The organism is Pseudomonas sp. 10S4, from assembly GCF_034344865.1.
In the GTDB taxonomy this organism is placed as follows: Bacteria; Pseudomonadota; Gammaproteobacteria; order Pseudomonadales; family Pseudomonadaceae; genus Aquipseudomonas.
Genome location: NZ_CP133774.1, coordinates 2993591 through 3051261 on the forward strand (window position 1 = coordinate 2993591; position 57671 = coordinate 3051261).

The 57671-nt window shown below is 59.0% G+C and carries 48 protein-coding genes and 5 pseudogenes (2 of these 53 running past the window's edge); 22 read left to right on the forward strand and 31 right to left on the reverse strand.

Features of this window, described 5'->3' with window-relative positions; translation table 11 throughout:
• The 4 genes from RHM58_RS13745 to RHM58_RS13760 all read right to left on the reverse strand — a co-directional run.
• Window positions 1-76, reverse strand: partial view of a DUF2165 domain-containing protein gene (locus RHM58_RS13745; RefSeq protein ID WP_322270572.1) — the beginning only. Its footprint begins 434 nt before the window's first position; the window shows 76 of its 510 coding nt (coding positions 1-76); its start codon is at window positions 74-76; its stop codon lies off the left edge, out of view.
• A 164-nt stretch (window positions 77-240) separates the two neighbouring features.
• Window positions 241-1215, reverse strand: coding sequence for a 2-hydroxyacid dehydrogenase (locus tag RHM58_RS13750; RefSeq protein ID WP_322270573.1), 975 nt, complete (start codon window positions 1213-1215; stop codon window positions 241-243).
• Window positions 1216-1408: 193 nt separating this feature from the next.
• Window positions 1409-1657, reverse strand: coding sequence for a DUF6124 family protein (locus RHM58_RS13755; protein ID WP_322270574.1), 249 nt, complete (start codon window positions 1655-1657; stop codon window positions 1409-1411).
• Between the two features lie 332 nt (window positions 1658-1989).
• On the reverse strand, window positions 1990-2958 hold the full coding sequence (locus tag RHM58_RS13760; protein ID WP_201200738.1) for a LysR family transcriptional regulator: 969 nt from the start codon (window positions 2956-2958) through the stop codon (window positions 1990-1992).
• 321 nt (window positions 2959-3279) lie between these two features.
• Here RHM58_RS13760 and RHM58_RS13770 point away from each other — a divergent pair, with 321 nt between their 5' ends.
• The 4 genes from RHM58_RS13770 to RHM58_RS13785 all read left to right on the forward strand — a co-directional run bounded on the left by RHM58_RS13770 (window position 3280) and on the right by RHM58_RS13785 (window position 8303).
• Window positions 3280-4791, forward strand: coding sequence for an efflux transporter outer membrane subunit (locus RHM58_RS13770; RefSeq protein WP_322270575.1), 1512 nt, complete (start codon window positions 3280-3282; stop codon window positions 4789-4791).
• A 240-nt stretch (window positions 4792-5031) separates the two neighbouring features.
• Window positions 5032-7236, forward strand: a complete 2205-nt coding sequence (locus RHM58_RS13775; RefSeq protein ID WP_322270576.1) for an FUSC family protein — start codon at window positions 5032-5034, stop codon at window positions 7234-7236.
• Entirely contained in the window at window positions 7226-7426 is a 201-nt protein-coding gene (locus tag RHM58_RS13780) for a DUF1656 domain-containing protein (protein WP_201200743.1), read from the forward strand. The genes RHM58_RS13775 and RHM58_RS13780 overlap by 11 nt, the downstream gene beginning before the upstream one ends.
• A gap of 10 nt (window positions 7427-7436) precedes the next feature.
• Window positions 7437-8303: an HlyD family secretion protein gene (locus RHM58_RS13785; RefSeq protein WP_322270577.1), complete on the forward strand. Its 867-nt coding sequence runs from the start codon at window positions 7437-7439 to the stop codon at window positions 8301-8303.
• A gap of 105 nt (window positions 8304-8408) precedes the next feature.
• Here RHM58_RS13785 and RHM58_RS13790 read toward each other — a convergent pair whose 3' ends face one another.
• Window positions 8409-9404, reverse strand: a complete 996-nt coding sequence (locus RHM58_RS13790) for a hypothetical protein (RefSeq protein WP_201255857.1) — start codon at window positions 9402-9404, stop codon at window positions 8409-8411.
• Window positions 9405-9482: 78 nt separating this feature from the next.
• A complete protein-coding gene (locus RHM58_RS13795; RefSeq protein ID WP_322270578.1) occupies window positions 9483-10505 on the reverse strand; it encodes a sel1 repeat family protein in 1023 nt (340 codons plus the stop codon).
• A gap of 275 nt (window positions 10506-10780) precedes the next feature.
• Between RHM58_RS13795 and RHM58_RS13800 the strand changes: the two genes are divergently transcribed.
• On the forward strand, window positions 10781-11182 hold the full coding sequence (locus RHM58_RS13800) for a DUF3592 domain-containing protein (protein WP_322270579.1): 402 nt from the start codon (window positions 10781-10783) through the stop codon (window positions 11180-11182).
• Between the two features lie 15 nt (window positions 11183-11197).
• Here the strand turns inward: RHM58_RS13800 and RHM58_RS13805 are convergent.
• Both RHM58_RS13805 and RHM58_RS13810 read right to left on the reverse strand, forming a co-directional pair.
• Window positions 11198-12023 (reverse strand): annotated as a pseudogene (locus tag RHM58_RS13805) (SDR family oxidoreductase).
• Between the two features lie 33 nt (window positions 12024-12056).
• Window positions 12057-12521 (reverse strand): multidrug transporter, encoded by a 465-nt coding sequence (locus RHM58_RS13810; RefSeq protein ID WP_201200753.1) that lies wholly within the window; start codon window positions 12519-12521, stop codon window positions 12057-12059.
• A gap of 133 nt (window positions 12522-12654) precedes the next feature.
• On the opposite strand from RHM58_RS13810, the gene RHM58_RS13815 reads away from it, so the two are divergent.
• Both RHM58_RS13815 and RHM58_RS13820 read left to right on the forward strand, forming a co-directional pair.
• Complete coding sequence (locus tag RHM58_RS13815; RefSeq protein WP_322270580.1) at window positions 12655-15438, forward strand: RHS repeat-associated core domain-containing protein; 2784 nt, start codon at window positions 12655-12657, stop codon at window positions 15436-15438.
• 23 nt (window positions 15439-15461) lie between these two features.
• Entirely contained in the window at window positions 15462-18122 is a 2661-nt protein-coding gene (locus RHM58_RS13820) for an RHS repeat domain-containing protein (RefSeq protein ID WP_322270581.1), read from the forward strand.
• Window positions 18123-18195: 73 nt separating this feature from the next.
• Here the strand turns inward: RHM58_RS13820 and RHM58_RS13825 are convergent, their stop codons facing one another.
• From RHM58_RS13825 to yaaA, 14 genes and pseudogenes are all read right to left on the reverse strand, one after another.
• On the reverse strand, window positions 18196-19647 hold the full coding sequence (locus RHM58_RS13825) for a mannose-1-phosphate guanylyltransferase/mannose-6-phosphate isomerase (RefSeq protein ID WP_201200763.1): 1452 nt from the start codon (window positions 19645-19647) through the stop codon (window positions 18196-18198).
• 210 nt (window positions 19648-19857) lie between these two features.
• Window positions 19858-20511, reverse strand: coding sequence for an alginate O-acetyltransferase AlgF (locus RHM58_RS13835; protein WP_322270582.1), 654 nt, complete (start codon window positions 20509-20511; stop codon window positions 19858-19860).
• Between the two features lie 15 nt (window positions 20512-20526).
• Complete coding sequence (locus tag RHM58_RS13840; protein WP_322270583.1) at window positions 20527-21702, reverse strand: alginate O-acetyltransferase; 1176 nt, start codon at window positions 21700-21702, stop codon at window positions 20527-20529.
• Between the two features lie 11 nt (window positions 21703-21713).
• Window positions 21714-23279 carry an MBOAT family O-acyltransferase gene (locus RHM58_RS13845; RefSeq protein ID WP_201200769.1) on the reverse strand — a complete coding sequence of 522 codons (1566 nt, stop codon included), beginning with the start codon at window positions 23277-23279 and terminating at the stop codon, window positions 21714-21716.
• 256 nt (window positions 23280-23535) lie between these two features.
• A complete protein-coding gene (locus RHM58_RS13850) occupies window positions 23536-24669 on the reverse strand; it encodes a mannuronate-specific alginate lyase (protein WP_201200771.1) in 1134 nt (377 codons plus the stop codon).
• A gap of 11 nt (window positions 24670-24680) precedes the next feature.
• On the reverse strand, window positions 24681-26144 hold the full coding sequence (locus RHM58_RS13855) for an alginate O-acetyltransferase (protein ID WP_322270584.1): 1464 nt from the start codon (window positions 26142-26144) through the stop codon (window positions 24681-24683).
• A gap of 10 nt (window positions 26145-26154) precedes the next feature.
• Window positions 26155-27741, reverse strand: a complete 1587-nt coding sequence (algG, locus tag RHM58_RS13860; protein WP_322270585.1) for a mannuronan 5-epimerase AlgG — start codon at window positions 27739-27741, stop codon at window positions 26155-26157.
• 26 nt (window positions 27742-27767) lie between these two features.
• Window positions 27768-29252 carry an alginate export family protein gene (locus tag RHM58_RS13865; protein ID WP_201200777.1) on the reverse strand — a complete coding sequence of 495 codons (1485 nt, stop codon included), beginning with the start codon at window positions 29250-29252 and terminating at the stop codon, window positions 27768-27770.
• Window positions 29249-30626, reverse strand: a pseudogene (gene algK / locus RHM58_RS13870) (alginate biosynthesis TPR repeat lipoprotein AlgK). The gene RHM58_RS13865 and the pseudogene algK overlap by 4 nt, the downstream one beginning before the upstream one ends.
• A 138-nt stretch (window positions 30627-30764) precedes the next feature.
• Entirely contained in the window at window positions 30765-31937 is a 1173-nt protein-coding gene (locus RHM58_RS13875) for an alginate biosynthesis protein Alg44 (RefSeq protein WP_201200786.1), read from the reverse strand.
• A gap of 36 nt (window positions 31938-31973) precedes the next feature.
• Window positions 31974-33455: a mannuronan synthase gene (alg8, locus tag RHM58_RS13880; protein ID WP_416195309.1), complete on the reverse strand. Its 1482-nt coding sequence runs from the start codon at window positions 33453-33455 to the stop codon at window positions 31974-31976.
• A 183-nt stretch (window positions 33456-33638) separates the two neighbouring features.
• Window positions 33639-34955 (reverse strand): nucleotide sugar dehydrogenase, encoded by a 1317-nt coding sequence (locus RHM58_RS13885; RefSeq protein WP_201255853.1) that lies wholly within the window; start codon window positions 34953-34955, stop codon window positions 33639-33641.
• Between the two features lie 491 nt (window positions 34956-35446).
• Window positions 35447-35743: a hypothetical protein gene (locus RHM58_RS13890; RefSeq protein ID WP_322270586.1), complete on the reverse strand. Its 297-nt coding sequence runs from the start codon at window positions 35741-35743 to the stop codon at window positions 35447-35449.
• Between the two features lie 28 nt (window positions 35744-35771).
• Window positions 35772-36551, reverse strand: coding sequence for a peroxide stress protein YaaA (gene yaaA / locus RHM58_RS13895; RefSeq protein WP_322270587.1), 780 nt, complete (start codon window positions 36549-36551; stop codon window positions 35772-35774).
• Window positions 36552-36862: 311 nt separating this feature from the next.
• On the opposite strand from yaaA, the gene RHM58_RS13900 reads away from it, so the two are divergent.
• The 6 genes from RHM58_RS13900 to RHM58_RS13925 all read left to right on the forward strand — a co-directional run bounded on the left by RHM58_RS13900 (window position 36863) and on the right by RHM58_RS13925 (window position 42205).
• On the forward strand, window positions 36863-37987 hold the full coding sequence (locus tag RHM58_RS13900) for a polysaccharide deacetylase family protein (RefSeq protein WP_322270588.1): 1125 nt from the start codon (window positions 36863-36865) through the stop codon (window positions 37985-37987).
• A gap of 347 nt (window positions 37988-38334) precedes the next feature.
• Window positions 38335-39729, forward strand: a complete 1395-nt coding sequence (locus RHM58_RS13905; RefSeq protein WP_054049712.1) for a PhoH family protein — start codon at window positions 38335-38337, stop codon at window positions 39727-39729.
• Window positions 39730-39969: 240 nt separating this feature from the next.
• Window positions 39970-40443, forward strand: a complete 474-nt coding sequence (moaC, locus tag RHM58_RS13910) for a cyclic pyranopterin monophosphate synthase MoaC (protein ID WP_077430837.1) — start codon at window positions 39970-39972, stop codon at window positions 40441-40443.
• Window positions 40440-40682: a MoaD/ThiS family protein gene (locus tag RHM58_RS13915; RefSeq protein ID WP_201200801.1), complete on the forward strand. Its 243-nt coding sequence runs from the start codon at window positions 40440-40442 to the stop codon at window positions 40680-40682. The genes moaC and RHM58_RS13915 overlap by 4 nt, the downstream gene beginning before the upstream one ends.
• 2 nt (window positions 40683-40684) lie before the next feature.
• Window positions 40685-41137, forward strand: coding sequence for a molybdopterin synthase catalytic subunit MoaE (moaE, locus tag RHM58_RS13920; protein ID WP_201200803.1), 453 nt, complete (start codon window positions 40685-40687; stop codon window positions 41135-41137).
• A 291-nt stretch (window positions 41138-41428) separates the two neighbouring features.
• A complete protein-coding gene (locus RHM58_RS13925) occupies window positions 41429-42205 on the forward strand; it encodes an ABC transporter substrate-binding protein (RefSeq protein WP_322270589.1) in 777 nt (258 codons plus the stop codon).
• Window positions 42206-42310: 105 nt separating this feature from the next.
• Here the strand turns inward: RHM58_RS13925 and RHM58_RS13930 are convergent.
• The 5 genes and pseudogenes from RHM58_RS13930 to RHM58_RS13950 form a co-directional block, all read right to left on the reverse strand.
• Window positions 42311-42936 (reverse strand): annotated as a pseudogene (locus RHM58_RS13930) (helix-turn-helix transcriptional regulator).
• Window positions 42937-43026: 90 nt separating this feature from the next.
• Entirely contained in the window at window positions 43027-44154 is a 1128-nt protein-coding gene (locus RHM58_RS13935) for an NAD(P)/FAD-dependent oxidoreductase (protein WP_201200807.1), read from the reverse strand.
• Between the two features lie 96 nt (window positions 44155-44250).
• The gene (locus tag RHM58_RS13940) at window positions 44251-45198 is read right to left on the reverse strand and encodes an ornithine cyclodeaminase family protein (protein ID WP_322270590.1); all 948 of its coding nucleotides are present in this window, start codon (window positions 45196-45198) and stop codon (window positions 44251-44253) included.
• A 139-nt stretch (window positions 45199-45337) separates the two neighbouring features.
• On the reverse strand, window positions 45338-46825 hold the full coding sequence (gene rhlB, locus RHM58_RS13945) for an ATP-dependent RNA helicase RhlB (RefSeq protein ID WP_201200811.1): 1488 nt from the start codon (window positions 46823-46825) through the stop codon (window positions 45338-45340).
• A gap of 108 nt (window positions 46826-46933) precedes the next feature.
• Window positions 46934-47590, reverse strand: a complete 657-nt coding sequence (locus RHM58_RS13950; protein WP_201200813.1) for an alpha/beta hydrolase — start codon at window positions 47588-47590, stop codon at window positions 46934-46936.
• Between the two features lie 467 nt (window positions 47591-48057).
• Between RHM58_RS13950 and RHM58_RS13955 the strand changes: the two genes are divergently transcribed.
• The 4 genes from RHM58_RS13955 to RHM58_RS13970 all read left to right on the forward strand — a co-directional run bounded on the left by RHM58_RS13955 (window position 48058) and on the right by RHM58_RS13970 (window position 52220).
• Window positions 48058-49089, forward strand: a complete 1032-nt coding sequence (locus RHM58_RS13955) for an amino acid ABC transporter substrate-binding protein (RefSeq protein WP_201200815.1) — start codon at window positions 48058-48060, stop codon at window positions 49087-49089.
• A gap of 65 nt (window positions 49090-49154) precedes the next feature.
• Window positions 49155-50336, forward strand: a complete 1182-nt coding sequence (locus tag RHM58_RS13960) for an amino acid ABC transporter permease (protein WP_201200817.1) — start codon at window positions 49155-49157, stop codon at window positions 50334-50336.
• 10 nt (window positions 50337-50346) lie between these two features.
• Window positions 50347-51444 (forward strand): amino acid ABC transporter permease, encoded by a 1098-nt coding sequence (locus tag RHM58_RS13965; RefSeq protein WP_201200819.1) that lies wholly within the window; start codon window positions 50347-50349, stop codon window positions 51442-51444.
• An 11-nt stretch (window positions 51445-51455) separates the two neighbouring features.
• Complete coding sequence (locus tag RHM58_RS13970; protein WP_322270591.1) at window positions 51456-52220, forward strand: amino acid ABC transporter ATP-binding protein; 765 nt, start codon at window positions 51456-51458, stop codon at window positions 52218-52220.
• A gap of 78 nt (window positions 52221-52298) precedes the next feature.
• Here RHM58_RS13970 and RHM58_RS13975 read toward each other — a convergent pair whose 3' ends face one another.
• A complete protein-coding gene (locus RHM58_RS13975; RefSeq protein WP_322270592.1) occupies window positions 52299-52769 on the reverse strand; it encodes a type II toxin-antitoxin system MqsA family antitoxin in 471 nt (156 codons plus the stop codon).
• Window positions 52766-53077 carry a type II toxin-antitoxin system MqsR family toxin gene (locus tag RHM58_RS13980; RefSeq protein WP_201255851.1) on the reverse strand — a complete coding sequence of 104 codons (312 nt, stop codon included), beginning with the start codon at window positions 53075-53077 and terminating at the stop codon, window positions 52766-52768. Before RHM58_RS13980 ends, RHM58_RS13975 begins: the two co-directional genes overlap by 4 nt.
• A gap of 165 nt (window positions 53078-53242) precedes the next feature.
• Here RHM58_RS13980 and RHM58_RS13985 point away from each other — a divergent pair, with 165 nt between their 5' ends.
• From RHM58_RS13985 to RHM58_RS14005, 5 genes and pseudogenes are all read left to right on the forward strand, one after another.
• Complete coding sequence (locus RHM58_RS13985; RefSeq protein WP_322270593.1) at window positions 53243-53902, forward strand: FadR/GntR family transcriptional regulator; 660 nt, start codon at window positions 53243-53245, stop codon at window positions 53900-53902.
• Window positions 53892-55203 (forward strand): annotated as a pseudogene (locus tag RHM58_RS13990) (CynX/NimT family MFS transporter). Before RHM58_RS13985 ends, RHM58_RS13990 begins: the two are co-directional and overlap by 11 nt.
• Window positions 55204-55311: 108 nt before the next feature.
• Window positions 55312-55782 (forward strand): nuclear transport factor 2 family protein, encoded by a 471-nt coding sequence (locus RHM58_RS13995; protein WP_322270594.1) that lies wholly within the window; start codon window positions 55312-55314, stop codon window positions 55780-55782.
• 40 nt (window positions 55783-55822) lie between these two features.
• Complete coding sequence (locus RHM58_RS14000; RefSeq protein ID WP_322270595.1) at window positions 55823-56119, forward strand: GIY-YIG nuclease family protein; 297 nt, start codon at window positions 55823-55825, stop codon at window positions 56117-56119.
• Window positions 56120-56203: 84 nt separating this feature from the next.
• Window positions 56204-57141: pseudogene (locus tag RHM58_RS14005) on the forward strand (glutathione S-transferase family protein).
• A 99-nt stretch (window positions 57142-57240) separates the two neighbouring features.
• On the opposite strand, the gene RHM58_RS14010 reads toward RHM58_RS14005, so the two are convergent.
• Window positions 57241-57591, reverse strand: a complete 351-nt coding sequence (locus RHM58_RS14010; protein WP_201200831.1) for a glutaredoxin family protein — start codon at window positions 57589-57591, stop codon at window positions 57241-57243.
• Window positions 57591-57671, reverse strand: the final stretch of a protein-coding gene (yejK, locus tag RHM58_RS14015; protein WP_201200832.1) for a nucleoid-associated protein YejK. 924 nt of this gene lie beyond the right edge of the window; 81 of the gene's 1005 nt are visible here — the last part of the coding sequence; its start codon lies beyond the right edge, outside the window — the gene reads right to left on this strand; its stop codon occupies window positions 57591-57593. The genes RHM58_RS14010 and yejK overlap by 1 nt, the downstream gene beginning before the upstream one ends.

Sequence of the window (57671 nt, forward strand, 5' to 3'; positions counted from 1 at the left end):
GTCCGAAAAAACTTAAAAATGCCATGAGTATGACTTTGCTGTTTCTGATGAGTTGGTCTGTGGTCAGGTCATTCAATGCAGGGGCTCTCCGTAGCCTGAACTCGTGATAGTCGAGTCAATGGCGCGGAGTTTATAGGGCGAATGGAGGTTTTGGTGGTGGACTGAATTTCAAGGTGTGTATCGAACTTAAAGGTTGGAAGTTAATAAAGCGGGCAGGTGTTTATACACCTGCCCGTTTTTTTAGCCGTTCCAGACCTGCGGGTTAACCAGGTCCTGCGGTCGTTCGCCCAGCAGGGCGCTGCGCAAATTGGTCAAGGCACGATTGGCCATGGCTTCGCGGGTTTCGTGTGTAGCAGAGCCGATGTGCGGCAACGTCACGGCGTTTTTCAATTGGAACAATGGCGACTCGGCCAGCGGTTCTTTCTCGTAGACATCGAGGCCTGCGCCGCGAATCTGGTTGTTCTGCAGCGCTTCGATCAGAGCGGGCTCATCCACCACCGGACCGCGAGCGATGTTCACCAGGATTGCACTCGGCTTCATCAACGCCAGTTCGCGGTGGCTGATCAGGTGTTTGGTTTTCTCGCTGAGCGGCACCACCAGGCAGATGAAATCGGCTTCGGCCAGCAACTGGTCGAGGCTGCGGAACTGCGCGCCGAGTTGCTGTTCCAGTTCAGTCTTGCGGCTATTACCGCTGTAGATAATCGGCATGTTGAAACCCAACCTACCACGACGGGCGATGGCCGCGCCGATGTTGCCCATGCCGACGATGCCCAACGTTTTGCCGTGCACATCGCAGCCAAACAATGGCGCGCCGACGGTCGCTTGCCACTGGCCGGCCTTGGTCCAGGCGTCCAGTTCGGCGACGCGGCGGGCACTGCTCATGAGCAAGGCGAAGGCCAGGTCGGCGGTGCTTTCGGTGAGCACGTCGGGCGTGTTGGTGAGCATGATCCCGCGTTCGTTGAAGTAGGCGACGTCATAGTTGTCGTAGCCGACCGAGACGCTGGAGACCACTTCCAGTTTGGCGGCGTTTTCCAGCTGCGCGCGGCCAAGTTTGCGACCGACGCCGATCAGCCCGTGGGCGTGGGGCAGGGCTTCGTTGAACTGGGCGTTGATGTCACCGTTTTTTGGGTTCGGCACGATCACGTCGAAATCCTGTTTCAGGCGTTCGATCATTTCCGGGGTGACACGGCTGAAGGCGAGGACGGTTTTTTTCATGGTCGCGGGGCTCGGCGAGTCTGGAGAATGCCAAGCACGCTAACATTCTTCCCTGGTTTTGCGCGAGTGCCCGGATGTACACGATCCAACTGTGGGAGCGGGCTTGCTCGCGAAAGCGGTCGGTCATCCAACATCAATATCGCCTGACACACCGCCTTCGCGAGCAAGCCCGCTCCCACAGGGGGATGTTTGGTCAGTTTTGTGGATCGAGGTTGTCCAGTGCGCGATTCACCACCAGTTCACCCAGCATGATGATCTGCTGGATTCCCTGCAGGGTGTTGCGGTGGGTGCCTTCGAGAAATCCGGCGAGGTCACTGGCCATGACGCTGGCCGAGGCGAGGGATTCGCAGGCGTAGACCAATAAGGTTTCGGTGGTGGCGTTGGGGGCAACCTGGAACAGGTGGCTGGGGGTGTGAGGGGGATTCGGTGTTGGCTTGAACATAAGGGCGTTACTCCATGCGGGCATAATGGAGCTGCCACTTTTGTTTTCCAGACGAAGGTGGCAGCCGTGCGCGGACTGGAAAAACCGGTAACGCCCAACAAAACCCGGCAGACCCGAAGGTCTCCCGCGCACAGCCGCCATAACATTGCATGCAGAAAAAAGCGCCGCAGTATGCCATGTGCAGAGGTCAAACGTTGATACGGGTTTTCCAGACCCGGTCACTGATGCGTCAGCGACCCCCAAAGCCTACCCATCTCCCGTCCCACACACCAACCGTCAAAACGCGTCGGAAACGTCCTCAAATATTCGAGATTTGTAGGACCGTCTGTAGCTCAATTCGCCACCCGAACCCCACCCAAACTCCCGCTCAATTCATACGCCGCCAATTCCGCCTGATGCGCCGCCAATATCTCCGGCAACGACCCGCGCAAATACTCGACCCAGGTCTTGATCTTCGCATCCAGGTACTGCCGCGACGGGTAGATCGCGTACAGGTTCAGTTCCTGCGAGCGGTAGTTCGGCATCACCCGCACCAGCGTGCCATTGCGCAGCCCTTCAATCGCCGCGTACACCGGCAACACGCCAACGCCCATGCCGCTGGTGATCGCGGTTTTCATCGCATCGGCGGAGTTGACCAAAAACGGTGAGCTATTAATGGTGACCATTTCCTGGCCTTCGGGGCCGTCGAAGGTCCATTTCTCCAGCGGGATCACCGGGCTGACCAGGCGCAGGCAGGCGTGGTTGAGCAGGTCGCTGGGTTTGTGCGCGCAGCCGTTGGCTTTTACATAGGCCGGCGAGGCGCAAACGATGCTGTAGGTGATGCCCAAGCGTTGGGAGACGAAGCCCGAGTCCGGCAGTTCGCTGGCGAGCACGATGGACACGTCGTAACCCTCGTCCAGCAAATCCGGCACGCGGTTGGCCATGGTCAGGTCGAACGTCACGTCCGGGTGGGTCTTGCGGTAGCGGGCGATCGCGTCGATCACGAAGTGCTGGCCGATGCCGGTCATGGTGTGCACTTTGAGCTGCCCGGCCGGGCGGGCGTGGGCGTCGCTGGCCTCGGCTTCGGCTTCTTCGACGTAGGCCAGGATCTGCTCGCAGCGCAATAGATAGCGCTTGCCGGCCTCGGTCAGGGCGATGCGGCGTGTCGTTCGGTTGAGCAGACGGGTTTGCAGGTGGGCTTCCAGGGTGGAGACCGCGCGCGAGACATTGGCTGTCGTGGTGTCCAGCTGCACGGCGGCGGCGGTGAAGCTGCCGGCCTGGGCCACGTAACTGAAGGCGCGCATGTTTTGCAAAGTGTCCATGGGGTGCTCTCGGGTTCGATGGCAAATTGTGACACGAAGTTTCGTGGTCTGAGACCCCGACCAAGGGATTATCGCGTTAACGGTAACAAAGATTCACAGGAATCCCAGCTTATCGCCGTTCGGGTCGCCCCATAGAATTGCGCCACCGCAGGAACTGGCGTACGGCACAAACCCTGTGGGAGCGAGCTTGCTCGCGAAAGCGGTGGGTCATTCAACAATGATGTCGACTGACAGGGCCTCTTCGCGAGCAAGCCCGCTCCCACAGGGGGCAGTGTCCGTTCCCCAAAATCTCATGCCTCCCTCACTCAGGAATTTGCAGCAGTGCCGCGTCGCATCAACAGAGCGCTCAAGACGTTCAGTGTTTTGGCTTTAACCCTGGCAATCAGCGGCTGCGTCGGTACCGGAGGTATTGCCCCACAGGGCAAGGCGCTGGAGGCCGATTCACTGGCCACCGACGAAGCCATCCAGAACGCTGCACAGGACGCTCACTGGCCCACCGCGCAATGGTGGCAGGCCTATGGCGACCCGCAACTGAATCGCTGGATCGACCTCGCCGTGCAAGGCAGCCCGACCATGGCCATGGCTACCGCCCGGGTGCGTCAGGCCAAGTCCATGGCCGGTATCGCTGAGGCCGCGGAGTCGGTGCAGATCAATGGCGAGGCGACCCTCAAGCGCCACAACTGGGCGACCGATCAGTTCTACGGCCCCGGCGATTTGGCGAATACGACCACCTGGGACAACAACGCCTCGCTGGGTTTCAGTTATGCCCTGGACCTCTGGGGCCGCGAAAGCAACGCCACCGAACGCGCCGTGGACATGGCACACATGACGGCCGCCGAAGCGCGGCTGGCCCAGCTCGAATTGCAGAACAACATCGTGCGCGCCTACATCGAGCTCTCGCTGCATTACGCGCAGCGGGACATCGTCGCCGCGACGTTGAAGCAGCAACAGCAAATCCTCGACCTGGCGCAAAAGCGCCTGAACGGCGGGATCGGCACCCATTTCGAAGTCAGCCAGGCTGAAACGCCGCTGCCGGAAACCCATCGGCAGATCGATGCCCTGGACGAAGAAATCGCCCTGAGCCGCAATCAACTCGCCGCACTCGCCGGCAAAGGTCCGGGCGAGGGCGCGCAGTTACAGCGGCCGACCCTGGCGTTGGGCGCCGCGCTGAAATTGCCGTCATCGTTGCCCGCGCAATTGCTCGGCCAACGCCCGGATGTGGTCGCCAGTCGCTGGCAAGTCGCGGCTCAGGCCCGAGGCATTGATGTGGCGCACGCCGGTTTCTACCCCAACGTTGACCTGGTCGGCAGCCTCGGCTACATGGCCACCGGCGGCGGGGCGCTGGAGTTTTTGACCGGCAAGAAGCTCAACTACAGTGTCGGCCCGGCGATCTCGCTGCCGATTTTCGACGGCGGCCGTTTGCGCTCGGAGCTGGGCGAAGCCTCGGCCGGGTATGACATCGCTGTGGCCAAGTACAACCAGACGCTGGTCAATGCGCTGAAGAACATCTCCGATCAGTTGATCCGCCGTGAGTCGATGGACAAGCAGCAGGTGTTCGCCGCCGAGTCGGTGGCCACGGCGCAGAAGACTTACGACATCGCGATGATTGCCTACCAGCGTGGGCTCACTGATTACCTCAATGTGCTGAATGCCCAGACGTTGTTGTTCAAGCAGCAGCAGGTTCAGCAGCAGGTTCAGGCGGCGCGACTCAGTGCTCATGCTGAGTTGGTAACAGCGCTCGGCGGCGGATTAGGCGCCGGCAACGACGTGCCGACAGCCAGCCAGACCGCCGCACCGCAAACCCCGGCGCTGCTGAAGCCCCTCACAAATTGAACACAAATTTTCAGGCTCACACTCATCTGTGGCGAGGGAGCTTGCCTGTGGCGAGGGGGCTTGCCCCCGTTGGGTTGCGAAGCAGCCCCAAGACCTGCCAACGCGGTTTTTCAGGCACACCGCATTTACCGATTTGGCGGCTGCTTCGCAGCCGAACGGGGCAAGCCCCTCGCCACAAATTTCGGGAGTGCCTGAAGTGAGTGTTCATCCTTCAAGCCCTCGACCACTGAGCAGGATTTAATGACTCCCTTGCCCGCACCTCTGCGCTGGCTACATTCCCTTGAATGGCGCCGGGGTTTCTATGACTGGGCGCGCAGCGATGGCGTGACCTGGGTCTACATTTTCAAGGTGCTGATCGCAGCATTCCTGACCCTGTGGCTGGCCATGCGCCTGGAGTTGCCGCAACCGCGCACAGCGATGATCACCGTATTCATCGTCATGCAACCGCAAAGCGGCCACGTGTTGGCCAAGAGTTTCTATCGCTTCCTCGGCACGCTCGCCGGGTCGACGGTGATGGTCGCGCTGATCGCATTGTTTGCGCAAAACACCGAACTGTTCCTCGGCTCGCTGGCGATTTGGGTCGGGATCTGCACGGCCGGTGCCGCCCGTTATCGCAACTTCCGCGCCTACGGTTTTGTGCTCGCCGGCTACACCGCCGCAATGGTCGGTTTGCCGGCATTGGCTCACCCGGACGGCGCGTTTATGGCGGCGGTCTGGCGGGTGCTGGAAATCTCCCTCGGGATTATTTGCTCGACCCTGATCAGCGCCGCGATCCTGCCGCAAACCGCCAGCGCCGCGATGCGCAACGCCTTGTATCAGCGCTTCGGCGTGTTCGCGTTGTTCGTCACCGACGGCTTGCGCGGTCGCAGCCAACGCGAAGCTTTTGAGGCGAGCAACGTGCGTTTCATCGCCGAAGCGGTGGGCATCGAAGGCTTGCGCAGCGTGACGGTGTTCGAAGACCCGCACATGCGTCGACGCAACGGTCGGCTCAGTCGCCTGAACAGCGAGTTCATGAGCATCACCACTCGCTTCAACGCCTTGCACCAATTGCTCGAACGCTTGCGCAGCAGCGAGGCGGACCACGTGGTGGCAGCGATCAAACCGGGTCTGCAGGACCTCGCCGAATTGCTCGATGGCTTCAGTGGCCGGGCGCTGACCAACGCCGATGCCGCGCGTCTGGTCACGGCGTTGACCGCTTACAAGGAGGGCTTGCCGGCGCGGGTTCGCGGTCTTCGGACGATCTTCCAGGAGACCGACCCGAGCGACGCCGAGCAGCTGGATTTCCACACCGCATACGAGTTGCTCTATCGCTTCGTCGATGACCTGCACAGTTATGCACAGACCCACGCCTCACTGGCCGATCACACCCACGCCCGTGAGCAATGGGATGAACCGTTCACCCCGCAAACCAACTGGCTGGCGTCGGCAGCGTCGGGGATTCGCGCGACATTCATTCTGGTGGTGCTCGGCAGTTACTGGGTGGCCACTGCATGGCCGAGCGGGGCGACGATGACGATGATTGCTGCCGCCACCGTCGGCCTGTCCGCCGCGACGCCGAACCCGAAACGCATGGCGTTTCAAATGGCTTGCGGCACGTTGCTCGGGGCGTTGATCGGCTTCGTCGAGATGTTTTTCATCTTTCCGTGGATCGATGGTTTTCCGCTGCTCTGCATGATGCTCGCGCCGGTGATCGTGCTCGGCTCATTCCTGACCTCACGCCCGCAATACGCCGGGGTCGGCCTCGGTTTGTTGATCTTCTTCAGCACCGGTTCGGTGCCGGACAACCTGACCATTTACAACCCCTACACCTTTATCAACGACTACATCGCCATGGTGCTCGGCATGTTGGTGTGCGCCGCCGCCGGGGCAATCATCCTGCCGCCCAACAGTCGCTGGTTATGGCGTCGGTTGGAGCAGGATTTGCGCGGGCAAGTGGTCTACGCCATCAGCGGCAAACTCAAGGGCTTGGGTTCGAGTTTCGAAAGCCGCACCCGGGATTTGCTGCACCAGGCTTACGGCTTGGCGGTGGGCCAGCCGCAAGTGCAACGGGACTTGCTGCGCTGGATGTTCGTGGTGCTGGAAGTCGGTCACGCAATCATCGAGTTGCGCAAGGAACAGGCGATTCTGCCGGTGCACCCGGCGTATGCCGAATCCCAACCGTGGCGCCAGGCGATCCGCGTGATGGGCCGTTCGCTGGTGCGGCTGTTCCTGCAACCGAGCCAGAGCAATCTGGAGCGCGGCTTGATCGCCGTCGACCATGCGATCAGCCGCGTACAAGCCACTGACGAACCGTTCGCCCCGCACTTCGACACCTCGGCGTTGCGTCGGGTGAAGAGCTATCTGCACTTCATCCGCACCTCGTTGCTCGACCCGCAATCACCGCTTGCAGGCTTCATAAACGTGGCCGCAAAGACCAAGCCCCAAGGAGTTGAACATGCCGCGTGAAATCGCCTTCCACGGCGTGTACATGCCGACCATGACGCTGATGTTTTTCATCGCCGCAGCGCTGGCCTGGGCGCTGGACCGGTTTTTGTCCGGGTTCGATTTGTACCGCTTCTTCTGGCACCCGGCACTGCTGCGCCTGAGTCTGTTTACCTGTCTGTTCGGCGCCTTGTCGCTGACTGTCTACCGTTGAGAACGTTCTGATGAAAAAGCTCTTCAGCCTGCTCGCCACCCTGTTGGTGCTGGCCCTCGCGATATGGATCGGCCGGACCCTGTGGGTGCATTACATGGACACGCCGTGGACCCGCGACGGCCGCGTGCGCGCCGACATCATCAACGTCGCCGCCGACGTCACCGGCGAAGTGGTGGACGTGCCGGTGCGTGACAACCAACTGGTGAAGAAGAGCGACCTGCTGATGCAGATCGACCCCGAGCACTACCGCATCGCGGTCAAACAGGCGCAATCGATGGTGGCGTCGCGCAAGGCCACATGGGAGATGCGCAAGGTCAACGCCCACCGCCGCGCCGACATGGACGCGCTGGTGATCTCCAAGGAAAACCGCGACGACGCCAGCAACATCGCCGACTCGGCCCTGGCCGACTACCAACACGCCCAGGCGCAACTGGAAGCTGCTGAGCTGAACCTCAAACGCACCGAAGTGCGCGCGGCGGTGGACGGCTACGTCACCAACCTGAACGTCCATCGCGGGGACTACGCACGCATCGGCGAAGCGAAAATGGCCGTGGTCGATATGAACTCGTTCTGGGTCTACGGTTTCTTCGAAGAGACAAAATTGCCCCACGTGCGAGTGGGCGATAAGGCTGACATGCAACTGATGAGCGGCGAAGTGCTGAAGGGGCATGTGGAGAGTATTTCCCGCGGGATCTACGACCGCGACAACCCGGAGAGTCGCGAGCTGATTGCTGACGTGAACCCAACGTTCAACTGGGTGCGGTTGGCTCAGCGGGTGCCGGTGCGGATTCACATTGATGAAGTGCCGGAGGGGGTGCTGTTGGCGGCGGGGATTACGTGTACGGTGGTGGTGAAGCAGGACGTTGTGGATAACTAGGTAGACCGAGTCGCTGCCATCGTAGGCAAGCCCGCTCCCACAGGTTTTGTGTTTGCTGAGAAGAGGCCTGGGCTGCACCCCGGGCCTCTTCGTTGGTAAGGCGCCTTACTGTTGCGCCTGGCTGAGACTGACTTCGGCCTTCTTCACTGCATCAGCCACGTCCAGTTCTTTGTCACTGAGCAGCGCCATGACCTGCGGATTCTGCAGGACGTCGGCATTGGTGCTGTGCAACTGAGCCTGTCGTGAAATGATCACATACGCGTAAAGCTGATCACGGGTGCTGAACTCGGGACGAGCACTCACCGTGGCCACTGCGTTCTCCATAAAGGCATGGCGATCTTTCGGCGACAATCCCTTGAAGGTGTCGGGGAACTGCATATGGATGTTCGCCGAGTACACCGCGATGTTTTCCTCTCGCGCCTCCTTGCGCACCTCGTCCTTGCTGGTCACGTTCTTGCTCAGTTGCTCGTAACCTTTTTCTCCTTCGCTGAGTTGCTGCGGGTTCATTCGTTGTTTCAGCGAGTCGATCTGTGCCGTATCGTCGAGGACTCTGGCCCAACTGTAAGCCACGGGCAGATTGGCTTTGTTGGTATGCATACGAATCAGGGTTTGCTGGGAGTCCGGATCGCCATGGCGTGCCGAGCGTTCCAGCCAACGTAAACCGAGCTCGGTGTCCGGCGTCTGTCCGCGCATGCCATAGGCAAAGTTCTGGAACATGCCGAACTCGGCGCACGAGTCATTTCTGACCGCGGAATACGCCATATAGCTGAAGGCTTCTCGGTCGCGCTGGGCGCTGTCCTTGCTCGTGTCCTGTTCCGCGATGCTTGCCAGATAACACAAGGCCCGGTCATGGGTGGGCGCGGCCATGATCAGGCAACTGCGGGCTTGCTCGGGCTTTTCGTCGTTGTACAACTGGTAGCCGATGCCGTAGAGCAGATCGCTGTCCATGTAGAGGTTGCAATACTCGTTGGCGACGGCTTGCGGTAACAGCTCCCTGAGGCTGAGCTTGGGCAGGGTGGCGTTCAGCGTCTCATCCGGTGAAGCCCCGCAGCCGACCAACAGGCTGGCCATGATCCATGGCAGTACGTTTAGCAATTTCAATGAGAATTTCCTGATCGCAATGATGTAACAGCGAGCATGGAACGAGGGAGCAAACTCCCTCGCCACCGCTGTGTCGGTTTACCTGTAGAACTTGTTGACCACCAGCAGGCCATGCTCGATGGTTTCAGCGACCGACAACTCGTCATCTTCCATGAGGGCGACGATCCGCTGGTCATTCGCGATATTCGCATCAGGTTTTTTCAGCTGAGCGGCGCGATTGATCACGATATAGCTCAGCACGTGACCACGGCTCTTGGTGAACGGCAGGTCAATGGCTTTGTACATCGACTGCTTCACGTAGTCGTAGCGCTCGGCAGACGACAGGCCTTTGAAGGTGTCCGGATAGTCTTGATAGATTTCGGCGGAGTAACGGCCGACGTCTTCTTCCCGCGCTTCGGCGTACATGGCTTTTTTGCTGGTGACCTGGCCAGCGAGCTCGGTATAACGCTTTTCACCGTCGACGATTTGCGCGGCGGTCATCTTCGTTTTCAGGGTATCGGCAGCAGTCGAGTCATCGTCCTTGGCCATGATCTTTGTCCAGGCGTAGGCGGCGACCAGGTTGCCTTGCTCTTCGTACTGCTCGATCAGTTCCTTCTGAGCCTCGGGGTAACCATGCACCGAAGAACGCTCAAGCCAACGGCTGGCCAGCGCAGGATCTTGCCTGGCTCCGCTGCTGCCGTCTTGGTAGACCTGATACAGACCGTATTCTGCGCACCAGTCATTCTGCATCGCCGAATAGGCCATGTAATTGAAGGCCTCGCTGTTGCGTTGATCCGGGGTTTTGCTTTCGTCCTGGCCGGCGATCATCGACAGATAGCAGAAGGCGCGAGGGTGTTTCGGCGCGGCCAGTTCCAGGCAGCTTTTGGCGGTGTCCCATTCCTGATCGCCGTACAGTTGAAAACCGAGGCCGAACAGAATGTCGCTGTCCATTTTCGCGTTGCACTGTTCATTACTGGACGGTGACGGCAGCACACTTTGCAAGGTCAGCTTGGGCAGCGTGTCGTTGAGGGAGGACTCTTTGCTGGTGGTCTGTTCAGAGTTGGCGCTGCAGCCGGCCAACAAGGCAACAAAGGCCAGTGGCAGCACGTTGAAAACGTTCAATGGATATTCCCTGATCTGCGATTGAATAAAAGTCGCATGGAACGGGCAGGGAAGAGTTGGAAGGCAAAGCAATCCGTGCTTCAGTTTTAATGCCAGCGATTCCATGCTGCTTGAGTCGGCGTAAACGCGTCGAATGTCTCAAGTGCGCGCATTCTACTGAAAGCACCCGGGCATACAAACCTGTATGGATGGGGCACCGGCGGTGTGATCGAGTTGTTGTTGCGATGTCGGGTCGCTATATTGCCGCCCCTTCCAAACCGGCAAGGAGCGCGTGGATGAAGTACATCGCAGGCTTGTTCTTCGGTCTGATGCTGCTGAGCACGGCCGGTGCCGTTTATCAGGGTTACGATTTCTTTGATCTCAGAATCAGAGGCGTCAAGGTACACGCTGAAGTCGTGAGCACATCAAGCTCTCGAATGATCGGCGTGCAGAGCGGCCACAGCTATACCTCCGTCAGAAAAGTTGCCTTTGTCACGGCCGACGGCACACCGTTCATTCATGAGTTCAGAGACGAGTTTTCCGGCGTTGAGGCTGGGGACAAGATGACCGTGTTCTACAACCCGGCCGATCCCCGTGAAGTGATACCCGGCACTTTTTTCACTCTGGGCCTGAGCCTCGCCATGGGCACCATGGCGCTGCTCAGTTTGATGATGATCGTGACGGTCTGGCGCGATTAGACCGGTTTGCCACACTCAGAGTTGGCGATTCAAACCGAAGCGCTTCATCAAGGTCGACTCCAGCAACCCCTTGGGCAGCAGCGTCGCCAGCAGTGGCAGCGCCCGGCTGCCATTGCCGATGCGGATCAGCCGTGGCGGTTTTTCCTGCTGCACAGCCTTCAACAACACAGCGGCAAAGCCACGGGTTGGCGTTGGTTTGTCTTGCGAGGCCTTGGCCCGCGCACGAATGCCTTCACGCAGCGGCCACCATGGCGATTGTTCGGTAATCAATTGTTCGGCTTCCTGGCCGGCATTCTTGGGCGAAGCTGGACGCGATGGCGCCGGGCTGGACTTCCATCACGCGGATGCCGAACGGCGCCAGTTCCATACGTAACGCGTCGCTCAAGGCATGCACCGCCGCTTTCGAGGCGCAATAAGCGCCGGCGAACGGCGTGACCAGAACCCCGGACACACTGCCGATGTTTACCACCAAGCCTTTGGCCCGACGCAACACCGGGAACAGTGCGCGAGTCACGCCGACCACGGCAAACACGTTGGTTTCAAACTGGCGCTGCATGGCCGGCACGCCGCCATCGAGCAGCGGTCCCATGGCGCCGTAACCGGCATTGTTGATCAGCACGTCGAGGCCACCATGTTGCTGGTTGATCCGCTCGCTCAACGCGTCGAGCGCCGGCCCATCGTTGACGTCGAGTTGTACGGCGATAAACCCGGCGGCCTCCAGCGCTGCCACATCGTCAGCCTTGCGGGCACTGGCCCAGACTTTGTAACCGGCCGCTTTGAACACATCAGCCAGGGCGCGGCCAATGCCGCTGGAACAACCGGTAATCAACGCAACGGGCATGGCGCGGTCCTTGTGCAATGTGAAGAGAGGGGATTAGTCGGAGAAACTACCCTGCAAACGCTCGGCGCGAAACTCCAGGGTTTGCGCGCGGTAACCGGGGCGCAATGGCGGCATCGGCAAACAGTCTTCCCAATTGGCGCCAGCCTGCAATTCGCCGGGGCCGCGATAGCGCGGGGCGGCGTATTGATTGTCGGCCAGGTTGACCGTATCGCCCGGCGCGTAGGCTGCGATGCGCCAGCGCAGTTCGGTCAGCGGCACGTCGTTGCCGTTGTTCATTTTCAGTTGCAGCGGCCGATCTGCCGGGCACTGGTCCGGGGCATAACTGATGCGCAACTCAAGGCGCGCCAGTTGCTTGACCTCGCGGTTGTCCAGCCAGATCACCCAAGTGGCGACCAGGCCCAGGCCAACGGCGGCGGCCACGGACACCGGCAAGGCTTTGGCGGGGTAGCGCAACAACAGGATCAGCCAGGTGATGATCAGCAGGATGCCGATGAACATGTCGCACAACCTCGGGAGAAGAGAAGGCCATCCTACCTAAGCGTAGACGTGGTTGGCGATGGGTAAGCGCGGCGTACCGTCCGTCCGCCCTGTAATTTCTGACAGTAGCCAGCGATTCAATCGCGGGTATTAGATGGGCGCACTGTTCAAGGAAGATCCGTCAATGCTGACGCTATCGCCTGTCCACCGCCAAACCCCAACCCTGACGGCGCTGGACCCGCGCGGGCTGACGGTTCGCGCCGTCGGTTACTGGCGTGACGACGGCGACCAGTCTGCCCAGGCGCGGATCAATCGCATGGCCCATGATCCGCAGGGGCGGTCGGTTGCGCAGTGGGATTCGCGTTTGTGGCGGATGACGCAGGCCAATCTGGCGACTGCCTATTCGTTGTCTTCCATCGTGCTCAGTACCGTCAGTGTCGACGCCGGATGGCGGGTTGGTTTGGTGGGTGAGGGCGCGCAGTTGCTGGAACAGTGGGATGGGCGCGGCACGTTGCGCCAGACTCGTTACGACGACCAGTTGCGGCCCGTTGCGGTGTTTGAGAGCGGTGAATCCACGGAGCAGCTTGCCTATGGTGACGAGACGCTCAGCGGCGGCAACCAGTGCGGGCGATTGATTCGTCATGATGATTCTGCAGGTGTTTTGCTGTTCAACGGCTATGGGTTGAGTGGTGCGCTGCAGGAGCAAGAACGGCGTTTTACCAGCGAATCGAGTCCGGGTTTTGTCAGCCAATCACGATTGACCCCGTTGGGCGACATGCAGTCCCGAATAGATGCGCAAGGGAACGAACAGCGATTCCGGCACACCGTTGATGGCCAGTTACACGCGGTGGACTTGCGCCTGAGCAACACAACGCAATGGCTGCCGATGGTCAGCGCCATCCGTTACAGCGTCTTTGGTCAGGTTGAAAAGGAAGTGGCGGGGAATGGCGTGGTTACGCGCCTTGAATACACCGCTGAAGACGGGCGACTGAACCGTTTACTGTCCCAGCTCGGGCAGGAAGATCCATTGCAGGATCTGCATTACGACTACGATCCAATCGGCAATGTGTTGAGCATCGAAGACGCGACGCTGCCGGTCCGCTACTTCGCCAATCAACGCATCGAACCGATCAACCGCTACATCTACGACAGCCTGTCACAGTTGATCGAAGCCACCGGTTGGGAGGCTGGCACGGTCAAACAGGGGCCGTTATCCGAGCCAACGGAAATCCTCGCCAATTACCGCCAGATCTATCGCTACGATGACGGCAACAACTTGCTCGAATTGACCCATGTGGGCGCGCAGAACCCCGGCCACCGATTGGTCGCCGCCGCTCACAGCAATCGCTGTTTGCCGGTGCGCGATAGCGTGGGGCCGGGCGAAGAGGATTTTCGCCATGGTTTCGATGCCAACGGTAATTTGCTGAATCTGCAACCGGGGCAGGCGTTGAGTTGGGATTTGCGTAATCAGCTAAAGGAAGTAATACCGGTCGAACGCGATACCGGGCCCGACGACAGCGAACGTTATATCTACGGCGCCGACGGCATGCGCGTACGCAAGATCCGCTCGCTACAAACCAACGCCAAAATCAACCTCATCGAAACTATTTACCTGCCAGGCCTGGAAATTCGCACCCACAGCGGCACCGGTGAGGAGTTGCACGTTATCGAGGTAAAAACCGGGCGCGGCAGTGTGCGGGTGTTGCATTGGGAGGCGAGACCACCTTCGCAAATCGCCAACAATCAACAACGCTATAGCCTTAGCGATCATCTCGGCTCCACCACCCTTGAGCTGGATCAGCACGCCAACCTCATCACGCAGGAACACTATTACCCGTTCGGCGGTACAGCCTGGTCGAACGGTGAGGCCATACAAGTCAGTTACAAAACCGTGTGCTATTCGGGCAAGGAGCGGGATGCGACTGGGCTTTATTACTACGGGTTCAGGTATTACGCGCCGCAGTGGCAGCGGTGGATCAGTCCTGATCCTGCCGGAGCCATGGATGGCGCTAACCTGTTTAGCTTTGTAGGAGGTAACCCACTAAACCACAGGGATGTCCAAGGGTTGGTGAAAATTGATATCAACAGCCTCACTGTGCCTCAACGCGCAGCGATCGGCATTGATGGTCTTGTGCACAGTCCATCGAGAAGCCTGTACGCGCGCGCTTTTGACGCCGTTAAGCCCGTGCAAAGTGTAAGGCGAGTTGATGAAACAACTTTTGATTCTCTTGAGCAGGCACATGTCACCAATCTGGTGACTAAAGGTTTATTGCCGTTTGGTGCCGATAATCAAAAGCTCGATCTCTGGCGGTCTCCCTTGGATAACAAAGAAGAACTGGCAGGAATTCGCGCACTTGCGCGGAATCAGCAAGTGCAAGCCTCACTGGAGTATGGCGTAGGTAATTGTGCAGAACATGCGGATATCGCCTTCCATCTTCTGGCCAGTACGCAAACCAATGAGCCCGTTTTCGAAGTACGGGCGCAGGGTGCTGATCACGTGTTTGTAGTCATTGGAGATTCGCGGGTGTTGTCACCCGGCAAGGTGGTTATCGTTGATCCCTGGCCAACATTTCCCATGGCACATACCGCCAGGTTTGGCACTTTTCAAATCGGTAGTTCTGTCATGAGCGCATCAGGTGATGCGGATCCGAAATACGAACTGGATGACAGAACGTTGCTCAGAAACGTGAACTACCCGTTTCCTGCAATAGATGTCGATGCTCCTGGAACTGTCGATCGATTTAACTCCATTCACCAGATTCCCACTGCCTACACGCAGGCATTCTCTATTCAGGATAAATACCGGGGTATTGACTTCAAGATAAAAGGCAGCAAGACCCGGGGCAATTTCAACAGGCTTCCTGAAGCGTACGTCAGTGATCGTCTAGGGCACTACTCCACTTATGCACAGGCGTGGGCGCGAGCGAACAACCTTTAGATAGGAGCCGCCGGGCGAATTCGATGAAAAACTCCCAGATGAGCATGCACCGCAACACCCCAAGATTGACGGCGTTCGATCCACGTAGCCTGGCTGTGCGTTCAGTGGATTACCACCGTGATGTTTTTGGCGACTCAACTCAGGCTCGGGTCAACCGCACTGTCTATGACGCGGCGGGTCGAGGGATTGGCCAGTGGGATCCGCGCCAGTTTCAGAAGGCTTCGGCACCAGCCAACGTGAGGTCAATCCATGGTCTGGGTGGTGCCGATCTGTTCACCGATAGTGTCGACGCCGGATGGCGGGTCGGTTTAGTGGGTGAGGCACTGCTGTTGCTGGAACAGTGGGATGGGCGCGGCACTTGGCGGCAGACTCGTTACGACGACCAGTTGCGGCCCGTGTCGGTGTTTGAGAACGGTGATTCCACGGAGCAGCTTGCCTATGGTGACGAGACGCTCAGCGGCGGCAACCAGTGCGGACGATTGATTCGTCATGATGATCCGGCAGGTGTTTTGCTGTTTAACAGCTATGGGTTGGCCGGCGCGGTGGTGGAGCAAGAACGCCGTTTCGCCAGCGAATCGAGTCCGGGTTTTGTCAGTCAGTCACGATTGGCCCCGTTGGGCGACGTGCAGTCCCAAATAGATGCGCAGGGGAACGAACAGCGATTCAGTCAGACACTTGATGGGCAGTTGCGCGCGGTGGATTTGCGCCTGAACAACACCACCGAATGGCTGCCGATGGTCAGCGCCATCCACTACAACGCTCACGGCCAAGTTGAACAGGAAGTGGCCGGTAATGGCGTGGTTACGCACCTTGAGTACACCGCTGAAGACGGACGGCTCAAACGTTTACTGTCCCGGCTTGGACTGGAAGAACCCTTGCAGGACCTGCGTTACGCCTACGATCCCGTCGGCAATGTGCTAAGCATTGAAGACGCGGCGCTGCCGACCCGCTACTTCGCCAATCAACGCATCGAACCGATCAACTGTTATACCTACGACAGCCTTTCACAGTTGATCGAAGCCAGCGGTTGGGAGGCTGGTGCGCTCAAACAAGGCCCCTTATCCGAACCGACGGAAAGCCTCGCCAACTATCGCCAGACCTATCGCTACGACGACGGCAACAACCTGCTCGAATTGACCCATGTGGGCGCGCAAAACCCCGGCCATCGACTGGTCGCTGCCGCTCATAGCAATCGTTGTTTGCCGGTGCGCGATGGGGTGGAACCGGGCGAAGAGGATTTTCGCCATGGTTTCGACGCCAACGGTAATTTGCTGAACCTGCAACCGGGGCAGGCGTTGAGTTGGGACTTGCGCAATCAGCTAAAGGAAGTAAGACCGGTCGAACGCGATTCTGGCCCCGATGACAGCGAACACTACGTCTATGGCGCCGATGGCATGCGCGTACGCAAGATCCGCTCACTGCAAACCAACGCCCAAATCAACCTCATCGAAACTATTTACCTGCCAGGCCTGGAAGTCCGTACCCACAGCGGCACCGGCGAAGAACTGCACGTAATCAACGTCCAGACCGGGCGCGGCAACGTGCGGGTGTTGCATTGGGAGGCGGAACGCCCGCCGCAAATCGCCAACAATCAACAGCGCTACAGCCTGACTGATCATCTGGGTTCCAGCACCCTGGAACTGGATCAACACGCCAACATCATTACTCAGGAGCGCTATTACCCGTTCGGCGGCACGGCTTGGTCCAACGGCGAAGCGGTGCAGGTCAGTTACAAGACCGTGTGTTATTCAGGCAAGGAACGGGATGCGACGGGGCTGTATTACTACGGGTTCAGGTATTACGCGCCGGAGCGCCAGCGATGGTTGAATCCCGATCCGGGCGGCGTGATTGATGGCCTGAATCTCTATGGTTTTGTAAAGAACCGACCCATTAGCTTGTCCGATCAAAACGGCTTGTTCGGGCAGTCACGTTATCACCGCAGCGACTCGACTCAGGCAGTTGCTGAACTGATTGAAATTTTTAATCGCCCAACTGAAGGCCAATCTCGAGTCTATCGCGGTAACGAGCGCGAGGTGCTGGGTAGGAGGATTGAAGGGCTGGCGGCGCTAAGCCAAAACTTACCCGGGCTCATGGAGTATGCCGAAGGTGGAAACGGAGTCTCTGACCAAATTAATTTCCATCTTCGTGGTTTAAGTACTTCAGAAACAGAAATCAAAAGTATCGTGGAAAATTTCAAGGCTGAGGTGAAAACCCTACCTGATTACCAAGGAGTGGCTTATCGGGCATTGAGAGTCAATGCAGGCGTTTTTGGTGGCACGGTAAAGATTGGAAGTATTGTGGCAGATCGAGGATTCATGTCGGCCAGTGTAGTGCCTCATAGTGTGATTGGTTGGTTAGAAAACTGGGCCGATCACAAGGCGGAATCAACGCCCGGCCAGCAAAGGGTCATCTTGGTATTTGATGAACAGACGCCGAAGAAAGTCGCCGCTACTGGCTTTCTTGCCGATCATCTGCTGATTGAGCCGCTGGCCCAGTTCAAGGTCAGTGAGATTCACCACACTGGGGCAGTCGAGGCGGGTAATCGATTGACTGTCGTCGGCCTCCAGAGTGCGAAAGACACAAGTCGCCATAAAATTAGAGACCTGAGATCCGGAGAGGTTTTACTACCGGCAATCAATCCAGGATGGTTATCAAGAGTTCGAAGCAGATTGTCTCCGGTGTAAAAAAGCCCCCACCCAACCCACTGCGGATAGGGACGCAGCGGGCTGGACGAGGGCTTCTTGTGTTACCGGTCAATCACTGCGCGATGGTTTTCACCGACACGCCGCGTTCGATCGGGGTGGAGCGACCGTAGATATCTTCAAACCGCTCGATATCGTCTTCGCCTAAATAGCTGCCCGATTGCACTTCGATGATCTCGAGTGGAATCTTGCCCGGGTTGCGCAGGCGGTGGACCGAAGCAATCGGAATGTAGGTCGACTGGTTTTCACAGAGCAGGAACACGTTTTCGTCGCAGGTCACTTCAGCGGTGCCGCTGACCACGATCCAGTGTTCGGCGCGGTGGTGGTGCATTTGCAGCGACAGGCATGCGCCCGGCTTGACCGAGATGTGCTTGACCTGGAAACGCCCGCCCATGTCCACCGAGTCGTAGGAGCCCCACGGACGATAGACTTCGCAGTGGTTCTGGGTTTCGCTGCGGCCCTGTTCGTTGAGAGTGTTGACCATTTGTTTCACGCCTTGGACCGAGTCCTTGTGGGCGATCATCATGGCGTCCTTGGTTTCGACGACCACGATGTTTTCCAGGCCGATCACCGACACCAGTTTACCGTTGCCGTGGATCATGCAGTTTCTGCTGTCCTGGATAACCACGTCACCTTTGGAGACGTTGCCGTTGGCGTCTTTTTCATTCACTTCCCACAGCGACGCCCAGCACCCGACATCACTCCAGCCGGCGGTCAGCGGCACGACGCATGCACGCTGGGTTTTTTCCATCACTGCGTAATCGATGGAGTTGTCCGGGCAGCAGGCGAAGGTGGCTTCGTCGAAGGTGATGGTGTCGGCATCTTGCTCGCTGCGCTCAAGGGTCAGCAGGCAGGTGTCGTAGATGTCCGGGTCGTGCTTTTTCAGCTCTTCGAGGAAGCGGCTGGCGCGGAACAGGAACATGCCGCTGTTCCAGAAATAACCGCCGGACTCAACGTATTCGGTGGCGCGTTTGACGTCGGGTTTTTCAACGAAATGCGACACGCGGCTGACGCCTTCGGGCAGCAGCGAATCATTGGTCGACTTGATGTAGCCGTAACCGGTTTCCGGTTTGGTAGCCGGTACGCCGAACAGCACCATTTCGCCGTTTTCGGCAGCGACGGTGGCCAGGGCCAACGCACGTTGCAGGGCTTTCTGGTCTTCCAGCACGTGGTCGGCCGGGAGCACCAGCATCAACTCGTCGCGACCTTCATTGACCAGCATCATCGCGGTCAGGGCTACCGCCGGTGCGGTGTTGCGACCGAACGGTTCCATCAGGATGCGCTGCACTTGCAGCTTACGGGTACTCAGTTGCTCGTTGACGATAAAGCGGTGGTCCTTGTTACAGACCACGATCGGGGTGTCCATGCCCTCGAACACCAGGCGCTCCAGGGTTTGCTGGAACAGCGTGTGCTCGCCGGTCAAGGCCAGGAACTGTTTGGGGAACTGTTTACGCGAAAGCGGCCAAAGACGTGAGCCGCTACCACCTGACAAGATTACCGGAATCATGTTGTTACTCCTTAAAATCGATTGGTTAGAGCTACTGCGTTCTGTCGTTTCACTCTTGTTCTTATTCCGCATCTGGATTGGCACCTCGGTCCTGGGTGGGAGCGGGCTTGCTCGCGAAAGCGGTGTGTCAGGCAACATCAACGTCGACTGACACGCCCTCTTCGCGAGCAAGCCCGCTCCCACAGGGGAATGGGCCAATCCGAAAAATCTTTAGCGCGTCGAAACCGGGCGTTTTACCCAGACTGGCGACAGGCTGCTGCCGCTGCCGGTGACGTACAGCACGGCCGCTTCACCGCGTTCCAGGGCAACCGGTTTTACGTCGCCGACTTTGGTCGCGCCGTCATACAGGGCCAGGCTGACTTTCACCGGGTTGATTTCACGCTCGCCACGCCCCTTGGCCGCGACCGACGGAACCACTTCAGTCTTGCCGTCGGCGGTTTTCAGGGTCAGGGCCTTGTCGCTCAGGTTCTGCACGCGAACCAGGGATTTTTGCTTGTTCTTGAACGGCGGCTCTTCGATCAGTTGTGGCGCGCCGCTGGCGTTGTTGACCAGGGTGTAATAGTGGTCACCGGCGAGTTTCACCGGCAGGCTCTGACTGCCGACCTTGGCGCTGTAATCGCCGCCCGGCATGAAGCTGAAATCGCTGCTGGCCAGTGGTGCCACATCGTTGAGCGCAGTGGTGCCGACGGTGGCGCTGACTTCAGCGTTACTGGCGTTGTAGATCCGCACGAAGGTCGAACCTTTCGGTGCGGTCGGGCCGTAGAGTGCGGCGTCGCCAGCGAAGGCGGACATCGACAACACGCTCATGCCAGCGACGAGAGCAAAGGTCTTGGCGAGACGGCGAGGAGTAGTAGTGAAAGTCATGGGTGTACCTCTCTTTCAGTTTTGCGCCCGGTCGGGCGTCTCGGATTTAGTGGTTGCAGCTACGTTTTGTTGGCGAACGCCGGCTTCTTTAAGCTCTGCGACCCACTGCGGGTCGGCGTCACCGATTTCGTTGTTCACAGGCAGATAACGTTCAGGAAACTCCCAGATCAGCACCTGTGGCGGGCTGTTCTTGAAAGCATCGCTTTCCAGGTAGGTGAGCATCGGCAGGATCGGGCCGTGGCCGTCTTCGGAGTAATTGACCACGTCGCTGTGCAGCGCTTGTTTCAGCGCACCGACGAAGTTCCAGTTCGGGTTGGCGCTGTAGCTGGTGCCGATCAGGGCCACCGGCACTTCGTTGTTGGCGAACAGGGCGTCATCACCGGCAGGCGGGTTGTCAGCGGCCACGGTGTTGCGCTTCTGCAACGGCTCGGTGGCCGGCATCAGGTTTTCGAACAGCGGGTCCAGCGGCAGGAACAGTCGCAGGTCGCCTTTGTGGGTGACTTTTTCCGCAGGTGTGGTGACGAACTTTTGCGGTTCGCCGCTGAGCGGGGTTTTCGCGGAAATAGTCTTGGCCAGGGTTTCGGCGGCGATTTGCGCGCCTTCCGGGGTCCAGTGAGTGTCGGTGCGCAGGAACACTTGCTGACCGCTTTGCTTGGCCTGTTGGAACGGGCCGAGCAGGTCGGGGGCGAGGATCTTGTCGGCCGCCACACGCGCATGGAAGTCCTGGTAGAGATTGGCGTGGATGCTCGCCGGTTTCACTTCACCCAGGTGTTCCGGGTACAGGCGAACCTTGGCCGGGACAATCGCCATCACCAGTTTTATGCCTTTGGCTTTCAGGGTTTGGCGCACGCCTTCGACCAGCGCGTAGTTGCCTTGCAGGTTCAGCTCTTCGTTGACGATCGGGTTGAACTCTTCATCGCTGTACAACCATTGATCGCGACCGAGCACCACGCCCGGACGACCTTCATTGAACAGTTTGAAATCCAGCGCAGCCCAGAGGTTGGTGCCCAGGCGCTTGATCGGGAACTCGGCGTCGTAGTGCGTCTCCACGGCTTTGGTCCAGCGACCGTTGAGCACCGTGGTTTCGGCACTGGTGTTGAAGCCGAAGAAGCTGCGCGTCGACCAAACGCCCAAGGCGAACAGCGTCAACAGGAACAGGGCGATGTAGAGGATGCGTAATGAGCGGGTCATGGTCAGATCCCTCAGAACTGGAAGTAAAGGAACGGCGAGAAGCTTTGCGCCGAGAGTTTGAAAATCGAGGCGATGAACAACACCAGTACCAGCGTGCGCATCACGTAGCGCGACCAGTCAGCGGTCCAGTAAGCCGGTTGCACGGTGGCTTCAACGCCGACGGTGTAGCCCGGTTCGTGGATGCTGGCCGGGTTGTCGCCCGGTACGGCTTTGATCATTCCAGGCGTGGCGCTCGCCGGGCCATCGGCCTCGACATTCACGGCAGGCTTGGTCTTTTCCGGCGGACGATTGGTGTAGAAGTCACGAATGCCGAAGAACGCCAGGGTCATGTAAGCCACGATCAGCGTCGCGACTTGCAGGCCGGTGAGGCTGGCCTGGTTGAGTTCCGACAGTGACCATTCGCCGAAGCTGAACATCGCGCCGTACATGCGACCGGCGACGTGCAGGTTTTCCGAGCGGAAGATCACCCAGCCCATCACCACCAGCAGGAAAGTCAGCGCCCAGCGGATCGGGTTGATGCTGCGCGGCGAGGTGTTCAGGCCCAGGGCCTTTTCAATCGCCAGCCACATGCCGTGCCAGGCACCCCAGACGATGTAGGTGATGTTCGCGCCGTGCCACAGACCACCGAGGAGCATGGTCAGGAACAGGTTGCGATAGGTCATCAACGTACCTTTACGGTTACCGCCGAGGGTGATGTACAAGTAGTCACGCAGCCAGGTGGACAGGCTGATGTGCCAGCGCCGCCAGAACTCGGTGATCGACTGGCTGATGTATGGCTGCTTGAAGTTTTCCATGAAGCGGAAACCCATCATCAAGCCCAGGCCGATGGCCATGTCGCTGTAGCCGGAGAAGTCGAAATACAGTTGCGCGGTGTAGGCCAGGGCGCCGAGCCAGGCATCACCCGTGGTCGGGGCTTGCAAGGCGAAGCAATGGTCGGCCACCACCGCGAGGGTGTCGGCGATAAAGACCTTTTTGATGAAACCCTGCATGAACCGCGTGCAACCCTCGGAAAACTTGTCGAGGGTGTGGGTGCGGTTGTTGAACTGGTCGGCGAGGTCGCGGAAACGCAATACCGGGCCGGCAATCAAGTGCGGGAAGATCGCCACGAACGCCGCGAAGTCGATCAGGTTACGGGTCGCCGGGGTGTCACCACGGTAGACGTCGATGATGTAGCTGATGGACTCGAAGATGTAGAACGAGATCCCGATCGGCAACAGCACGTGGGTCAGGATGAACGGCGATAGCCCAACCGAGGTCATCATCGCGTTGATGCTGTCGACGCCGAAGTTGGCGTACTTGAAGTAGCCAAGAATGCACAAGTCGACGGCCACGCCCAGGAGCAACCAGCGCTGGGCCGGTTTGGTCCGCACGCCAGCGGCACCGACCTTGAGGCCGATCCAGTAATTCCATAGCGTGACGGCGGCGAACAACGCGAGGAAGTCCACGCGCCACCAGGCATAGAACACGTAGCTGGCGATCAGCAGCAGCAAGTTGCGATAGCGAATCCCGCTTAGGTAGTACAAGCCGAGAAAGATCGGCAAGAACAAAAACAGGAACACATTGGACGAAAATACCATCCCGATCTCTCCATGTTTAACCAACAGTCAAGGGCCAACGGCCCCCCAAACCCCCCACCAAAAGCCGGGGGACACATCACACAAAAAACTGGGCCTCACACTTACCCTGTGGCGAGGCGGCTTGCCCCCGTTCGGCTGCGAAGCAGTCGTAAACCGGCCAACGCGTTTTGCCTGTTTCACCGCGTTGTCGGGTTTTGGGGGCGCTGCGCACCCCAACGGGGGCAAGCCCCCTCGCCACAGTGGATAGTGCTAAGGCTTATGAGCCCTTGTTACCTTTTTCATTGGCCGGGTCGTAGACCTTGGTCAAATCCCCACCCAAACGGAACGTCTTGAACGGCTGCATCTTGTGCTTCTGTGCCAGCACATCCGGCGAGCAGGTGTAGAGCGAGCAGAACGGTTCGAGCCAGGCGAATTTCGAGTCGACCTTGAGGTCTTTCATGTCCTGTTCCTTGCCGTTCTTTTTCTCGAACTCTTGCGGATCTTTCACACCGGAAAGCACGCGATCCCCCAGGCGTTTAAGCGCGCCGTTGTTTTCCTGACGCAAATCCACCCCGTTGACCAAGGCAAAACTGGCGATCATCGACAGCGGCGGCAGGGCGTAGTTGTGATAGGAGAGGGCGCGTTGCTGGCGCTTGAGTTCGTTCGGCAGGAAGCCATCGGCGTCGATCTGATTGGCGCCGATTTTGTATTCCTTCACCGACCAGTCGAACAGGTCGCGGCGGTTGGTGGCGATGGACGTTGCCATCACCGACCAGGCGGACCAGTACGAATGGTTGTTGGTTTTGTCGAGCGGCAGGTTGTCCCAATCGCTGACCACCTGGTCGGCCATTTTGCTGAACCAGGCTTCGATCAACTGCGACTCTTGCTGGTGGTTGGCCAACGGATGCGAGTCGGAGAACTTCAGGCGAATGTACGAAGAGGCCATGCTGCCCAACGCCCATTTGCGCATCGACTTGCCGGTGTGGTTGAAGTCCTTGGACATCAACGCATCAGCCTTGGCCCAGGCGGTCAACCAGTTGAGCGTGCACTCGAGTTGTTCCGGGCGACCGTCACGCATGAACTGCATCACGCGCTTGCTGGTGCCGCGTTCCAGTTTGGTGATGTCGGACGTGGTGTCACGGAAGGCTTTTTCCGACTGCACGTTCAGGGTCGAACGGGCCTTGTCGGAACCTTCGTATTTGCTGCGAAATTGCAGCGGGCCGGTGTACGGCGTCGGCATCGGATCGCAGCCTTCGCTGTTGTCGCCGGTCTTCATCTTTTCAATCGGCGCGAAGTAACCCTGTGGCGGGCGCAATGGCGCGGCGGCCTGGGTGGCGCCGGCGAACATCGCCAGCGTCAGCAGGGATGGGGCGAGTAACTTTTTCAGCATTCGGGTTTGCATGCATGTCATAAGAGGTAGCCTCATTGTCCGGCTTGAGCGGTGTGTTGCTCAGCGCCAGGGAACACGTTGCGTTTGCAGATTTTCGCTTCGACTTTTTGCGGCGCGGCACCCGGTTCTTCAGGGCCTTGGACTTCGACGGCCAGCAAGTTCTGCGTGGCCCAGTCTTCGTCGGTGCGCAACTCAAAGGCGAAACGCCCGTCAGTGTCGGAGGTTTCCGGTTTTTCGATTTTGATGTCCTCGTGGCGACCGTTCATGTACCAGAGGGTGGCGTGCAGGACTTTCACCGACGCGTCGGCAAACTGGATGTCGACCTGATGCCCGCTGTTTTGCAGGTTCAGGTTCTTGCTGTTGACCATCAATTCATTTTTGCCCGGCTTCAGTGTGGTGCTGCCGGTCATCTGGGTTTCCTTGCCTTCGCAACCGTTGTCCAGCAGCGCCATCATCTGGCGGTAGATGGTTTGCTGGTCGAGGCGATAGAGCGGCGAGAATTCCCAGATCAGGATTTTCGGCGGTTTTTTCTGGAACTCTTCGCTGCCCAGGTACTGCAGCATCGAACCTTCCAGACCGCCGCCAGGGAACGCCACGTTGAGGATGTCGGCGCCGATGGCCTCTTCGAGGAAACCGGCGAAGTTGTAGTTCTTGCCACTGTGGCTGGTGCCGACCAGGGTGATCTCCGGATTGCCGGAGTCACCGAACAGATCGCCATCCGCCGCTTCGCCCTTGGGCTCCGTGGTGAACTGATCCATGTACTGGATCGCGTAGCTGGTGCCACAGAGTTGACCGGCCATGTTGTGCAATGTTCCGGTCTTACCCATGCGACCCGACTTATGGCTCTCGAATTCGCGTTTCGGCACGTCAGCGAAGGCCGGCATTTTCTTGATTTGCTCACCGACGATTTTCGCCGTGCGCTGGGCGCCATACGGCGTCCAGTGTTGGTCGCCGCGGAAGTAGAAATCGTGGGCCGGCAGGGTGTCGGGCAGCGTTTCGTTGGTCAGTGGCGACAGGTCCGGCACGGTATAACCCATGGCGGCGAAACGGCCGAGCATGGTCTTGTAATTCTTCAGGGCCTTGTCGAAATCGTACTTGGCCTTGTCTTCCGGATTGAGTTTGTTGCGGTTCACCAGGCCTCGGGTCGGCTGGTAGACGACCACCAGTTCCACGCCTTTGCTCTTGAACGCATCGTGCAGTTCTTTCATGCGTTTGTAGCCGGCCGGGGAGGTGTCGAACTCGGTGCGCAAGTCTTCTTGCGTACGGAACAACCAGTCGCCCTGGGCCTGCACCAGCGTGGTGAAGTTCTGCTGATAACGGGTGGTGTAGTTCTTCGCGTCGTGGGCTTCCGGGCACAGGTTGCAGCACGGGTCGGCGGTGAACTTCGGTGCCGTTGCGCTGGCGGCGGCATCGTCGGCACGGGCGCCGGCGCTGGCCGCGAGAATGCCGGCGGTCAGGGCCGACAGGCTGAGTAATTTGATCAAGTGTGGGTGCATAAAATTATCCTCAGTCCCGCATTTCGGTCTGGCGTTCGACAGGGTCGATCAGCACGGCTTTCTGCTGGCGCACCAGCAGGTCGAGAATTTCATCCTGACGGTCGCCAAGAATCCCGTTGAAGCTGATGCCGCTGGATTTGGTCGGCGCGAGCATGGACACGCGATACAACTCGACGCTCAGCGGCGAGTCGATGGACAGCGGTCCACTGCCATTACCGGCCAGTTCGCCGCCGACCACGATCAGCGACACTTGCGCGTCGAACGGGTCGAGCTTGATGTCCCGGTCGGTGTCGCTCAGGTCCTTGATGTGGCCGTAGACACCGGTCAGGCCGTTGGCCAGGGCGAGGTTTTCGTAGAGGCGAATGTTCACGCTGTTACGAATCCGGATGCCGTGGCGCTTGTTGCTGATCACCTTGTTGCCCCACAACAGGTTGTCGCCACTCTCGTAGAGGGTGATGCCGTCGGTGTGGTTCTTGTAGATCTCGTTGTAGGCGATCAGGTTGTTCACGCTGTTACGGTCGATCACCAGCCCCGAAAGGTGGTTGTCGTAGCTGCGGTTGTTGAAGATGAAGCTGTTGTTGACCTCGCGGGAAATGATGATCCCGTGCTTCTTCTTGGTCCCGTGAACGGTGTTGTCGGCAATGATCAAACCGTGGGAACGGTCATGCGGGTCAATGCCGTAGACGATGTTGTCTTTGTAGGTGTTGCCCTTGACCACGAAGTCGCGGGTTTCGTAGCAGTAGAAGCCGTACCACATGTCCGAGAACTCGGAGCCGACGATCCAGCCAGTCGGTTCAGGACGCTTGAGCACCTTGGCCATGTTCGGCGTGTATTGGGAAATACTCACGCCGTAGGACTTACTGTTGGCGTAGCCGAAACTGGCGATCTTGCTGTTGGCGATGTAGGTTTCGGTGCCGCCCCAGGACAGCAGGAACGGACGGAATTCCTTCGGCGTCTTGAACAGCGCCGGGCCATTGTTTTTCTCGCTCCACCCAGTGATTTTGGTATCACGCACAAACAACTGGCCGTCGTTGACCAAGAACGATCCGGCCTCTTGGGACAGGCGCAATTCCTGGGTTTGCTTATCGATTTCGAGGATGCCCTTGCGGCCGACCACGATCGGCAACTTCGCCAGGAACACACCCGGCGAGGTTTCGCTGAAATACTTCGGCTCTTTCTTGGCCAGGTCCTTGAGGTTCATGTAACCGTCGTCGACGAAGATCGCCTGCGGGATGCCGTGCTGACGCACCACCCACTCGGCCATCTTGTTGTCGCCGCCGATGAAGTCCTTCAAGGCGTCTTCTTGCATCATCCGGCGCACGCTGATCTTGCCCGGTTTGGTGCGGACGATTTTTGCGGCAATGGCCTCCGCGGTGTAGCCGGACAGGTCTGGCAGTTTCGGTGCGGCCAGGTCCAGCGGCGCGGTCGGTGCGCTGCTGACGGTGTAGGTCTTGGCTTGCTGCAAGCCCTTGGCCAGGGTCGCCGGTTGGCCTTTTTGCAAAGGCGCAGCCGGTTCCGCATTGGCGAAGGCCACCGAGCTGGCCAGCAACATCGCGCCGGCCAGCAAGGTGATCGAGCCTCTCTTCGGATGGGTCATGTCGGGGACTCCCTTCGCGGTTCGCATCAGAAGCGCCAGATCACGTCGATGAACGCGCGGTGCATGTACGAATCAACTTGTTTGCCATAGGCATCGCCGGGCTTGAACACGCCGCCGCGGAAACGCACCAGGGCCGAAGGCTCATCGATCGACTGGCTCAAAGCGGCGGGCAACAGCCCTTGCTTGAAGTACTTGGTGACCACCAGGTCCATTTCCTGACCGAGGTCTTTGTTGCCATCTTCCAAAGGCAGCGAGGTGCTGGAGAGGATCGCTCCGGTGGCGTCGTCGGTGTTGTTCTGGACGGCGTTGATGCCGTTGCTGCCCACCGGTTTGTTGCCGTCCACGCGCCAGAACTTGTGGTAGATCAGGCTGGCGTCGTATTCGTCGTTGAGCATCCACGAACCGAACAGGGTTGCGGTTTGCATGTTGTTCATTTCGCCACGGAAGGCTTCGCCGAAACGGTGAACCCGCGAGCGAGTACCGGTGTAGTTCGAGCGGTTGCTTTCCAGGCCGTTCTGTTCGTAATCGGCGCTGGCGCGGGCATACGCTGCACCGACTTGCCATTGCGGATCGAGGCGCAGGCGCACGCCGATATCGGTGGCCCAGCCATTGAGGTCTTCACCACGCTTGGCTTCGGCCGGGCGGGTGCCATCGGCGTTGAGCGCGTTGACCGTGTCGGTGTCGCCGCTCATGCCGGTGATGCTGCCCCAGTAATTAACCGTATTGGTGTTGCGCCAGTTGTAGGCGTCGCTGTCGGCGGTGAGGCCAAGCCAGGTGAGGTCGCCGTTCTGTTTCTTGTCCAGCGAGTCGCCGGCTACGCCCGGTTCCGGGTAGTCGAGCTTGCCGTCATCGTGGGTGTGATGACCGCGAATGCCGACCCAGTTGCCCGGCGTCCACTGGTACGCCGCATCGGCGTAGGTGTGCAGGCGATCCTTGTCTTTTGGTGCCAGCTCTTTCAAGTCGGTGCGATATTCGCTGAAGCGTTCGGCGACACCGGCGTTGGCGCGCAACAGGGTGGTGTCGAAGGTCCAGTTCAGGGCTTCGATGTTGGTGTCGCGCCATTGGCCGTCGTCATTGCGCAGGCGTTGGCGACCGAACTTGAGCATCTCGCCGGGGTAAGGCGTGAGGCCGCTGTAGCCGACCCAGAACTCGCGCATGGCCAGGTAGTTTCTCTTCGACGTGCGATCACCGCTGTTGGTGGTCTGGTTGACGTCGTCGGCCTGTTGCAGGGTGTCGGTTTCGATGATGTCGGTGGACGTCACGGCTTGACCCATGGCGTAGGCGCTCCACGCACCGCGTTCACCGTAGACCCATGGACGCAGGTCGAGGCCGATGCCATTGACGTCGCCGCCGGGCGCGGTGCCGAGGTCGGCGTCATCTTCGGACTGGCCGGTGATCTTCACTTCCAGGCCGTAGTTCTTGGCTTCGGTCATGGCTGCCAGGGTCGGACACGACCACAGCAGGGCGAATGTCAGGCCAATACCGGCCTGTACAAATGGATTCAACTTCATAGGGATTCCTCGCCGTCTTCTTCTTGCAGGGCATGCAAATCCAGCTTGTTCTGGCTCGAGGCACCGCGAACGGCCTGTTCTTGTTTCAACAGGCGTTGGGCCTCGGCGAGCTGGGCAGGCGGCAGTTGGGCTTCTAATGTTGTCGCGAGCTCATTGGCTTGCGGGGTGTCCTGAGCCTTGGCCAACTGGCTGAAGACGTAAGCGTTGAGCGGGTTGGGCTTGGTGCCCTTGCCTTGGGAAAACAGTTGGGCGATGGCGAAGTCGGCGCTGTTCTGGCCGTTGCGCGCAGCGGTCAGCAGGTGGTCCAGGGCTTTCTGCGAATAGACTTTGCCCAGGTAACCACGGCGGTAAATCTGGCCGAGGTAGTAATCGGCGGCGACTTCGCGGCCGACGGCTTTCTGGAAATGTTCTTCGGCGACCTTGGCGTCCGCCGGCACCCATTTGCCTTCGTAGTAGAGCTTGCCCAGCAATAGTTCGGCGCGGGGTTGATCCGCCGCGCGACCGTTGTCCAGGTACTTCATCATCGTGTCGATGTCACCGAGTTCCGGGAAGTCGTAGAGCAACTGCGCCAGGCTGACCCAGGACGCGGGGTAGCCAGGCGCGATGCCTTCGAGCAGCGACTGCGCGGTTTTCTCGTCGGTCTTGCCGAGGGTCGCATCGCCCAGTACGCGGGCCACGCTGTCCACTCGCTGAGCGGAAACCGTGCCACGCGCATGAGCGGCTTGCATCTGCTTGATCAGCTCGGCTTGTTTCTCTGGCTCGGCTTTTTCTGATAAACCGTGGCCAGTTCGACGTAGCAGACATCGGTGGTGTTCAACGCGGCTTTGCAGATGGATTCGACTTCATCCAGGTGCTGGTCGTAAGTGCCTTGGGTGCGATAGAGCAGCACCTGGGCCAGGCCCGCTTCCGGTTTGCCTTCGGCGCGCCACTTGCTGATTTGCTGCTGGGCGTTGATGTTCGGGAAACTGTGGGGATATTGCAGGTACAACATCGCCAGCGGGATCAGGGTGTTGCCTTCGCCATTGGCCGAGGCTTTTTCAACAGGCCTTCGGCTTCGTGCTGTTCGGCTTCGGTCGAGCCGGGCTTGGCCACCAGCAGACGACCCAGGCGAGCCTGGGCGCGGGGCGAGGTGTCGGCCGCGGCACGGTACGTCGCCTCGGCCAGTTTCATTTGGGCCGGGTCACGGCTGTCGACCTGAATATCCGCTAGCCCGACCTGGGCTTCGGTGTAACCCATGGCCGCCAGTTGCTGGTAATTCTGCTGCGCCAGCGCGGTGTCGCCGCGCTTGAGGGCTTCGTTGGCCAGACGCTGGTCGGGCAGGCCGGCGCAACCGGCCAGACTCACGGCCAATGCCACGGCACACAGAGAGCCCATGTGGGAGCGGGCTTGCTCGCGAAGCAGGCGCTGCGGTGTATCAGACAAACCGAGTTGACCCTTTCGCGAGCAAGCCCGCTCCCACAGGGACTGCGGTGTGTTCAGGATTTTTTGGATGGTCACAGGCATGTCCTCGACTTAAAGACCGGCGGCCATGGCTTTGTCGATCAGCCAGTTCAGGTTCGGGCCACGATCGCTGTTCACTTCCACCGGGCGACCGGCGAGGGTGGTGTCCAGCGGCTCGTCAGGCTTGATCTGTACGCGGATGTCGGAGGACAGGTCGGCGCTTTTCAGGCTGGTGCTGCTGACGATTTTGCCAGTGCGGGTTTTGTCTTCGCCGGCGATTTCGAAGGTCACTGGCGCACCTGGACGCACGTCGGCGAACTGGCGATAGGTGAAGCGCGCATCGATGTTGGCTTCGCTGTTGCGCGGCACCAGGTTGAAGATCACGTCGCCCTTGCTGGCGTACTGACCGTTGGCGACCAGTTGCTGGGCGACGGTGCAATCGCACGGCGACGTCAGGGTGCCGGTCATTTGCTTGCCGAACAGTTCTTCAACCTTGGCCGGTTGCAACTGCTCTTCGTCCAGATGGCCCTTGAGGACATCGAGCATGCTGGTGCTGAAGGTCGCCAGTGGGGCGCCTTTGGCGGCGACGCCGTCAGCTTTGATCAGGCTTTGCACAGTGCCGTCGCGCGGCATGGTGATGTTCATGCCCGGTACGCTGACGATGCCGGCCTGGGCGTGGCTGACGAAGTACATGCCGTACACCGACTTGAAGATAAAACCGAACGCCGCGAGACCCACGAGGAAGATCGCGAAGCTGAAGGTCACCGCACGCAGACGCCCGAACGGGGTCATGCCGTGGCCGCCATCCTTGACCTTGCGCGCCTTGGTGAAGTTGTCGCGCTGCAGCGTTGCCAGCACTTCACCCATGCTGACGATGTCGCCGGCCAGGTGAGAGGTGATCAGGTGGCGCAGGGTCGAGATGTCCTGGGTTTCCAGGTTCTGGAACTGGCAACCGGCACGGCCGGTCTGGCGATCGTAGGAGCGGATCTGCAACTCCACGTCCATCGCCAGGCCCAGGTTATCGATGACGAACTGCAAGCGAGCCTTGTGCACTTCACCGACGGTCAGGGCTTTCTGGGTGCCGGCGTTAAAGCACAGGCCGCCAGCGGAAAGGTCTTCGACCCGCGCTTCGAGCGGTGCACCGGTGGTCCCGAAAAAGCGCAGCTTGGCCGGGATTTTCACGCGGGCGTGTTGGCGCTGGGCTTCGGATTCATGCACTACGTTGGTGTTCACGGCGGTATTCATATGGGCTATTTCCTGGCTAATTCAATAAGGGGGCGGTCAGACCATCATCAGCAGCACGGCGACAAAAATGCTGCCGGCGGAGAAGGTCATGGTCCGAGACGACCAGGTGTTGAACCAACGTTGAAAGCTGGCGAGATCACGGGTCAATTTGGTGTCCTGGCGAGTCCAGGATTGTTGGTCGAGGCGGAAGAACACGTAGATCTTCACCAGCGCGCCGACGATCTGGTTGTAATAGAGAATGATCGGGTAGGCCGGGCCGATCCGGTGACCGGAGCACGACAGCAGCAGGGTCAGGATCAGGCGGGTGATACCAATCCACAGCAGGTAAGCGAGGATGAACGCGCCGCGCGACTTGAAGCTGGCGATGATCGCCACGGTCAGTCCCAGCAAGGACGTCCACATCGATACGCGTTGGTCAAACAGCACCACCGAAGTGAACAGACCGAGGCGTTTCATCCCCAGGCCCAGGGCGCGGGAGTTCTGGCGCAGGTTGTTGCCGTACCAGCGGAACATCAGTTTGCGGCTGGCCTTGATGAAGCTTTTTTCCGGCGGGTGTTCCACGGTGTGGATCGCGGCGTCCGGTACGTAGAAAGTGTCGTAGCCCAGGCGCATCAGGCTGAACCAGCTCGACTTGTCATCACCGGTCAGGAACTTGAAGCGGCCCAGGCGCCAGTGTTGCAGCGAGTCGCTTTCCACGTCGGCGATAAAGTCCGGGTCGGTGACCACGGTGGCGCGGAATACCGACATCCGGCCGGTCATGGTCAGGACGCGCTTGGACAGGGCCATCGAGCACATGTTGATGTGGCGCTGGGCGAACCGCAGTTTGTGCCATTCAGCCATGACGTAGCCGCCGCGCACTTCGCAGAACTCGTTGGTGGTCAGGCCGCCGACATTGCCGAACAGCTGGAACCACGGCACGGTCTTGAGCACGACGCCTGGGGCGAGCACGGTGTCGCCATCGATCACTGCAACCACTGCGCGGTCGTCCGGCAGGTGGCGGGAGATGGCGCGGAAACCGTAGGCCAGGCCATCGCGCTTGCCGGTGCCGGGAATACGCACGAAGTCGAGCTTGACCCGATCCGGCGGGTTCATCCGGGCCCAAAGACTTTTCACCAGCAACTCATCGGACATTTCGACGATTGAGCAGACCATGGTGGCGGGCAGGCCGCAGTCGATCGCTTCGCGAATCACCGAGCTGTAGACCTGGGCGGTGGTCAGTGCATCGATACGAAAACTGGTGACCATCAGGTACACATGGGACGGGTCTGCCGCTTTACCCAGCTTGCGCACTTTGCGCCGCAGGTGCGGGTAGACGATGTACAGAAAAATCATGCCGCGCACAAAATGCGTGGCACCCATCGAGTAACGCCAGATCCCGATGAAACCAATCAGGAAGATGAAGTCCTTCGACTCGGAGTCGAACGTGGACGCAGGCAACGCCATGGCGATGCCCATCAATAAACTTAGGTAAAACAGCCAACCGGCGGCCTGAAGTAGGCCGTGCTTTAGCCTGTGCATAATCTGCATCCGTCTCTATCTCGGGCGAGCCTGTTGGGTGGCCCGATGGGGTTAAGGCAGGCGAAAAAGCCAGATCAGTTCCCTCGGACCTGTAGGCGCGAGGCTTGCCCGCGAAGGCGGCGAACCTGACACATCACGTCGTCTGGTTCGCCGGCAAGCCTGGCTCCTACAAAGGGCGGTTTGTTACCAGCAGATGCCTTCGGTGCGATCGGTGACGCTGGTGGCTTGAGACATGAAACCGACCAGGTCGACCACTTGCTTGCCGTGTGGAGCCTTTTCCGCCAGGGCGCGGAATTTCTCGTCACGGTTGCCGAGGATGATCACGTCGGAGTTGCTGATCACTTCGTCGAAGTCGGAATTGAGCAGGGACGAGACGTGCGGGATCTTCGACTCGATGTAGTCCTTGTTCGCGCCGTGGACACGGGCGTATTCGACGTTGCTGTCGTAGATGCTCAGGTCGTAACCCTTGCCGATCAGCATTTCCGCCAGATCCACCAATGGGCTTTCGCGCAGGTCATCGGTGCCGGCCTTGAAGCTCAGGCCCAGCAGGGCGACTTTGCGTTTGTCGTGGCTGGAAACGATGTCGAAGGCGTTCTGCACTTGCGACACGTTGCTGCGCATCAGCGAATTGAGCAGCGGCGCGTCAACGTCCAGGGAACTGGCGCGGAAGGTCAGGGCACGCACGTCTTTGGGCAGGCAAGAGCCGCCGAACGCGAAGCCCGGACGCATGTAGTACTGCGACAGGTTCAGGGTTTTGTCCTGGCAGACCACTTCCATCACTTCACGACCATCGACGCCGACAGCCTTGGCGATGTTGCCGATCTCGTTGGCGAAGGTCACCTTGGTGGCGTGCCACACGTTGCAGGTGTACTTGATCATCTCGGCGACAGCGATGTCCTTGCGGATGATCGGCGCGTCGAGCTCTTCGTACAGGGCTTGCAGCACGTCGCCGCTGGCGGTGTCGAACTCGCCGATGACGGTCATTGGTGGCAGGTCGTAGTCGGCAATCGCGGTGCTTTCACGCAGGAACTCAGGGTTGACCGCCACACCGAAATCGACGCCTGCTTTCTTGCCGGAGCAGTCTTCGAGAATCGGGATCACTACGTTGGCTACGGTGCCTGGCAGTACGGTGCTACGAACCACGATGGTGTGGCGGGAGGTCTTGTCACGCAGGACAAAACCGATCTCGCGGCACACGGCTTCGATGTAGTTCAGTTCCAGATCACCATTTTTCTTGCTCGGCGTACCAACGCAGATCATCGACACGTCGGTGTCGCGAATCGCTTCTGCGAAGTTGGTGGTGCCGCGCAGACGGCCGGTCTCGATACCTTTGGTCAGAAGCTCGCCCAAACCCGGTTCAACGATCGGCGACTTGCCGGCGTTGATCATATCGATCTTGTCTTTGGCGACATCTACGCCAATGACGTCATGGCCACGTGCAGACAGGCAACCGGCACATACTGCACCGACGTAACCCAAACCAAATATGCTGATGCGCATCGCATTTACCTCTGTAATGATCAAGCCATTAGATGGCAGGAGTTAATGGTGTTCAGCGGTGATAGTGCACTCGAAAGTGCGGCTTACAGGCGCCACAGTGCCGCATGCAGGCATACTAAGTTCTGAGTGACTCGCTCTAATGAATAGAGAGGTGCACTCAAAATGTGCGCAACGTGGCCTTATTATTATGGTGTGCCCTGTAATGCCGCCCATCCCCTGTTCAGAAGATGTTCGTGCAAAGGTCTTTCGCACTCGATACCTGGCGCTTAGCCAGTGAAATCAAGCGTTTCAATGCTCAAATGAGCATTTTTATTGGGGCGCAGCCTTGGCCTTGTAGGGGATAGTAATGGTGCATATCTCCTGTCCTTTATGTGTTGCCCAAATAAAAGACTCGGCGGCGGAAGTTAATATGACAACTTCGCTACATGAGTCTCGTCTCTGCGTAAGTTATCTCTTACAAGCTCGGTGAGAATAGTTACCGGTGGTATGAGCTACGCATTTGGACATAGTTCCAGCCCGCCCATCGCGAATTCTGAAATTTCTTGAGATATTGAAAAAGATGGCACTGCTTTCATATTGATAGCACTTACCATTTGGGCCTTTATATAAAGGGTTATTATCGAATTAGATGGGTAAGTGCCACTATCGATAAAAATATTTGGTGCCACTACTGAAAAAAATGGCAATTGTCGAGTGAAATAAAATTTAAGAAAGGGTGTGGTGTTTTTCTGGCGCCAATAAGTCGGCGAAAGGAGGGGGAATTGTTGGACTATCAGACGGCGGCGCACGACGAGCGTCGTGCGCCGAATAAGTGCATTACTCCGGCGCGTGATCGCGCAGGAATACCAGGTTGTCCGGTTTGGACTGTTCGGCGTTGTAGCGATAACCCTGGACATCGAACTGCTTGAGGGCGGCCGGGTCGTTGATGCGCTCTTCGATGACAAAACGGCTCATCATTCCGCGGGCCTTCTTGGCGTAGAAGCTGATGATCTTGTACTGGCCGTTTTTCAGGTCCTTGAACTCGGTATTAATGATGCGTGCGTTCAAGGCGCTGCGTTTGACCGCCGAGAAGTACTCGTTGGACGCCAGATTCAGCAGCACGTCGTCGCCCTGGTCGGCCAGCGCTTCGTTCAACCATTCACTGATCCGTGTGCCCCAGAAGGCGTATAGGTCCTTGCCACGGGCATTCGCCAGTTTGGTACCCATCTCCAGCCGATAGGGCATCATCAGGTCCAGCGGGCGCAGCAGGCCGTACAGGCCGGACAGCATGCGCAAATGTTGCTGGGCGTAATCGAAGTCGGCTTCGCTGAAGGTCTGGGCGTTCAGGCCGGTGTATACGTCGCCCTTGAAGGCCAGCAGTGCCTGCTTGGCATTTTCCGCGGTGAACGCCGGGGTCCAGCTGCCGAAACGCGCGGCATTGAGGCCGCCGATCTTGTCGGAGACGTGCATCAGCTCGCTGATCTGCGCTGGTGTGAGATCACGCAGTTGCAGGATCAGTTCCTGGGAGTGGTCCAGGTATTGCGGCTGGGTAAAGCGCTGGGTGGCCGGCGGTGTTTCGTAATCGAGGGTCTTGGCGGGGGAAATCACCATCAGCATGAAGTCGTCTCCTTTAATCGTGGGGGCGATTCTAGGGGTTGTCCGTGTTGACTCCAGCTATCAAGTCCATAGGTGATCGGTGGTTTGGCCATAAGGACTTTTGTGGCGAGGGAGCTTGCTCCCGCTCGAGCGCGAAGCGGTCGCAAAATCCATGTGCAGGTTCTATCTGGAAAGATGGGGCTGCAGCCTTTAGGGCCGCTTCGCAGCCCAGCGGGAGCAAGCTCCCTCGCCACAATGAGTTCCGCGCCGCTGCGGGAGTTGGGTCTGGATCAGCTATAGTGCCGCGCGGGTTTTGTTATGGAGACATCCCATTGCGTATCGTTTTTTTATTCTCGGCCTGGCTATTGAGCTTTGGTGCCATGGCGGCGCCGGGCGATGTGGCGACCCTTGATCGCAGCACCTGGCCAGAACAACTCAACAGCCCGACCTTGTTCGACGTCGCGTCACGGGCTGAAATCCTCATGTTCGCCCGCGTCCTGCTGGCCAGCGAATCCCTGGACGAGGCGGGCCTGGCCCAGCGCCTGGGCCTGCGCACGGTCAATCTGGACTCGGTCAACAGCCTGCGTGAACGTATGTGGCTGCGTCTGCTGGCCAACTACAACTTCGCTCAGCAGAGCTGTGATCAGGATGCATCGTTCTGTTTCCTGGTCGAGGACATACCGACCCTGCGCGAGCAAGCTGCCAAGTTCCAGGTCAGCGATGACAGCTATTACACCAAGTGGGCCGAGCCGAGCCGACTGTTCCATGCCCAGTACCTGGACGAGCAATTGCGCAAGGCCGCGCTGTTTCCGCAAACCAGCAGTGAAGTCGATCGTTTTGGCGACTATGAGCGCAACGGCGACGAGATGCATGACCGGTTGTTTTTGCTGACCTTCGACAGCGCGGCCAACGCCGTCCCGGACAATACGGCCTGGGCGACCGAGTACCTGCGCAAGTCGAACATGAACGGCACCTTCTTCGTCCTCGGCAAGGACATTCAGGCCCGTTTGGCCGAGCGTTCGGTGTCTGGCCTGCAAGCGCTGTATTCACAGCAATGCATTGGCGTGCAGGGCTGGGAGTTCCGTTCCCATAGCCATTGGCAAGACTGGCAGGACTCGGTGAAGCGCAGTGTCGAACTGGTGAAAAACAAACTGCCGGAGAATTACGTGCCGCTGTTTCGTCCGCCCGACGGTCAGCGTCGCTCCGATGCGCAGGGCTTTTTCGAGTCGCAGGGTTTGCAGGTGGCGCTGTGGGACGTCGATCCCCAGGACGGTGCCGGCAAGCTCAAGGGCAGCCAGAGTGCTCAGCGGTTGCTGACTTTGATGTTGCTGTGGCGCCACGGCGTGATCAATTTCAACGTGAAGCAGGATGCCGTGAAAACGTCGATGCCCTGGCTCATCACGCAAACGGCGCAAAGCGGGATCGGTTGGGAAGACTGTCAGGGTGCGTTTCGCTGAAAACTGAAAAAGCCCGCAAACATTGGGGCAGAGGGCAGGGCGGGGTGATTTTCGAGAAGATTTCGATGCAGGCGGACTTCCGACTTTAACGGCACAATGCCTGCACGCCAAGGGCTATTCGTCACTCTGAAAAATAAACTTCAAAAAAACGTCAAAGTGCTTTTTCCTGTCACAGGTTTTGGAGTATTACGAAGACAGACCGCCGAAACCTGCAACACAGGTGGCGTCTTCCAAGACCCTACTTGTTTGCAGTTCACTTGAGTCCCAACAGGTGAATTCGGTGGCCACTTCGAGGCGCAGCACTGTCACGGTATTGCGTCGACTGGCTCCCACAAAGGTGACCGAGTATGGATGATCACGGACGTAGTTCTTCCTCCAACCAGCCAATCCTTTATGTACTCGATACCAACGTACTGATTCACGATCCAAACGCCCTGCTTAACTTCGAAGAACACCACGTTGCGATCCCGATGACCGTGCTTGAAGAGCTGGACAAGCTCAAGAGCGGGCATCACAGCGTTGCGGCCGAATGCCGTCAGGCAATTCGCCTGATCGACAAGACCTTGGGCGATGCCAGCCCCGAGGATGTCGAGCTCGGTGTGCCGATCCAGCGCGGCAAGAGTGGGCCCAAGGGTTTGCTGTCAATTCTGATGAGCAAGCGCGCTGAGCCGAACATCATTCTGCCCGAGCACCTGAACGACAACATCATCATCAACCAGTTGATTGACCTGCACGCGCGCGAACCCAAGCTGCCTGTGGTGCTGGTCACCAAAGACATCAACATGCGCCTCAAGGCCCGGGCCTGCGGGATTGCGGCCGAGGACTACAGCACCGATCAACTGGTTGACGACGTATCGCTGCTGCCCAATGGTTACCACAACATGACCGGCTCCTTTTGGGACCTCGTGAGCAAGGTCGAGACCCGTCAGGATCATGGACGCACCTGGCACCAGGTGAAGCTGATCGACAACCTGCCGGCCGTGCACATCAATGAATTCATCATCGACGAACAAGGGTTTGTCGGCTGGATCAAGGAGATTGAAGAAGACCGTCTGCTGATTCTCGACCTGCATCAGGAACCCCTATTGCACCAGGAGGCCTGGGGCCTGAAACCGCGCGACATCTATCAAAGCCTGGCGCTGTACGCCTTGCTCGATCCGGATATCCATCTGGTCAATCTATCCGGCGCGGCCGGTTCCGGTAAAACCATCCTGGCTCTGGCCGCTGCGATCGAGCAGACCATGGTCAGCAAACGCTATCGCCGGATCATCGCCACCCGCAGCGTGCAGGGCCTGGACCAGGAGATCGGTTTCCTGCCCGGCACCGAAGCGGAAAAAATGGAGCCTTGGCTGGGCGCCATCACCGACAACCTCGAAGCCTTGCACATGGATGACGAAAACACCCATGGCAGCGTCGACTACATCCTCAGCAAAGTGCCGTTGCAGTTCAAATCCCTCAACTACATTCGGGGCCGCAGCTTCCAGCAGAGTCTGATTTTGATCGATGAATGTCAGAACCTGACACCGCACCAGATGAAAACCATCATCACCCGTGCCGGTGCCGGTTCCAAAGTGGTGTGCCTGGGCAACCTGGCACAGATCGACACCCCTTACCTGTCCGCGACCAGCTCCGGGCTTACGTACCTGACTGAACGCTTCAAGGATTTCCCTAACGGTGTACACATCACCCTGCAAGGGGTGCCACGTTCGATCCTGGCCGAATACGCCGAAACGCATTTGTAACCGCTTCACCCGAACCGGGCGGCCTTCACGGGTCGCCCGGTTTTTTGTGCCCGACACAAAACCCAATGTGGGAGCGGGCTTGCTCGCGAAAGCGGTGTGTCAGTCACATTGATATTGGCTGACACGACGCCTTCGCGAGCAAGCCCGCTCCCACAGGAGGATTGCGGTGGTCCAATAATCAAGCGTGCGAAAATTTGACCCGCAGGTTTACAATCGACGCTCCTGATCAGGAGTAACCCTGTGCTGACTCATCTCGATTCCCAAGGTCGCGCCAACATGGTCGACGTCACTGAAAAAGCCGTGACGTTCCGTGAAGCGACGGCCCAAGCGCTGGTGCGCATGCTGCCCGAAACCCTGCAAATGATCGTCAGCGGTGGTCACCCAAAAGGTGATGTGTTCGCCGTGGCGCGCATTGCCGGCATTCAGGCGGCGAAGAAAACCAGCGACCTGATTCCCCTGTGCCATCCGTTGATGCTGACCGGCGTCAAGGTCGAACTCAGTGCCGAAGGCGACGACACCGTGCGCATCGTTGCGCGTTGCAAGTTGTCCGGGCAGACCGGCGTCGAGATGGAAGCCCTGACCGCTGCCAGTGTCGCGGCACTGACCATCTATGACATGTGCAAGGCTGTGGACCGCGGCATGACCATTGAAAGCGTGCGGTTGCTGGAGAAGGTCGGCGGCAAGAGCGGCCATTTCCAGGCAGACCCGTCATGAAGCTTACGGTGAAGTTTTTCGCCCGATACCGTGAAGCGCTGGGCGTGGACTTGGTCGAGGTTGAAGGCGATTTCGCCACGGTGGATGACGTGCGTGCGTTGCTGGTCCAGCGCGACGGTGCCGAGGTACTGAGCGAGCAAAACCTGATGTGCGCCCGCAACGAAGACCTCTGTCAGCTCGACGAGCCGGTGGTCGAGGGTGATGAAGTGGCGTTCTTTCCGACCGTGACCGGGGGCTGATCATGGCGATTCGCGTGCAGTCCACGGCGTTCGATCCGGGCGCTGAAGTCAACGCCATGCACGCCGCCAATGTCGGCGTCGGCGCGGTGGTGAGTTTTGTCGGCTACGTGCGCGACTTCAATGACGGGCTCGACGTTGCCGGGATGTTTCTCGAGCACTATCCGGGCATGACCGAAAAGGCCTTGGGCAAAATTGCCGTCGAGGCCGAGCAGCGCTGGCCGCTGCTCAAGCTTGAAGTGCTGCACCGCATCGGCGCCCTGGAACCGGGTGAGCCGATCGTCTTCGTTGGAGCCGCCAGTGCCCATCGTCAGGCTGCATTCGATGCCTGCGCGTTCGTGATGGACTACCTGAAAACCCGCGCGCCATTCTGGAAGAAAGAAAACACCAGCGACGGCCCGCGTTGGGTGGAAGGGCGGGACAGCGATCATGCGGCGGCGGATCGCTGGAAGAATTAAGCGGTCAGTTGTTTCTTTGTTGGCTGTCAGTCCGCCTTCGCGAGCAAGCCCGCTCCCACAGGGAAACGCATTCCAATGTGGGAGCGGGCTTGCTCGCGAAGAGGCCATCAGCAACCCCCAAATCCCCCAGGCTCACCTCCCGATCAAAGGCGCGGCCGATCTGAGCGCACCCGATTGACGATTTATACATAAAAGTCCAGTATGGAATTATAAGTACAAAAAAGGCGTTTCCCCCGTTTCTGCTCTTTCTTCTGTCTTGCCAAACCAACAACAACCCGCGAGAGAACGAACATGAAGAAATTCCCCCTCATCACCGGTGTGGCCCTGAGCCTGTTGGCGTGCAGCACTGTGTTCGCTGCCGAGAAAACCCTGCGCATCGGCATTGAAGCGGCGTATCCACCGTTCGCGTCCAAAACCGACAAAGGCGAAATCGTCGGTTTCGACTACGACATCGGCAATGCCCTGTGCGCGCAGATGAAGGTCAAGTGCACCTGGGTCGAGGGTGAATTCGACGGTCTGATTCCTTCCCTGAAGGTGAAGAAAATCGACATGGCGCTGTCGTCGATGACCATCAATGAAGACCGCAAGAAGTCCGTGGACTTCACCCACAAGTACTACTTCACTTCATCGCGCCTGGTGATGAAGGATGGCGCGGTGGTCGATGACCAGTACGCGAGCCTGAAGGGCAAGACTATTGGTGTGCAGCGCGCCACCACCACCGACCGTTACGCCACTGAGGTGTTCGAGCCGAAGGGCATTAACGTCAAGCGCTACGGTAACAACGAAGAAATCTACATGGACCTGGCGGCCGGTCGTCTTGATGCGATTTTTGCCGACACCATCCCGCTGAGTGACTTCCTGTCGATGCCGCGTGGTAAAGGCTATGCGTTTGTCGGGCCGGAGTTGAAGGATCCGAAGTACGTGGGCGAAGGCGCCGGGATTGCGGTGCGCAAGGGTAATGCCGAGTTGGTCAGTGAGCTGAACACTGCCATCGATGGGATTCGCGCGAGTGGTGAATATCAGAAGATTTCTGACAAGTACTTCAAGTCCGATATCTACGGCGACTGATCAGCCGGCTTCGCGAGCAAGCCCGCCCCCACAGGGAAATGCATTCCAATGTGGGCGCGGGCTTGCTCGCGAAGAGGCCCGATCAAACAACACACATCCAAATGCCTAACCCTTCAATTCCTTCAAATGCTTGTACACAGTCGCCCGCCCCATGTTCAGCACATTGGCCACATAGTTGGAGGCGCTTTTGCCCTTGAAAGCCCCTTCGGCGTGCAGCGCCAGTACCAGCTCGCGTTTGTGGTCGCGGCTCAGCACATTCAGGCTCAACTGACGTTCGCGTAGCCAGGCATGCAGGAAGGTGTTGATCCGTTCCTGCCAGTCATCGCGAAACAGTGAGTCCGGTTGCGGAATCAACTTGGTCGGCGACAGGAACAAATCCAGCGCAGCCTTGGCATTCTCGAACAGCGAAATATTCAGATTGATGCACAGCACTGCCAGCGGATGACCTTCGCTGTCGCGCAGTACACTGCTGAGGCTGCGAATCTTCTGGCCATCCCAATTGAGTTTTTCGTACGGCCCGATGTTTCGTTCGCTGACATCCTCGCTGAGCATGTCCTCCAGCGCCGCGTCATCGCCGATTTCCCGTTTCGACAGGTTGTTGGCGATGTAGTCGATTTTTGCGTGCGCAGATCGTGCAGTACGACCTCGGCGTGCGGAAAGAACAGGGTGGCGATCGCGTCGGCAATCGCCCGGTAGTTGTCCAGGGCCGGGTCTTTTTCGGGGGCGTTCATACAGGGAGCTCCAGGCAACGTCAGCGCCCTATCAAAAAGGGCGCTGGAAGTTTGCCGCAATCGCGTCGACACGTCACCCAAGTCCGAAACTCAACCCAGGCGCGCAGGGGAGAGCATCGCGGCGTCCAGGCCGAAACGGCTGAGTTGCTCGGGCAAGTCTTCACCGCGAACAAGTGCAGCGCTGGCCTGGCCCATGGCCGGCGAGGTCTGGATGCCATAGCCGCCCTGCGCGGCGACCCAGAACAGTCCTGGCACCTTGGGATCGAAGCCAGACAACAAATCACCATCACGCACGAAACTGCGCAGACCAGCCCAAGTGCGGGTCGGACGGCGGATGGTCAGGGTGGTGGCTTCTTCGATTTGGTAGATACCCATGGCGATGTCCAGCTCTTCGGGCTGTACGTCATGCGGTTCCACCGGGTCGGCGTTGGCGGGCGAGCCGAGGAACATGCCGGCATCGGGCTTCATATAGAAGGATTCGTCGAGGGCCACCAGCATTGGCCAATGGTGGATGTCCACACCTTCGGGGCCGGCGAAGATAAACGCCGCACGGCGCTTCGGTTGCAAACCCAGCGACGTGGCGCCGGCCAGCGTGCCGATTTTATCGGCCCAGGCGCCCGCGGCATTGATGATGATAGGTGCACTGAAGGTCTGACCGTTGGTTTGCACGTGCCACAGCCCTTCAGCATCACGGGTCAGGCGCAGCACTTCGCTGTCGGTGTGGACTTCACTTTTGTTGCGGCGAATGCCACGCAGGTATCCCTGATGCAAGGCGTCGGTATCAATGTCGCTGGCGGTCGGGTCGTAGATCGCGCCATGGACTTTTTCCCGGCGCAGGATTGGCAGACGCGCGCAAGCTTCATCGGCGCTGAGCAGTTGCATCTCCGGCACCGTGGCTTTGGCGCTCAAGTATTGATTGTTCAGTTCGGCCGGGTCGCCGGTAAAGTCCACGGTCATCTCGCCGCGCGGGGTCAGCAGCGGGTGCTCGCAGAAACCTGCAGGCGGGGCGTCGAAGAAGTCGCGGCTGGCCTGGGTCAGCGCGCGCACTTGGGGCGTGCCGTAAGCGGCGGTGTACAGCGCCGCGGAGCGTCCGGTGGAGTGATAGGCCGGATGGGATTCACGTTCCAGCACGATGACTCGCCCGTGCTGCGACAGCCAGAAACCGGTGGAAGCGCCGGCGATCCCGCCGCCGATAATGATGAAATCTGCCTGGCTCATGAACCTCTCCTGAAAGGGCGTAAATGCTGAAATTGTGGTGATCCCTATGTAGGAGCTGACGAGTGAAACGAGGCTGCTCCTACATGGAGCGGGGGGTTAGCGGTTTAGTTGGTAGATCGCATTGGCCAGCGCGATGTCTTCCAGGCCCAGACCGATGGAGCGGAAGAACACATGACGGTCATAGCCTGGGCGCAGGACCCTGTCGCTGAGCAGCTCGGGCAGGTCGCCAACAATCGCGCTTTTGTCCCAGCCATGTTGTTCGCCGGCTATCAGCATTTCACCGGCCGAGCCCGGGGTGGTCTGACGATAGTCGCAGAACACCTGCATGTCATTGAGGCTCTGGGGCGGTACTTCGTGGGCGCGGGGGGCGTTGGTGCTGATCGAGGTGATCAGCGCCGGTTTGGTCAGTGTCGACGGATCAATCACCGGGCCGGCGGAGGAGGTGCAGAGCATGATCACATCGGCGTCATGAATGGCCGCTTCACGACTGTCGACCAGGGTCAGGCGCGAGTCGAGTCCTTTGAGTTGTGCCAAGGCTTCGGGAGCCAGTTCGTTCAGGCCGGGTGAGTACAGGCTAATGCTCTGCCAGTCGCGCAGGTCCTTGACGTAGTGCAAGTGCGCCTGGGCCACCTTGCCGCTGCCGATAATGGCCAGGCGTTGGGCCTTCAGCAGGGCGAGGGCATCGACCGCCACGGCCGTGGTCGCGGCGGTGCGGGCGGTGGTCAGCTCGGCGGCATCGCAAAGCATCAATGGTTGGCCGGTTTGCATCGACATCAACAACGTCCACGCCGTTACCAGTGGCCCTTGTTCGCGCACGATGTAAGGCGAAGTCTTGACCCCGTAGACCCCATCCTCTGCCAGCACGCCCAGGTAATTGATGAAGTCGCCGGCACCTTTAGGAAATTCCACGAGTTGCTGCGCCGGTTGTACGGCTTGCCCGGCGGCCAGGTCGCGGAACAGCTTGCGCAGGATCTTCGGCACGTCGACCTGTGCCAATAGCTCGCAGGCCTGGGGTTGGGTGATCACATAAGGCGTACTGGGCATGGTCGGCTCCGGGAGCGATAAGTAAACTAATTTGTCCATTATGGACTTTTAGTCGTCTCGAGCAAGCTCCTGTTGAAAAAAGCCAGGCGAAAAAAAGCGCAGTCCGTTGCCGGCTGCGCCTCTTTCACTACGTTCCGATTTACGGACGTTTGCGCTCAACCGCCCGCAGTAGATGCGTCGGTGGCGTTTCACAGCTGATTTTTTTACCCAGCAACGCCTCGATGGACGGTAGCTGGTAGGAGTCGTCTTCACCGGCGAAGCTGATGGATACACCATCGGCACCCGCGCGACCGGTACGACCGATGCGGTGCACGTAGTCGTCCGGGACTTCCGGAAGGGTAAAGTTGATCACGTGACTGATGCCGTCGATGTGGATGCCGCGACCGGCAACATCGGTGGCTACCAGTACGCGGATCTTGCCTTCGCGGAAACCTTCCAGGGTCTTGATCCGTTTGTGCTGTGGCACATCGCCCGACAGTTGCGCGGCGTTGACGCCGTCGCGCACCAGGCGTTCTTCGATGCGCCGCACTTCATCCTTGCGATTGGCGAAGACCATCACCCGCTCCCAACCGTTGTCGGTGACCAGGTTGTAGAGCAGCTTGTACTTGTCGGCACCGGCTACGGCGTAGATGTGTTGCTCGACGTTTTCGCTGGCCACGTTCTGCGCTTCGATCTCGACGATCGACGGTTCGGTGGTCCATTGCTTGGCCAGGTTCATCACGTCTTCGGTGAAGGTCGCGGAGAACAGCAGTGTCTGACGCTCGTTCTTCGGCGGGGTCTGGCGAATGATCTGACGCACTTGTGGGATGAAACCCATGTCGAGCATCCGGTCGGCTTCGTCCAGGACCATGACTTCGACCATGTCCAGGTGCACGTCGCCGCGCTGGTTAAAGTCCAGCAGACGGCCCGGCGTAGCCACGAGGATGTCGCAGTGACGGGCTTCGAGGTGCTTGAGCTGCTTGTCGAAGTCCATGCCGCCAACAAACGTCATGACGTTGAGGCCGGTGTACTTGGTCAGGTCGGCGGCGTCCTTGGCGATCTGCACCACCAGTTCGCGGGTCGGCGCGATGATCAGCGCCCGCGGTTCACCCATGTAGCGTTCTTTGGGCGGCGGGGTTTCCAGCAGTTGCGTGATGATCGAAATCAGGAACGCGGCGGTTTTGCCGGTGCCGGTCTGGGCGCGACCGATGGCGTCTTTGCCGGCCAGGGTGAAGCCGAGGACTTGCGCCTGGATCGGCGTGCAGTACGGGAACCCGAGGTCCTGGATGGCGTGCATCAGTTCAGGAGCGAGTTTGAAATCGTGGAAGCGGGTTTTGCCTTCCATGGGCTCGACGGCGAAGTCTTCGAGTTTCCAGGGAATAACCGGTGCCTTGGGCTTCGGTTCGCGACGCGGTTTAACAGGTTTCGGGGCTTCGATGAGCGGTTGCTCTACGGCGATGGCCTCGACAGGTGGGGCGGTCGGTGTGGTCACCGGCTCGTGTTTCGGTGCCGCTGCGGCTGCGGTCCTGCCAGGCTGATGACCGTCGGTGCGGTGGCTGGGTGTGTGAGACGGAGCGCTGGCGACTGGCGCGAGCTGCTCAGCCTCGCTCTTACCGAACATTTTTTTGAGTGCTTTGAGCACGGTCATCTCATCAATTGGTTAAGGAATATACGCCGGCCAGTGTAATGCAAGAACCGGGCGCGGCGTAGCGGGATGATCAATGGAGGCTAAAGGAGGTTCTTTTCATATAAAGAGTTAACGCAAACGCTCGGCCAGCCAGACGCCAATGTCGCGAATTTCTTCGGGTAACACTTCGTGACCCATTGGGTATTCTTGCCATGTCACGGTGACACCACGCAGCTTTAAATGCTCATAAGCACTGCGACCCATGGCGTTCTGAACCACGTCATCGTACTGGCCGTGCAAGCAAAGAACGGGAATGCGCTGCTGGCTGGCTGAAAGCTCCAGTTCATCACTGAATGTCGGCGCATAAGTAGAGAGGGCGAGTACGCCACCCAGGGCTCCCTGCCATTTCAGGAAAGCGCTGTGCAAGACCACGGCGCCACCTTGGGAAAAACCGGCCAGGAAGATCCGCGAGGCGTCTATTCCGCTGGCTCGCTGCTCTTCAATCAGTTCAATCACCATTTTTGCCGACTCGTCCAACTGCTCAAGACTGATGGCGCGCGCCGGGTTCATGGCCAATATGTCGTACCAGCTCGGCATCTCGTAGCCGCCGTTGATAGTGACAGCGCGAGTCGGTGCTTGTGGCAGAACGAAACGAGTGGTCAACAAGCTTTCCTGCAGGGCTTCGGCCACTGGCAGAAAGTCATAGCGATCGGCGCCCAGGCCGTGCAGCCAGATAACGCAGGCGTCTACGGGCTTGCCGGGCTGAAGAATCAAGGGCTGGGTCATGGTTGCTCCAATAATGTGCGGGCGCTCTCATTAAGTGCGTGATGTGAGTGCGTACCGTGTTGATCAGTTAAGAAGATGTCGCAAGGCTACAAGTTTTGCTATTGACCTGTCGCTGAATCGCTTAAGCGTCCGGTGTGGTACGGGCTTTGCTATGGAAAAACCTGTGCAACCAATCTCGTACCTGGCGGTAACACTATCAGTGTACTGCTGACGACGGGATAGCAAAGAATCCGGTGATGGATGTTCGCCAGTGGCCGTTACGGGCTTAGCGAACGTGAAAGGGCTACAGCCCGTTCGGCCGATTGGTGAGAAGTGAGTAATCCATGATGTGGATTTTCTCCTACTAGACTCATAGCTAAAGTCTTACGTCGGTTGACCCCAAAAAAGCCAACACGGGTCAACAACGCCTCAAAAGGGTGCGACGGGACTCACGCTCCGACACAACAAGAGCAAAACTGGAGGTTTGAATGAAAATGTTGAAATCCACCCTGGCTATCGTGACTGCTGCTGCAGTGCTCGGTGTCAGCGGGTTCGCTCAGGCGGGTGCAACCCTGGATGCAGTGCAGAAGAAAGGTTTCGTACAGTGCGGCGTGAGTGACGGTTTGCCGGGCTTCTCGGTTCCGGACTCCACCGGCAAGATCCTCGGGATCGACGCTGACGTCTGCCGCGCTGTGGCAGCTGCCGTTTTCGGCGACGCTACCAAGGTTAAATTCAGCCAGTTGAACGCCAAGGAGCGCTTCACCGCGTTGCAGTCCGGCGAAATCGACATCCTTTCGCGTAACACCACCATGACTAGCTCCCGTGACGCGGGCATGGGCTTGAAATTCCCTGGCTTCATTACCTATTACGACGGCGTTGGCTTCCTGGCCAACAGCAAGCTGGGCGTGAAAAGTGCCAAGGAACTGGATGGCGCAACCATCTGTATTCAAGCCGGTACCACCACCGAGCTGAACGTGTCCGACTACTTCCGCGCCAACAACCTGAAGTACACCCCGATCACTTTCGACACCTCCGATGAAAGCGCCAAGTCGCTGGAGTCCGGTCGTTGCGACGTGCTGACCTCCGACAAGTCGCAGCTGTACGCACAGCGCAGCAAACTGGCTTCGCCAAAAGACTACGTCGTACTGCCGGAAACCATCTCCAAAGAACCGCTGGGCCCTGTCGTGCGTAATGGCGATGACGAGTGGCTGGCGATCGTTCGCTGGGTTGGCTACGCAATGCTGAACGCCGAAGAAGCCGGTATCACTTCGAAAAACGTTCTGGAAGAAGCCAAGTCCACCAAGAACCCGGATGTTGCTCGTCTGCTGGGTGGCGACGGTGAATACGGCAAAGACCTGAAACTGCCGAAGGACTGGGTCGTCAAGATCGTTTCCCAAGTCGGTAACTACGGCGAAATCTTCGAGAAAAACCTCGGCAAGAGCACTCCGCTGGAAATCGACCGTGGCCTGAACGCGCTGTGGACCAACGGCGGCATTCAATACGCACCACCAGTGCGCTGATGGTTCTATCACCCGGTGGGCCAACCACCGGGTGATGTTCTGTTCCATTCTTTGCGGGGCACTTCATGCAAAAATCAATCGGCGCACCAAAGCAGAGGTTCAGCCTCAGCGATCCAAAAGTGCGTGCGTGGCTCTTCCAGATCATCACGATTGTCGCGGTCGTCGCGATGGGCTGGTATCTGTTCAATAATACGCAAACCAACCTTCAACACCGGGGCATTACCTCCGGCTTCAGCTTTCTGGATCGCAGTGCCGGGTTCGGCATCGCACAACACCTGATCGACTACACCGAATCGGACACGTATGCCCGGGTGTTTGTCATTGGCCTGCTTAACACGTTGCTGGTGACCGTCATTGGTGTGGTTCTGGCGACCCTCCTCGGTTTCATCGTTGGCGTGGCACGGCTGTCACCGAACTGGATCGTCAGCAAGCTGGCGACGGTTTACGTGGAAGTCTTCCGTAACATTCCGCCGCTGCTGCAAATCCTGTTCTGGTACTTCGCGGTGTTCCTGACCATGCCGGGGCCGCGTGCCAGTCACAACTTTGGCGACACCTTCTTCGTCAGCAGTCGTGGCCTGAACATGCCGGCCGCGCAAATGTCGAGCGGGTTCTGGGCATTCGCGATCAGCGTGGTGATAGCCATCGTTGCCATCGTGATGATGTGCCGCTGGGCCAACAAGCGTTTCGAAGCCACAGGCGTACCGTTCCACAAGTTCTGGGTGGGCCTGGCGATCATCGTGGTGATCCCGGCTTTGTGCGCGCTGATCTTCGGTGCCCCGTTGCACTGGGAAATGCCGAAGCTGCAAGGCTTCAACTTCGTTGGTGGCTGGGTATTGATCCCGGAACTGCTGGCGCTGACCTTGGCCCTGACCGTGTACACCGCGGCGTTCATCGCCGAGATCGTGCGTTCGGGCATCAAGTCGGTCAGCCACGGCCAGACCGAAGCGGCACGCTCCCTCGGGCTGCGCAACGGTCCGACCCTGCGCAAGGTGATCATCCCGCAAGCTCTGCGCGTGATCATCCCGCCACTGACCAGCCAATACCTGAACCTGGCGAAGAACTCCTCGCTGGCGGCCGGTATCGGTTATCCGGAAATGGTGTCGTTGTTTGCCGGTACGGTGCTGAACCAGACCGGGCAGGCGATCGAGGTTATTGCCATCACCATGAGCGTGTACCTGGCGATCAGTATCAGCATTTCCCTGCTGATGAACTGGTACAACAAGCGCATTGCGCTGATCGAACGGTGAGGAAACGCGCATGACATCCCATACTTTCAAACCTGACATGCCACCACCGAGCCGTAGCATCGGTGTGGTGGCGTGGATGCGCGCCAACATGTTCTCCAGCTGGATCAACACCCTGCTGACTCTGTTCGCGTTCTACCTGATTTACCTGATCGTTCCACCGCTGCTGCATTGGGCGATCCTGGACGCCAATTGGGTCGGTACTACCCGCGCCGACTGCACCAAGGAAGGCGCTTGCTGGGTGTTTATCCAGCAGCGTTTCGGCCAGTTCATGTACGGCTACTACCCGCCGGAACTGCGCTGGCGCGTCGACCTGACCGTGTGGCTGGCGGTTATCGGCGTGGCACCACTGTTTATCTCGCGTTTTCACCGTAAAGCGGTGTACGGCCTGAGTTTTCTGGTGGCGTTCCCGATCATTTCCTACTTCCTGTTGCATGGTGGGATCTTTGGCCTGACCAATGTCGCGACCAGTCAGTGGGGCGGCCTGATGCTGACCCTGGTGATCGCTACCGTCGGTATCGCCGGTGCGCTGCCGCTGGGGATCATCCTGGCGTTGGGGCGTCGTTCGAACATGCCGGCGATTCGAGTGGTCTGCGTGACCTTCATCGAGTTCTGGCGCGGCGTGCCGTTGATCACGGTGCTGTTCATGTCCTCTGTGATGCTGCCGTTGTTCCTGCCTGAAGGCATGAACTTCGACAAACTGCTGCGGGCGCTGATCGGCGTGATCCTGTTCCAGTCGGCCTACGTGGCCGAAGTGGTGCGCGGTGGTCTGCAAGCGATCCCTAAAGGTCAGTACGAAGCGGCTGCGGCGATGGGCCTCGGTTACTGGCGCAGCATGGGCCTGGTGATTCTACCGCAAGCCCTTAAGCTGGTAATCCCTGGCATCGTCAACACCTTCATTGCGCTGTTCAAGGACACAAGCCTGGTGATCATCATCGGCCTGTTCGACCTGCTCAACAGCGTCAAGCAAGCCGCCGCCGACCCGAAATGGTTGGGCATGGCCACCGAAGGTTATGTGTTCGCGGCCCTGGTGTTCTGGATTTTCTGTTTTGGTATGTCCCGCTACTCCATGCATTTGGAACGTAAGCTGGACACTGGCCACAAGCGTTAGGAGCGTAGTTTATGAGTGAAGCGATCAAACAGCCTGTGAGCCCTGAAGGCATTATTCAGATGCAGGGCGTTAACAAGTGGTACGGCCAGTTCCACGTGTTGAAAGACATCAACCTGAACGTCAAGCAGGGCGAGCGTATCGTCCTGTGCGGCCCTTCGGGTTCCGGCAAGTCGACCACCATTCGTTGCCTCAATCGCCTGGAAGAACACCAGCAGGGCCGCATCGTGGTCGATGGCGTGGAACTGACCAACGACCTCAAGCAGATCGAAGCGATCCGCCGCGAAGTCGGCATGGTGTTCCAGCGCTTCAACCTGTTCCCGCACATGACCATCCTGCAGAACTGCACCCTGGCACCGATGTGGGTGCGCAAGATGCCGAAACGCAAGGCCGAAGAAATCGCCATGCACTACCTGGAACGCGTCCGCATTCCGGAGCAGGCGCATAAATTCCCGGGGCAACTGTCCGGCGGCCAGCAACAGCGCGTCGGCGTTGCCCGTGCCCTGTGCATGAAACCGAAAATCATGCTGTTCGACGAACCAACGTCGGCACTCGACCCGGAAATGGTGAAAGAGGTTCTCGACACCATGATCGGCCTGGCCGAAGACGGCATGACCATGCTCTGCGTAACCCACGAAATGGGCTTCGCCCGCACCGTGGCCAACCGCGTGATCTTCATGGACAAGGGCGAAATCGTCGAACAGGCTGCGCCGAACGACTTCTTCGATAATCCACAGAATGATCGTACCAAGCTGTTCCTGAGCCAGATCCTGCATTGATCCTGCACAGGCGTTGAAATAAACCCGGACGTGTTCCGGGTTTATTTTTGCCTGGGATTTATCGCCGAACACATCCCCCTACGAAGCGGGTGCTGTGTCGCGCTTGGCGAGTAACTGACGCAAATCCTCACCATCACTCAGCGCATGCACTTCGGCCATCAGGTGCGGATGCCGATCAAGCAGGCGCATCAGCGTAAACAGCGGCTGAGGCGGGGCAAGTTCGCCACGCTCGTAGCGGGAAAATGCATTGTGCCCGCCGCCAGACAGCAACTTCACCGCGTCTTTTTGCGTGAGGTGCAGTTTGCGCCGTATGCGTTTCATCTCGTTTGCCAGGAGCTGACGGCAGTCCATCAGCAACTGATCGCTAGCGTCCGAGTAGCGCTCGGCACTGCCGTCATCGAATTCGATTTCACCGCAAACCCTGCATTCCCAGCCTGAAATATCCTCAACCTGACGGGTCATTTGTTTGAAGTCGATGGTAATGCTGCGCGGCTCGAAATGTTGCAGCCCGTCATGGGTGCCGCAGCTGAAGCATTGCTTTGTATTCATGCGTCTTTCTCCTTGAAGGAGATAATCGGTGGCCCACCACCCGGGCGATAAGTCACTTTGATGCGGATCTCCAGACCGTGAGTCTTGATGTGGTACACGTCCTGCCAGATGCGATGGTCGGCGCAGGTGGTCATCGATTTGTGCAACATCCTGTACTCCAGCGAGTAAACGATTCGCAGCATTTGAGAAAGACTCAAGTCCATTCTGCGACCGCCTTCGCGGGCGGTGCCCGTAAATGCCCTGGTTCCCAGTCTGATCGCTTGCGCCTTCACCACTGACAAGTCGTAATGAGGTGTGTTCTTTTCCATAAGACACTTCAACCTTGAACATAAAATTACCCTTTAAGGGTAATTTTGACAATCGAGAATCCCGCTCCATTTCCTGCCCTTTAACCCTAGGCGCTTGTCCTCTCGGAAGATGCTGACTAACATGTCAGAAAATTCATCCTATGATTGGATGAAAGGGCGAATCCTATGTCAGACATTTCTCCACTCGTTAAGCGATCCTTGGTCGATCAGGCCTTGGACCTGTTACGTCAGCGCATCACCGAAGGTGTTTGGGTGGTTGGTCAGCGCCTACCCACAGAGCCCGAGCTGTCCGCCGAGCTGGGCATCAGCCGTAACACCGTGCGCGAAGCCATGCGGGTGTTGGCGTTTTCCGGGTTGATCGAAATCCGCCAGGGCGACGGTAGTTACCTGCGGGCCGTATTCGATCCGTTGGACACGATGAAAGCGCTGTCCCGCTGCACCCACGAACAAGCCCGGGAAACCCGGCACATTCTGGAAGTCGAAGCCATCGGCCTGGCGGCATTGCGCCGTACCGACGAAGACCTGGCGGCGCTGCGCGAAGCCTTGGGCGTCAGCGGTAGTCATTACCACGGCGATCTCGACAGCTACATCGCCTGCGACCTGGTGTTCCACCGCCGTCTGGTGGACGCCGCACACAACCCGACCCTCAGCGAGTTGTATCGCTACTTCTCCAGCATCATCGGCGCGCAACTGCGCAAGACCCTGAATATTTCCCCGCGACGCCAAGAGGTGTTCGATCTGCATATCGAACTGCTGGATGCCGTCGAGCAACGTGACCCGGAACGGGCCAAAGCCCTGTCGAGGCAGTTGATCAATGAACCTTGAAACCGAGAAAACCATGCCTGCCAATCACAGCAACATCACGCAGCCCAAGCGCACGGCAGAGCTCGAAGAGCTGCTGATCGACGCCGAGGCCGATGACGAACAGGTCCAGCAAAGTCACCCGATCCTGCGTCGGCCGTGGCTGTTGTTACTGGGGCTGATCCTGGTGGCGCTGAACCTGCGCCCGGCGCTGTCGAGCATGGCGCCGATGCTCAGTGAAGTGTCGAAGACGCTTGGTTTGTCGGCTGCTCAGGCCGGTTTGCTGACCACATTACCGGTACTCTGCCTCGGCTTGTTCGCACCGCTAGCGCCGATTTTGGCGCGACGTTTTGGTGCCGAGCGAGTGGTGCTCGGGATTCTGCTGGTGCTGGCCGGCGGGATCATCCTGCGCAGCTCCTTCGGTGAAGTCGGGCTGTTTGCCGGCAGCGTTCTGGCCGGGGCCAGCATCGGTGTGATTGGCGTATTGCTGCCGGGGATCGTCAAGCGCGACTTCCCGAAACAGGCCGGGACCATGACCGGTGTCTACACCATGGCCCTGTGTCTGGGCAGCGGCGACTTCGGCGGCGGGCGCGACCGTGCCGTTGAGCGAACATTTCGACAAGAGCTGGGCATTGGGCCTGGGGTTTTGGGTGGTGCCGGCGCTGGTCGCGGCGATTTTCTGGTTGCCGCAAGTGGGGCAAAAACATGGCTCGCACAACGTTGCCTACCGCGTCCGCGGTCTGCTGCGTGATCCGTTGGCCTGGCAAGTAACGCTTTACATGGGCCTGCAATCGTCGCTGGCCTACATCGTGTTCGGCTGGTTGCCGTCGATCCTGATTGGCCGTGGACTGACGCCGACTCAGGCCGGTCTGGTGCTGTCGGGTTCGGTGATCATTCAATTGGCCAGCTCCCTCGCCGCACCGTGGTTGGCAACACGCGGCAAGGACCAGCGACTGGCGATCGTCGTGGTCATGCTGCTGACCCTCGGCGGTTTGTTCGGTTGCCTCTACGCGCCGATCGAAGGTCTGTGGGGTTGGGCGATCCTGCTGGGTCTGGGGCAGGGCGGTACGTTCAGCCTCGCACTGACGCTGATCGTGCTGCGCTCACGTGACGCGCATGTCGCCGCCAACCTGTCGAGCATGGCCCAGGGCTTCGGTTACACCCTGGCGTCCATGGGCCCGTTCGCCGTCGGCATCGTGCACGACTGGACCGGCGGCTGGAACGCGCTGGGCTGGATCTTCGGCATCATCGGTTTGGGCGCGATCATCGCCGGGCTCGGTGCCGGGCGTTCGCTGTACGTTCAGGTAACCAGCGAAAAAGTCTGAATCCGCGCACTACTGGCATTCGGCCCACGAATGCCGGTGGTTTTGCGATCATTTGCAGACTATCGTGCAGGCAATCTTTTGAAGCCATTTTGCGAACGGAGCCTGCCCATGAGTGATGTCCACAACGCCCTGATCACCCGGTTCTACCAGGCCTTCCAGCGGTTGGATGCCGATGCCATGGCTGCCTGCTACACCGACGACGTGGTGTTTAGTGATCCGGCGTTCGGCGAGTTGCGCGGCCGTGACGCCGGCGACATGTGGCGCATGCTCACCACTCGGGCCAAAGATTTTTCCCTGATTTTCGATAACGTGCGCAGCGACGAGCGCACGGGCGGTGCTCACTGGGTGGCGACGTATTTGTTCAGCCAGACCGGCAACATCGTGATCAACGACATCCAGGCGCGTTTCGTGTTTCGCGATGGCAAGATTTGCGAGCATCACGACAACTTCGATCTGTGGCGTTGGTCGCGTCAGGCACTGGGCACAAAAGGCTTGTTGTTGGGCTGGACGCCACTGGTGCGCAACGCCGTTCGCGCCCAGGCCTTGAAGGGGCTGAAGGCATTCCAGGCCAGTCGCTGATAAGATCGCGGCTTGTTTCCTTTCAAGCCTTGATCGCCACGTGAACACCCTCAGCGAAATCCCCGCCGACACCCCGGTGAGCAAACCCTGGTTCGTCTACCTCGTGCGCGCGGCCAATGGTTCGCTCTACTGCGGGATCAGCGACGATCCGGTGCGCCGTTTTGCCAAGCACCAAAGCGGCAAGGGCGCGCGGTTTTTCCTCTCCAGCCCCGCCATGGCACTGGTCTACACCGAAGTCTGTCGCGATAAAAGCGAAGCGCTGCGTCAGGAACGGCTGATCAAAAAACTCAAAAAAAGCGCCAAAGAGTGCCTGGTGGGCACTTATCAACCTGACTGATCAGTTCCCATAAAGCAGATCTGTAGGCCGCTCACCGATTGAGCGCTAAGCTGCGAACTCCTTATCCGTGGGTTGGAGCCGAGCATGTCAGAGTTGATTCTTCACAATTACCCGACGTCCCCTTTTGCAGAAAAGGCTCGCCTGCTGCTGGGCTTCAAGGGCTTGTCCTGGCGCTCGGTGAAGATCTCGCCGGTGATGCCAAAACCCGATCTGACCGCGCTCACGGGCGGCTACCGCAAGACGCCGGTGTTGCAGATCGGCGCCGATATTTATTGCGACACCGCACTGATCGCCCGTCGCCTGGAGCAAGAGAAAGCTCTGCCGGCGTTCTTCCCGGAAGGTCAGGAGATGATCGCCGCGACCTTCGCTGCCTGGGCGGATTCGGTGGTGTTCCAGCATGCGAGTTCAGTCTGGTGTTCCAGCCGGAATCGGTGGCAGTGCGCTTCGGCAAATTGCCGCCGGAAGCGATCAAGGCGTTCCTGGCCGATCGTGCCGGGTTGTTCAGCGGTGGCAGCGCTACGCGGTTGTCGGCGGAGCAGGCTCGGCACCAGTGGCCGACGATCATCGGGCGCCTCGAACAACAGCTTCAGCGCGAGCAGGGCGACTTCCTGTTTGGCGAGCCGTCGATTGCCGACTTTTCCCTGGCTCACTGCCTGTGGTTCCTCAAGGCGACGCCCGTGACTTCACCGTTGGTTGACGCCTATCCGGCGGTTTCGGCGTGGTTGGGTCGGGTGATGGGTTTTGGTCACGGTGCGTTTAGCGAGATGACGGCCGAGGAGGCGCTGGAGGTGTCGCGCAATGCCACGCCGGCTGCGTTGCCGGGCGAGTCGTTCGATGAGCCTAACGGGTTTGAGGTGGGCCAGCAGGTGGTGATCGCGGCCACTGACTATGGTGTTGATCCGGTGGCGGGTGAGCTGGTGTTTGCGGGGCGTGAGGAATTGATTTTGCGCCGTGAAGACGAACGTGCGGGTGTGGTGCATGTGCACTTTCCGCGGTTCGGATTTCGGATCGAAAAACACTGAACCCTGTAGGAGCGAGGCTTGCCCGCGAAGGCGTCATCACTGGCGCTAAAAGCTTCGCGGGCAAGCCTCGCTCCTACGGGTTTTGTGTGAGGCATTGATTTACTTCAGGGCGGCGAGAATTTCGTCAGGGTCATACCCGCGAATCAATGTGCCGTTGACGTCGATCAACGGTATCCCACGCCCACCCAGCGCTTCATAGGCCTTGCGCGCCTCGGCGTCCTTCTCGATATCGAATTCCTTGTATGGAATCCCCTTCTGGTCGAGAAAGCGCTTGGTCAGCTTGCAGTAGCCGCACCAGTCGGTGGCGTAGAGCACGACGTTGGCCTTGGCCTGCGTTTGCTCGGACACCACTTGCGCCGGGTGGATGTACCGCTCGATCTTGCCCCAGTTCTGGTAAACCACGACCACCAGCAGGATCAGCAGGAATTTCTTCAGGATGCCGTTCAGCATCAGTTGCGCCGCTTGAGCTGGTCAGTCAGTTGGGTCGGCAAGCCCTTGATGATCAGCGTGCCGGCTTCTTCGTCGTATTC

What these genes read in the sequence shown, in the direction of transcription:
- RHM58_RS13815 (WP_322270580.1), top strand. Translation starts at nt 12,655, where the DNA reads ATGGGCGCACTGTTCAAGGAAGATCCGTCAATGCTGACGCTATCGCCT.
- RHM58_RS13970 (WP_322270591.1), top strand. Translation starts at nt 51,456, where the DNA reads ATGAGTGAAGCGATCAAACAGCCTGTGAGCCCTGAAGGCATTATTCAG.
- RHM58_RS13965 (WP_201200819.1), top strand. Translation starts at nt 50,347, where the DNA reads ATGACATCCCATACTTTCAAACCTGACATGCCACCACCGAGCCGTAGC.
- algG (WP_322270585.1), bottom strand. Translation starts at nt 27,741, where the DNA reads ATGACCCATCCGAAGAGAGGCTCGATCACCTTGCTGGCCGGCGCGATG.
- RHM58_RS13850 (WP_201200771.1), bottom strand. Translation starts at nt 24,669, where the DNA reads ATGACATGCATGCAAACCCGAATGCTGAAAAAGTTACTCGCCCCATCC.
- RHM58_RS13755 (WP_322270574.1), bottom strand. Translation starts at nt 1,657, where the DNA reads ATGTTCAAGCCAACACCGAATCCCCCTCACACCCCCAGCCACCTGTTC.
- RHM58_RS13950 (WP_201200813.1), bottom strand. Translation starts at nt 47,590, where the DNA reads ATGACCCAGCCCTTGATTCTTCAGCCCGGCAAGCCCGTAGACGCCTGC.
- RHM58_RS13960 (WP_201200817.1), top strand. Translation starts at nt 49,155, where the DNA reads ATGCAAAAATCAATCGGCGCACCAAAGCAGAGGTTCAGCCTCAGCGAT.
- RHM58_RS13855 (WP_322270584.1), bottom strand. Translation starts at nt 26,144, where the DNA reads ATGCACCCACACTTGATCAAATTACTCAGCCTGTCGGCCCTGACCGCC.
- yaaA (WP_322270587.1), bottom strand. Translation starts at nt 36,551, where the DNA reads ATGCTGATGGTGATTTCCCCCGCCAAGACCCTCGATTACGAAACACCG.
- RHM58_RS13995 (WP_322270594.1), top strand. Translation starts at nt 55,312, where the DNA reads ATGAGTGATGTCCACAACGCCCTGATCACCCGGTTCTACCAGGCCTTC.
- RHM58_RS13985 (WP_322270593.1), top strand. Translation starts at nt 53,243, where the DNA reads ATGTCAGACATTTCTCCACTCGTTAAGCGATCCTTGGTCGATCAGGCC.
- RHM58_RS13820 (WP_322270581.1), top strand. Translation starts at nt 15,462, where the DNA reads ATGAAAAACTCCCAGATGAGCATGCACCGCAACACCCCAAGATTGACG.
- RHM58_RS13875 (WP_201200786.1), bottom strand. Translation starts at nt 31,937, where the DNA reads ATGAATACCGCCGTGAACACCAACGTAGTGCATGAATCCGAAGCCCAG.
- RHM58_RS13905 (WP_054049712.1), top strand. Translation starts at nt 38,335, where the DNA reads ATGGATGATCACGGACGTAGTTCTTCCTCCAACCAGCCAATCCTTTAT.
- RHM58_RS13925 (WP_322270589.1), top strand. Translation starts at nt 41,429, where the DNA reads ATGAAGAAATTCCCCCTCATCACCGGTGTGGCCCTGAGCCTGTTGGCG.
- RHM58_RS13865 (WP_201200777.1), bottom strand. Translation starts at nt 29,252, where the DNA reads ATGAAGTTGAATCCATTTGTACAGGCCGGTATTGGCCTGACATTCGCC.
- RHM58_RS13835 (WP_322270582.1), bottom strand. Translation starts at nt 20,511, where the DNA reads ATGACTTTCACTACTACTCCTCGCCGTCTCGCCAAGACCTTTGCTCTC.
- RHM58_RS13935 (WP_201200807.1), bottom strand. Translation starts at nt 44,154, where the DNA reads ATGAGCCAGGCAGATTTCATCATTATCGGCGGCGGGATCGCCGGCGCT.
- RHM58_RS13775 (WP_322270576.1), top strand. Translation starts at nt 5,032, where the DNA reads ATGACTCCCTTGCCCGCACCTCTGCGCTGGCTACATTCCCTTGAATGG.
- RHM58_RS13845 (WP_201200769.1), bottom strand. Translation starts at nt 23,279, where the DNA reads ATGGTATTTTCGTCCAATGTGTTCCTGTTTTTGTTCTTGCCGATCTTT.
- RHM58_RS13760 (WP_201200738.1), bottom strand. Translation starts at nt 2,958, where the DNA reads ATGGACACTTTGCAAAACATGCGCGCCTTCAGTTACGTGGCCCAGGCC.
- RHM58_RS13825 (WP_201200763.1), bottom strand. Translation starts at nt 19,647, where the DNA reads ATGATTCCGGTAATCTTGTCAGGTGGTAGCGGCTCACGTCTTTGGCCG.
- RHM58_RS13940 (WP_322270590.1), bottom strand. Translation starts at nt 45,198, where the DNA reads ATGCCCAGTACGCCTTATGTGATCACCCAACCCCAGGCCTGCGAGCTA.
- RHM58_RS13780 (WP_201200743.1), top strand. Translation starts at nt 7,226, where the DNA reads ATGCCGCGTGAAATCGCCTTCCACGGCGTGTACATGCCGACCATGACG.
- rhlB (WP_201200811.1), bottom strand. Translation starts at nt 46,825, where the DNA reads ATGACCGTGCTCAAAGCACTCAAAAAAATGTTCGGTAAGAGCGAGGCT.
- RHM58_RS13915 (WP_201200801.1), top strand. Translation starts at nt 40,440, where the DNA reads ATGAAGCTTACGGTGAAGTTTTTCGCCCGATACCGTGAAGCGCTGGGC.
- RHM58_RS14010 (WP_201200831.1), bottom strand. Translation starts at nt 57,591, where the DNA reads ATGCTGAACGGCATCCTGAAGAAATTCCTGCTGATCCTGCTGGTGGTC.
- RHM58_RS13955 (WP_201200815.1), top strand. Translation starts at nt 48,058, where the DNA reads ATGAAAATGTTGAAATCCACCCTGGCTATCGTGACTGCTGCTGCAGTG.
- RHM58_RS13785 (WP_322270577.1), top strand. Translation starts at nt 7,437, where the DNA reads ATGAAAAAGCTCTTCAGCCTGCTCGCCACCCTGTTGGTGCTGGCCCTC.
- RHM58_RS13975 (WP_322270592.1), bottom strand. Translation starts at nt 52,769, where the DNA reads ATGAATACAAAGCAATGCTTCAGCTGCGGCACCCATGACGGGCTGCAA.
- RHM58_RS13885 (WP_201255853.1), bottom strand. Translation starts at nt 34,955, where the DNA reads ATGCGCATCAGCATATTTGGTTTGGGTTACGTCGGTGCAGTATGTGCC.
- RHM58_RS13750 (WP_322270573.1), bottom strand. Translation starts at nt 1,215, where the DNA reads ATGAAAAAAACCGTCCTCGCCTTCAGCCGTGTCACCCCGGAAATGATC.
- RHM58_RS13980 (WP_201255851.1), bottom strand. Translation starts at nt 53,077, where the DNA reads ATGGAAAAGAACACACCTCATTACGACTTGTCAGTGGTGAAGGCGCAA.
- RHM58_RS13810 (WP_201200753.1), bottom strand. Translation starts at nt 12,521, where the DNA reads ATGTTCATCGGCATCCTGCTGATCATCACCTGGCTGATCCTGTTGTTG.
- RHM58_RS13840 (WP_322270583.1), bottom strand. Translation starts at nt 21,702, where the DNA reads ATGACCCGCTCATTACGCATCCTCTACATCGCCCTGTTCCTGTTGACG.
- alg8 (WP_416195309.1), bottom strand. Translation starts at nt 33,455, where the DNA reads ATGCACAGGCTAAAGCACGGCCTACTTCAGGCCGCCGGTTGGCTGTTT.
- RHM58_RS13800 (WP_322270579.1), top strand. Translation starts at nt 10,781, where the DNA reads ATGAAGTACATCGCAGGCTTGTTCTTCGGTCTGATGCTGCTGAGCACG.
- moaE (WP_201200803.1), top strand. Translation starts at nt 40,685, where the DNA reads ATGGCGATTCGCGTGCAGTCCACGGCGTTCGATCCGGGCGCTGAAGTC.